Annotated in this window: 51 protein-coding genes and 1 riboswitch (1 of these 52 running past the window's edge); of the genes, 12 read left to right on the plus strand and 39 right to left on the minus strand. The window is 43.6% G+C overall.

Annotation, left to right across the window (positions count from 1 at the left end; all coding sequences use genetic code 11):
* Positions 1-40: 40 nt before the first annotated feature.
* From ACFI6G_RS14825 to yceD, 15 genes are all read right to left on the minus strand, one after another.
* Complete coding sequence (locus ACFI6G_RS14825; protein ID WP_010437311.1) at positions 41-445, minus strand: hypothetical protein; 405 nt, start codon at positions 443-445, stop codon at positions 41-43.
* Positions 446-622: 177 nt separating this feature from the next.
* Positions 623-2053 carry a PTS glucose transporter subunit IIBC gene (gene ptsG / locus ACFI6G_RS14830; protein WP_010437309.1) on the minus strand — a complete coding sequence of 477 codons (1431 nt, stop codon included), beginning with the start codon at positions 2051-2053 and terminating at the stop codon, positions 623-625.
* A 444-nt stretch (positions 2054-2497) separates the two neighbouring features.
* On the minus strand, positions 2498-3265 hold the full coding sequence (locus ACFI6G_RS14835) for a TatD family hydrolase (protein WP_010437305.1): 768 nt from the start codon (positions 3263-3265) through the stop codon (positions 2498-2500).
* Positions 3256-4221 (minus strand): DNA polymerase III subunit delta', encoded by a 966-nt coding sequence (locus tag ACFI6G_RS14840; RefSeq protein ID WP_010437302.1) that lies wholly within the window; start codon positions 4219-4221, stop codon positions 3256-3258. The genes ACFI6G_RS14835 and ACFI6G_RS14840 overlap by 10 nt, the downstream gene beginning before the upstream one ends.
* 6 nt (positions 4222-4227) lie before the next feature.
* A complete protein-coding gene (gene tmk, locus ACFI6G_RS14845) occupies positions 4228-4860 on the minus strand; it encodes a dTMP kinase (RefSeq protein WP_016767656.1) in 633 nt (210 codons plus the stop codon).
* Positions 4861-4870: 10 nt separating this feature from the next.
* A complete protein-coding gene (mltG, locus tag ACFI6G_RS14850) occupies positions 4871-5887 on the minus strand; it encodes an endolytic transglycosylase MltG (protein ID WP_010437296.1) in 1017 nt (338 codons plus the stop codon).
* The gene (gene pabC, locus ACFI6G_RS14855; protein WP_010437294.1) at positions 5884-6708 is read right to left on the minus strand and encodes an aminodeoxychorismate lyase; all 825 of its coding nucleotides are present in this window, start codon (positions 6706-6708) and stop codon (positions 5884-5886) included. The genes mltG and pabC overlap by 4 nt, the downstream gene beginning before the upstream one ends.
* 104 nt (positions 6709-6812) lie before the next feature.
* Entirely contained in the window at positions 6813-8057 is a 1245-nt protein-coding gene (gene fabF / locus ACFI6G_RS14860; RefSeq protein ID WP_010437291.1) for a beta-ketoacyl-ACP synthase II, read from the minus strand.
* A gap of 93 nt (positions 8058-8150) precedes the next feature.
* Complete coding sequence (gene acpP, locus ACFI6G_RS14865) at positions 8151-8384, minus strand: acyl carrier protein (protein WP_004737381.1); 234 nt, start codon at positions 8382-8384, stop codon at positions 8151-8153.
* Between the two features lie 166 nt (positions 8385-8550).
* Positions 8551-9285 carry a 3-oxoacyl-ACP reductase FabG gene (gene fabG, locus ACFI6G_RS14870; RefSeq protein WP_010437280.1) on the minus strand — a complete coding sequence of 245 codons (735 nt, stop codon included), beginning with the start codon at positions 9283-9285 and terminating at the stop codon, positions 8551-8553.
* Between the two features lie 25 nt (positions 9286-9310).
* On the minus strand, positions 9311-10234 hold the full coding sequence (fabD, locus tag ACFI6G_RS14875) for an ACP S-malonyltransferase (RefSeq protein WP_016787169.1): 924 nt from the start codon (positions 10232-10234) through the stop codon (positions 9311-9313).
* A 79-nt stretch (positions 10235-10313) separates the two neighbouring features.
* Positions 10314-11264: a beta-ketoacyl-ACP synthase III gene (locus ACFI6G_RS14880; protein ID WP_010437276.1), complete on the minus strand. Its 951-nt coding sequence runs from the start codon at positions 11262-11264 to the stop codon at positions 10314-10316.
* A gap of 5 nt (positions 11265-11269) precedes the next feature.
* Complete coding sequence (gene plsX / locus ACFI6G_RS14885; RefSeq protein WP_010437265.1) at positions 11270-12295, minus strand: phosphate acyltransferase PlsX; 1026 nt, start codon at positions 12293-12295, stop codon at positions 11270-11272.
* Positions 12296-12304: 9 nt separating this feature from the next.
* Positions 12305-12475 (minus strand): 50S ribosomal protein L32, encoded by a 171-nt coding sequence (gene rpmF, locus ACFI6G_RS14890; protein WP_004737376.1) that lies wholly within the window; start codon positions 12473-12475, stop codon positions 12305-12307.
* 48 nt (positions 12476-12523) lie between these two features.
* Entirely contained in the window at positions 12524-13051 is a 528-nt protein-coding gene (gene yceD, locus ACFI6G_RS14895) for a 23S rRNA accumulation protein YceD (protein ID WP_010437250.1), read from the minus strand.
* A gap of 149 nt (positions 13052-13200) precedes the next feature.
* Between yceD and ACFI6G_RS14900 the strand changes: the two genes are divergently transcribed.
* The gene (locus ACFI6G_RS14900) at positions 13201-13782 is read left to right on the plus strand and encodes a Maf family protein (protein ID WP_010437248.1); all 582 of its coding nucleotides are present in this window, start codon (positions 13201-13203) and stop codon (positions 13780-13782) included.
* A gap of 247 nt (positions 13783-14029) precedes the next feature.
* Here ACFI6G_RS14900 and rluC read toward each other — a convergent pair whose 3' ends face one another.
* Positions 14030-14974, minus strand: a complete 945-nt coding sequence (gene rluC, locus ACFI6G_RS14905; protein WP_016783818.1) for a 23S rRNA pseudouridine(955/2504/2580) synthase RluC — start codon at positions 14972-14974, stop codon at positions 14030-14032.
* Positions 14975-15592: 618 nt separating this feature from the next.
* Here rluC and rne point away from each other — a divergent pair.
* Together rne and ACFI6G_RS14915 are read left to right on the plus strand one after the other, a co-directional pair.
* The gene (gene rne, locus ACFI6G_RS14910) at positions 15593-18760 is read left to right on the plus strand and encodes a ribonuclease E (protein ID WP_171343588.1); all 3168 of its coding nucleotides are present in this window, start codon (positions 15593-15595) and stop codon (positions 18758-18760) included.
* Between the two features lie 259 nt (positions 18761-19019).
* The gene (locus tag ACFI6G_RS14915; protein ID WP_010437243.1) at positions 19020-20567 is read left to right on the plus strand and encodes a SulP family inorganic anion transporter; all 1548 of its coding nucleotides are present in this window, start codon (positions 19020-19022) and stop codon (positions 20565-20567) included.
* Between the two features lie 133 nt (positions 20568-20700).
* On the opposite strand, the gene ACFI6G_RS14920 is transcribed toward ACFI6G_RS14915, so the two are convergent.
* The gene (locus ACFI6G_RS14920) at positions 20701-21150 is read right to left on the minus strand and encodes a low molecular weight protein-tyrosine-phosphatase (RefSeq protein ID WP_016767663.1); all 450 of its coding nucleotides are present in this window, start codon (positions 21148-21150) and stop codon (positions 20701-20703) included.
* An 84-nt stretch (positions 21151-21234) separates the two neighbouring features.
* On the opposite strand from ACFI6G_RS14920, the gene cobO reads away from it, so the two are divergent.
* Positions 21235-21840, plus strand: coding sequence for a cob(I)yrinic acid a,c-diamide adenosyltransferase (gene cobO, locus ACFI6G_RS14925; protein WP_010437241.1), 606 nt, complete (start codon positions 21235-21237; stop codon positions 21838-21840).
* 227 nt (positions 21841-22067) lie between these two features.
* Here the strand turns inward: cobO and ACFI6G_RS14930 are convergent, their stop codons facing one another.
* The 3 genes from ACFI6G_RS14930 to apbC all read right to left on the minus strand — a co-directional run bounded on the left by ACFI6G_RS14930 (position 22068) and on the right by apbC (position 26276).
* A complete protein-coding gene (locus ACFI6G_RS14930) occupies positions 22068-24194 on the minus strand; it encodes an AsmA family protein (RefSeq protein ID WP_010437240.1) in 2127 nt (708 codons plus the stop codon).
* Positions 24195-24300: 106 nt separating this feature from the next.
* Complete coding sequence (gene udk / locus ACFI6G_RS14935) at positions 24301-24942, minus strand: uridine kinase (RefSeq protein WP_004734002.1); 642 nt, start codon at positions 24940-24942, stop codon at positions 24301-24303.
* 257 nt (positions 24943-25199) lie between these two features.
* Complete coding sequence (gene apbC / locus ACFI6G_RS14940) at positions 25200-26276, minus strand: iron-sulfur cluster carrier protein ApbC (protein WP_016787172.1); 1077 nt, start codon at positions 26274-26276, stop codon at positions 25200-25202.
* A 157-nt stretch (positions 26277-26433) separates the two neighbouring features.
* Between apbC and metG the strand changes: the two genes are divergently transcribed.
* Positions 26434-28494, plus strand: coding sequence for a methionine--tRNA ligase (metG, locus tag ACFI6G_RS14945; RefSeq protein WP_010437233.1), 2061 nt, complete (start codon positions 26434-26436; stop codon positions 28492-28494).
* A 209-nt stretch (positions 28495-28703) separates the two neighbouring features.
* The gene (locus ACFI6G_RS14950; RefSeq protein WP_102397757.1) at positions 28704-29183 is read left to right on the plus strand and encodes a YehS family protein; all 480 of its coding nucleotides are present in this window, start codon (positions 28704-28706) and stop codon (positions 29181-29183) included.
* A gap of 132 nt (positions 29184-29315) precedes the next feature.
* Here ACFI6G_RS14950 and fadR read toward each other — a convergent pair whose 3' ends face one another.
* Entirely contained in the window at positions 29316-30155 is an 840-nt protein-coding gene (gene fadR, locus ACFI6G_RS14955; RefSeq protein WP_010437230.1) for a fatty acid metabolism transcriptional regulator FadR, read from the minus strand.
* 637 nt (positions 30156-30792) lie between these two features.
* Here fadR and nhaB point away from each other — a divergent pair.
* Both nhaB and dsbB read left to right on the plus strand, forming a co-directional pair.
* A complete protein-coding gene (gene nhaB / locus ACFI6G_RS14960; RefSeq protein ID WP_462710342.1) occupies positions 30793-32385 on the plus strand; it encodes a Na(+)/H(+) antiporter NhaB in 1593 nt (530 codons plus the stop codon).
* Positions 32386-32532: 147 nt separating this feature from the next.
* Positions 32533-33042: a disulfide bond formation protein DsbB gene (gene dsbB / locus ACFI6G_RS14965; protein ID WP_016767669.1), complete on the plus strand. Its 510-nt coding sequence runs from the start codon at positions 32533-32535 to the stop codon at positions 33040-33042.
* Positions 33043-33164: 122 nt separating this feature from the next.
* On the opposite strand, the gene ACFI6G_RS14970 is transcribed toward dsbB, so the two are convergent.
* Complete coding sequence (locus tag ACFI6G_RS14970; RefSeq protein ID WP_010437227.1) at positions 33165-33785, minus strand: YecA/YgfB family protein; 621 nt, start codon at positions 33783-33785, stop codon at positions 33165-33167.
* 176 nt (positions 33786-33961) lie between these two features.
* On the opposite strand from ACFI6G_RS14970, the gene dusC reads away from it, so the two are divergent.
* Positions 33962-34918 (plus strand): tRNA dihydrouridine(16) synthase DusC, encoded by a 957-nt coding sequence (gene dusC, locus ACFI6G_RS14975; protein ID WP_080572729.1) that lies wholly within the window; start codon positions 33962-33964, stop codon positions 34916-34918.
* Between the two features lie 74 nt (positions 34919-34992).
* Here the strand turns inward: dusC and ACFI6G_RS14980 are convergent, their stop codons facing one another.
* The 3 genes from ACFI6G_RS14980 to yfbV all read right to left on the minus strand — a co-directional run bounded on the left by ACFI6G_RS14980 (position 34993) and on the right by yfbV (position 38417).
* Positions 34993-36459: a sensor domain-containing diguanylate cyclase gene (locus ACFI6G_RS14980; RefSeq protein ID WP_010437221.1), complete on the minus strand. Its 1467-nt coding sequence runs from the start codon at positions 36457-36459 to the stop codon at positions 34993-34995.
* Positions 36460-36710: 251 nt separating this feature from the next.
* Positions 36711-37676 carry an ABC transporter substrate binding protein gene (locus ACFI6G_RS14985; RefSeq protein ID WP_462710343.1) on the minus strand — a complete coding sequence of 322 codons (966 nt, stop codon included), beginning with the start codon at positions 37674-37676 and terminating at the stop codon, positions 36711-36713.
* 288 nt (positions 37677-37964) lie between these two features.
* On the minus strand, positions 37965-38417 hold the full coding sequence (gene yfbV / locus ACFI6G_RS14990; protein WP_010437216.1) for a terminus macrodomain insulation protein YfbV: 453 nt from the start codon (positions 38415-38417) through the stop codon (positions 37965-37967).
* A gap of 342 nt (positions 38418-38759) precedes the next feature.
* Between yfbV and ACFI6G_RS14995 the strand changes: the two genes are divergently transcribed.
* Together ACFI6G_RS14995 and pta are read left to right on the plus strand one after the other, a co-directional pair.
* Positions 38760-39956 carry an acetate kinase gene (locus tag ACFI6G_RS14995; RefSeq protein WP_010437209.1) on the plus strand — a complete coding sequence of 399 codons (1197 nt, stop codon included), beginning with the start codon at positions 38760-38762 and terminating at the stop codon, positions 39954-39956.
* 147 nt (positions 39957-40103) lie between these two features.
* Complete coding sequence (gene pta / locus ACFI6G_RS15000) at positions 40104-42269, plus strand: phosphate acetyltransferase (RefSeq protein WP_010437208.1); 2166 nt, start codon at positions 40104-40106, stop codon at positions 42267-42269.
* A gap of 67 nt (positions 42270-42336) precedes the next feature.
* On the opposite strand, the gene ACFI6G_RS15005 is transcribed toward pta, so the two are convergent.
* The 11 genes from ACFI6G_RS15005 to moaA all read right to left on the minus strand — a co-directional run bounded on the left by ACFI6G_RS15005 (position 42337) and on the right by moaA (position 52682).
* Positions 42337-43275, minus strand: a complete 939-nt coding sequence (locus ACFI6G_RS15005) for a glutathione S-transferase family protein (RefSeq protein WP_010437206.1) — start codon at positions 43273-43275, stop codon at positions 42337-42339.
* Positions 43276-43629: 354 nt separating this feature from the next.
* Positions 43630-44616, minus strand: coding sequence for a murein tripeptide/oligopeptide ABC transporter ATP binding protein OppF (oppF, locus tag ACFI6G_RS15010; protein ID WP_010437204.1), 987 nt, complete (start codon positions 44614-44616; stop codon positions 43630-43632).
* The gene (oppD, locus tag ACFI6G_RS15015; protein ID WP_010437202.1) at positions 44613-45584 is read right to left on the minus strand and encodes an ABC transporter ATP-binding protein; all 972 of its coding nucleotides are present in this window, start codon (positions 45582-45584) and stop codon (positions 44613-44615) included. Before oppD ends, oppF begins: the two co-directional genes overlap by 4 nt.
* 42 nt (positions 45585-45626) lie before the next feature.
* Positions 45627-46529, minus strand: a complete 903-nt coding sequence (oppC, locus tag ACFI6G_RS15020) for an oligopeptide ABC transporter permease OppC (protein ID WP_010437200.1) — start codon at positions 46527-46529, stop codon at positions 45627-45629.
* 14 nt (positions 46530-46543) lie between these two features.
* Positions 46544-47464, minus strand: coding sequence for an oligopeptide ABC transporter permease OppB (gene oppB, locus ACFI6G_RS15025; protein WP_010437199.1), 921 nt, complete (start codon positions 47462-47464; stop codon positions 46544-46546).
* A 103-nt stretch (positions 47465-47567) separates the two neighbouring features.
* Positions 47568-49199, minus strand: coding sequence for an ABC transporter substrate-binding protein (locus ACFI6G_RS15030; protein WP_016767672.1), 1632 nt, complete (start codon positions 49197-49199; stop codon positions 47568-47570).
* A gap of 681 nt (positions 49200-49880) precedes the next feature.
* Complete coding sequence (moaE, locus tag ACFI6G_RS15035; RefSeq protein WP_016793853.1) at positions 49881-50354, minus strand: molybdopterin synthase catalytic subunit MoaE; 474 nt, start codon at positions 50352-50354, stop codon at positions 49881-49883.
* 2 nt (positions 50355-50356) lie between these two features.
* Entirely contained in the window at positions 50357-50602 is a 246-nt protein-coding gene (gene moaD, locus ACFI6G_RS15040) for a molybdopterin synthase sulfur carrier subunit (RefSeq protein WP_462710344.1), read from the minus strand.
* Positions 50599-51078, minus strand: coding sequence for a cyclic pyranopterin monophosphate synthase MoaC (moaC, locus tag ACFI6G_RS15045; RefSeq protein WP_004734026.1), 480 nt, complete (start codon positions 51076-51078; stop codon positions 50599-50601). The genes moaD and moaC overlap by 4 nt, the downstream gene beginning before the upstream one ends.
* A 12-nt stretch (positions 51079-51090) precedes the next feature.
* Positions 51091-51603 carry a molybdenum cofactor biosynthesis protein B gene (gene moaB, locus ACFI6G_RS15050; RefSeq protein WP_010437177.1) on the minus strand — a complete coding sequence of 171 codons (513 nt, stop codon included), beginning with the start codon at positions 51601-51603 and terminating at the stop codon, positions 51091-51093.
* 89 nt (positions 51604-51692) lie between these two features.
* The gene (moaA, locus tag ACFI6G_RS15055) at positions 51693-52682 is read right to left on the minus strand and encodes a GTP 3',8-cyclase MoaA (protein WP_010437176.1); all 990 of its coding nucleotides are present in this window, start codon (positions 52680-52682) and stop codon (positions 51693-51695) included.
* Positions 52671-52823: riboswitch (molybdenum cofactor riboswitch) on the minus strand. It overlaps the preceding gene by 12 nt.
* Positions 52824-53017: 194 nt before the next feature.
* Between moaA and ACFI6G_RS15060 the strand changes: the two genes are divergently transcribed.
* The gene (locus ACFI6G_RS15060; RefSeq protein ID WP_016793852.1) at positions 53018-53905 is read left to right on the plus strand and encodes a YvcK family protein; all 888 of its coding nucleotides are present in this window, start codon (positions 53018-53020) and stop codon (positions 53903-53905) included.
* An 80-nt stretch (positions 53906-53985) separates the two neighbouring features.
* On the opposite strand, the gene luxU is transcribed toward ACFI6G_RS15060, so the two are convergent.
* The 3 genes from luxU to uvrB form a co-directional block, all read right to left on the minus strand.
* Complete coding sequence (luxU, locus tag ACFI6G_RS15065; protein ID WP_010437174.1) at positions 53986-54330, minus strand: quorum-sensing phosphorelay protein LuxU; 345 nt, start codon at positions 54328-54330, stop codon at positions 53986-53988.
* A 24-nt stretch (positions 54331-54354) separates the two neighbouring features.
* Positions 54355-55743, minus strand: coding sequence for a quorum-sensing sigma-54 dependent transcriptional regulator LuxO (gene luxO, locus ACFI6G_RS15070; protein WP_010437172.1), 1389 nt, complete (start codon positions 55741-55743; stop codon positions 54355-54357).
* A 302-nt stretch (positions 55744-56045) separates the two neighbouring features.
* Positions 56046-57671: the 3' portion of an excinuclease ABC subunit UvrB gene (gene uvrB / locus ACFI6G_RS15075; RefSeq protein WP_016767675.1), read on the minus strand. Its footprint extends 405 nt past the window's final position; 1626 of the gene's 2031 nt are visible here — the last part of the coding sequence; its start codon lies off the right edge, out of view; the stop codon is at positions 56046-56048.

Genomic DNA, 57671 nt, shown 5'->3' on the forward strand with positions numbered 1-57671 from the left:
GATGCTGGCCTTTTCATTCTAAAAACGGTGTAAGTTCATTTTAGAACTTATAAGTCACACCCAGTGCACCACCGACTTGTAACTCAACACCTTTATACATGTCGAGTTCAGGATGAACTTGTGCGTACGCATTCCAACCTTCGTAGAAATTCACTTTCACGCCTAAAGGTACTCGCAAACCAAAGTCATCATTCCATTCAGCCCACGCACCTGCACCGACATACCAGCTCAACGGAGCTTCCGTCTCAAACTGACCACGCTTCCAAATGTAGTCAAATGCAGCGCCGTCATTGCCAATAGTTGCGCGATACTTCTGATCAAACTCCACAACGACACTTAGGTCTTGGTCAATAGCGAGACCAACTTCTAAATCTGGAGCTTCAGAAGCATGGGCAAACGAGACCCCGCTGCAACACATAAGGCCGATCAAGTAACGATGTTTCATAATATTCTCAGACTGTTTTAAAAAACGATAGGTTACATGAATCACAAACAGTGGTGTCATCGTAAAGTTAAAGATAGCAGATTGAGCTCACAGAGATTAAACGTATCAAGATCTTTCATAGAGCAAAAAACCAAAAAGGAGGCCTAAAGGCCTCCTTTCAATTTATTGAATCAGTGATTAACCGTTGTTACGGATCCACTCATCCATGTCTGTCTTAAGGTTGTCAGACTTAGTACCGAAGATAGCTTGTACGCCACCAGCTACTACGACTACACCAGCAGCACCTAGTTTCTTCAGTTTGTCTTGGTCAACAATAGCTGTATCAGCAACTGCAACACGTAGACGAGTAATACAAGCGTCAAGACCAGTGATGTTAGCTTTACCGCCAAATGCAGCAACTAGCTCACCAGCAAGTTCAGAACCAGTAGCAACTGACTCTTCTTCAGTTTCGTCTTCACGGCCTGGAGTTTTAAGGTCAAGAGCTTTAATCACAGTGCGGAATACGATGTAGTAAATCGCAGCGTAACCAATACCACATACAACCATTAGACCCATCTTAGACGCATTGCCAGATAGAACTAGGAAGTCGATTAGACCGTGAGAGAAAGATGTACCGTGTACAAAACCTAGAGTGTTCGCAAGAACGTAAGCAGAACCAGCTAGTAGAGCGTGGATTGCGTACAGTACAGGAGCAACGAATAGGAATGAGAATTCGATTGGTTCAGTGATACCCGTTAGGAATGAAGTCAACGCAGCAGAAGCCATGATGCCCATTACTTTAGCGCGGTTTTCAGGTTTAGCCGAATGTGCAATTGCGATTGCAGCAGCAGGTAGACCGAACATCTTGAACATGTAACCACCAGCTAGCTGACCGAAGCCATTGCCCGCAGCACGAGATGCGTCATCAGCAACTAGGTAACAAGTAAGAACACCGTTTTGAGTTTCACCAGCTGCGTTTACACAAGTACCAGCTTCGAAGAAGAAAGGTACGTTCCAAACGTGGTGAAGACCAAATGGAATCAGAGAACGCTCAACGATACCATAAATACCAAACGCCACTTGTGGGTTTTGGTGAGCTGCCCAATCAGAGAACGCAGAGATAGCGCCGCCAACTGGTGGCCAAACTACAGAAAGTAGGATTGCTAGACCAATCGCAGAGAAACCTGTGATGATTGGCACAGCACGCTTACCAGCGAAGAAGCCCAGGTATTCTGGTAGTTGAATACGGAAGAAACGGTTGAATGCCCAAGCAGCAACACCACCGACTAGGATACCACCTAGTACACCAGTATCGATTTTATCAACGCCCATTACACCGGCCATTACGCCTAGTGTAGCAGTCATGATGCCGTAACCAACGATAGCAGCTAGACCCGCTACACCATCGTTGTTAGTAAAGCCAAGTGCCACACCTACTGCGAACAGTAGTGCCATTTGACCGAATACTGAACCACCAGCTTGTTCCATTAAGTTTGAAACAATTTCTGGAATGAAAGGAAGGTCTGCTGCACCGACACCTAGCAAAATACCCGCAACTGGTAAAACTGATACTGGTAGCATCAGAGACTTACCAACTTTCTGCAGGCTAGCAAAAAGGTTCTTAAACATGTTTATGCTCCTGATAAAGATAAAATAATTATATGGGTTCTAACGGCACACCCCCGTAGCCTTTATGTTAGCACCCTGCGAAAATGTAACCATGTATTGCATTATATTTTCTGCCGCTAAATATATATTGATGGGGAACTAACTTTCTAGTCACTTACGAAATTTAGTTTCAAAACACGTCTTGGATCACATGTCAAATCTAGAAATGCAATCCTTTACAAGAGCCTAATACATTGAAAAATAAATATATTTTTTGAAGGTCTTATTATTTTACTGAGTGAATAAAATAGGAGTGAATGTTATTTTTAGTAACAAAATTACAAATGTTATAAATGGCCCTCTCAAGTTCAACATAATTCGTAAACATTAAAAAAAAACGCACTTTTGGTGATCAAAAACACAAAAAGGGAGCTTTCGCTCCCTTTTATTTACTTACGTAGTTTTTTATCGCAAAAAAAGTTTTTGGTAATTTCTGGTCGTTTGTTCAGCAACCTCTTTCATCGATAAACCTTTCAATTGCGCGATATATGCGGCAACTTCTACTACATATGCAGGCTGATTCTGTTTGCCACGATATGGAATTGGTGCCAAGTATGGAGAATCAGTCTCAATCAATAGCCTATCGAGAGGCAGATTCTTGACAACCTCCTTCAGTTCTGTGGCCTGTTTAAAGGTAACAATTCCTGAAATTGATATATAAAAACCTAACTCCATCGCTGCTTCAGCGAACGATTGATCTTCAGTGAAGCAGTGAATAACACCGCCACACTTTTCAGCACCGCCATCACGTAAAATAGCCAACGTGTCTTCACGAGCGTTACGAGTGTGAATGATTAATGGCTTATTAAGCTCTACAGCGAGCTCTACATGTTGCTTAAATCGTAGTTGCTGTAGCTCTGCAGTCTCAGGCTGATAGTGATAATCAAGGCCAGTTTCACCAATCGCCACAACCTTTGGATTACTCGCATACTCGCGCATTCTTTCTAAACAGAAATCGCTTTCTACATCGAGAGGATGAACACCACAAGAGGCTTTCACGTTATCAAACGGTGCGATCATATCGAGCATATTTTCGAACGAATCTAGTGTCACACCAACAGAAAGCAGCTGCTCAACGTTTGCTGCTTTTGCCTTGTTAACGACATCTTCTACACTAGTGTGTAAATCTTGGTAATCTAGCTTGTCTAAATGACAATGGGAATCTACGAACATGTTTCCTCGCAAGTGGCAATTAGCCAATTCATTATGAGTAGCTCCGTATTGAGCCCAGGGTGTTGTTTTAACTGCTCAATCAATGTCAGCAGTTTATTCGAGGCGGCATAAGCACTTTGGTAAGACATCACCTCAAACAGTGCTTTCGCACCTGGTGTAATAGCTTTATTGGTCAAGCCGAAATGCAGCTTCTGTACATCGGAGAGTAAATGCCATAACCAACCAAGTTGAATCAAAGGGTCTTTACCAAGCTCTGTAGAGAATTTTAACATGTCAGGTTGAGTACCTTTGATAACATTCACAAAGCCATCTAGCGCTTTAGTTGAAGTATCAACACCACCTTGTTCAAACATCACCTTTGCTTTTAAAGGCGCGTTGTCATTCAGTGTTAGAACATACGGTGGAACGGCTTTACCCACTTCATTATCTAACCATGCAGAACCAACGTCTAATTGAGGACTCACCACATTAAATTGCTGGCAACGACTTAGGATAGTTGGCATCAAGCGATGGCTGTTACGCGTAGAAAGAATGAAAATACACTTGCTTGATGGCTCTTCCAGCGTTTTTAAAAGCGCATTCGATGCAGATTCGTTCATTGCTTCAGCAGGCTCAAGCAAGATGACACGTACACCCCCTAGCTGTGAAGACTGTTGGGCCCAGCGGTTACTCGCACGCACTTGGTCAACCGTGATCGACTTACCTTCCTTTTCAGGTGAGAGTACATGGAAGTCAGGATGGCTTCCCGACTTCATTAACTCACAGCTATGACAAAAGCCACAAGACTCACTTTCATAATTAGTACACATTAATGACGCAGTAAGTTGGCCAATCAGCGCATCAACGCCAAGCCCTTCCGGCGCATTAACAATAACAGAATTGGGAAAGCGCTCTGCATCGAGACTTTTTTTCCACTCACTCCATACGGGAGCAAGCCAAGAATACACTTCAGCCATGACTACCTACTGTTTATCTAGCCAAGTACTTAGCGCGACTTTAATATCAGCGGCTACTTGCTCAATTTCTTGCTGCGCATTAATCACAAGTACAGAATCATCTTGTTCTGCAATTTCTAGATAGCGCTCACGCGTGCGGTCGAAAAATGAGATGTCCATCTTTTCAATTCTATCAAGCTCACCACGACCTCGAGCACGCTCTAGCCCAACTCTAGGGTCTAGGTCCAAATATAGCGTTAGATCGGGCTTAAAGCCGCCTAGTGTAGTTGCTTTCAGTGATTCCATAGTCGTGCGTGCGATCTGACGACCACCACCTTGGTATGCCTGTGAAGACATATCATGACGGTCACCCAATACCCATTGACCACTGTCGAGTGCGGGCTTGATAACGTTCTCTACTAATTGAACACGTGCTGCGTACATCAGAAGCAATTCAGTCATGTCTTGAAGCTTCTCGCCTTCGTGCTCTTCTTTAACCAATGAGCGCATCTTTTCAGCTAAGACAGTACCACCCGGCTCGCGAGTATTAACAATATTCTCGACACCCGACGCTTTTAATGTCTCAACGATGGCATTGATTGCTGTGCTTTTGCCAGCGCCTTCAAGGCCTTCGACCACGATAAATTTCGACTGATTCATAATTTGTTCTTTATTTGTTTTTTCTTAATTGTTTTAAGTAAGCTCGTACTGCACGGTTATGCTCAGTCAAACTCTTTGAAAATACGTGACCGCCAGTACCACTCGCAACGAAATACAAGTAGTTGCTCTTCTCTGGATTCAACGCCGCGTTGATAGACGCTTTACCTGCCATGGCGATAGGTGTCGGTGGCAAACCACTCATTGTATAGGTGTTGTATGCCGTTGGCGTGCGTAAGTCTTTCTTACGGATATTGCCATCGTAGCTGTCACCCATACCATAGATAACCGTTGGGTCAGTTTGCAAACGCATACGCTTGTTCAGACGGTTAACGAACACAGAAGAAACACGCTCACGTTCTGACGCAACGGCGGTCTCTTTCTCAATGATAGATGCAAGAATTAGCGCTTCGTATGGCGATTTAAGAGGCAGTTTATCCGCTCGATTTACCCACTCTTCATTCACCACGCTCATTAGGTCTCGATGCGCGCGCTTCAACAAATCTAAATCCGTTGTACCGTAGGTGTAGTGGTACGTTTCTGCTAAAAAAAGTCCTTCTAGCTTTTCGTTTTCAATACCGAGCTTTTGAGCGATCTCTTTTTCAGAGGCACCATCCAACGTCTGTTGAATGAATTCGTTATCTTTCAGCTGAACAAGCCACTCATCAAAGCGACTGCCTTCTACGAAAGTAATCGTGAATTGATGCTCTTTCCCTTCGACCAGCACTTGTAGCGCTTGCTCGAGGGTTAAACCAGGCTCAAGCAGGAATGTACCCGCTTTTACGTCTACAAGCTCAGGGTGCAACTTACGGATTAATTTCTCGTAAGGAGAAGCCTCAAAAAGCCCCTCATTAATCAACTGTGCTAAAACACGATTAAAGCTGCTTCCTGAAGCAACTGTCACAACCTGCGGTTTTTCTAATTGAATAACTTGTTTCAGGTTATCTTGTGCTTGATTGTATACATAGAACCCAGCAGCAGCGACTGCGATTAGGCACAAGATAATAAAAATAAATAACTTTTTGATCACGAGTTTAGTTGTCCTTGAAGGCTACGAGTAACGGTTCCAATGTTAAATTGGGTATCACTAATACGGATAACGGGAGCAACCCCTAAAATGGAGTTGGTCATGAAAACTTCGTCAGCTTGCATGAGTTGAGATAAGCAATAATCACTAATTGTAACGGAAAGTTCAGCTTGATTCAGCGCGGTTAACACTTGCTTACGCATAACCCCCTCTACACCACTTTGCGTGAGTTGAGGTGTGTATATCGACTGACCTTTGAGCCAAAATAGATTTGCCATGGTGGTTTCAATCACATTGCCTGAAATATCAAGCACCACACCATCCACTTCATTCGCCTGATCCATTTCATCTTTCATCAAAATCTGTTCAAGACGGTTATTGTGCTTATGGCCAGCAAGCAGCGGACTCAAACCTAGCGCTTGATCACAGATACCGAGTTCAACACCGGAGTCTTGCCACGCTGAATAATGACAGGGGTAATCAAAGATAGTGATGGTTATTGTCGGTTTGACGATATTCTTAGTACTGTAGCCTCGCCCACCGGCTCCACGGCTAACATGCAGCTTAATCCCTGCTTTTTCATTATGAAGAGCGTTATCTTGGATATGTCGAAGCGCATTATCGAGCCAAAGGTTAACCACATCCCAATCAAGTGCGGAAATGCGTAACGCTTTAAGGCAATCATCGACACGACGCTGATGATCGTGAAAATGTTGTATCTCACCATCACTCACGAGCATTGTCGTAAAACAGCCGTCTCCGTACTGAAACGAGCGATCCAAAATATCGATAGTTTGCTGGCTTTCCCCATCAACCCAAAACATGTTTTTCCCCATAAAAAGAAACGGCTCAATGCTAAAGCATCAAGCCGTTTAAAAACAAGTCTAATTGTGACTATCTACGAGTGTTTACGTCTTTAATAAGATGATTAAATCTTTTTGAAGATCAAACAGCCGTTTGTACCACCGAAACCGAATGAGTTACATGCAGCATATTCCATGTTGCTAACTTCACGCGCAGTGTGAGGTACTAAGTCAATATCTAAACCTTCTTCAGGATCATCTAGGTTGATTGTTGGTGGAACAATTTGATCAACCAGAGACATCGCTGTGATGATAGCCTCAGCAGAACCAGCAGCACCTAAAAGGTGACCAGTCATCGATTTCGTAGAAGATACCAATACTTGCTTGCTGCCTGCTTCGCCAAGAGCACGCTTGATGCCCTTAACTTCCGCTACGTCACCTGCTGGAGTCGAAGTACCGTGTGCGTTAACATAACCGATTTGTTCACCAGTAATGCCTGCATCACGCATAGCCGCCTCCATTGCTAATGCACCACCAGAGCCATCTTCACTTGGAGATGTCATATGGTAAGCGTCACCCGACATACCGAAGCCAACTAGCTCACAGTAAATCTTAGCACCACGAGCTTTCGCATGTTCGTACTCTTCAAGAACCATCATGCCAGCACCGTCACCAAGAACGAAACCATCACGGCCTTTGTCCCATGGACGAGAAGCTTTTTGAGGCTCATCGTTACGAGTAGATAATGCTTTAGCCGCACCAAAACCGCCCATACCTAGTGGAGTTGATGCTTTTTCAGCACCACCCGCTAGCATTGCGTCAGCATCGCCGTATGCAATCATACGAGCTGCATGGCCAATGTTATGTAGGCCAGTCGTACATGCAGTAGAAATCGCGATGTTTGGACCGCGTAGGCCACGCATGATAGACATGTGACCAGCAATCATATTCACGATCGTCGACGGTACGAAGAACGGGCTAATCTTACGAGGGCCTTTTTCAGTTAGAGCCTGGTGACCGGCTTCGATCAAACCAAGACCACCAATACCAGAACCAATAGCAACACCCACACGTGGAGCGTTTTCTTCAGTAATAGTTAGGGCTGAATCATCTAAAGCTTGAATACCTGCTGCGACGCCGTACTGGATGAACAAGTCCATCTTACGAGCATCTTTTTTAGTCATATACTCTTCGCAGTTAAAGTCTTTTACTAGACCTGCAAAACGAGTTGAGAAATTGGTTGCATCAAAATGATCGATATTAACGATACCACTTTGACCAGCTAGCAGGGCTTTCCAAGAAGATTCTACAGTGTTGCCTACCGGTGACAACATACCCATGCCAGTGACAACTACACGACGCTTGGACACGATTTTACACTCCGGAGATTGAGGTGATTTAAGATGAGGATAGATGAGTTAGATAAAACACAGGCGGTCGAGGTGACCGCCTGGGAGAGATTATTACTGAGCGCTAGTTACGTAATCGATAGCTGCTTGAACAGTAGTAATTTTCTCAGCTTCTTCATCTGGGATTTCAGTGTCGAATTCTTCTTCTAGAGCCATTACTAGCTCAACTGTGTCTAGAGAATCTGCACCTAGGTCATCAACGAAAGAAGCTTCGTTTTTAACTTCAGCTTCGTCTACACCTAGCTGTTCAACAATGATTTTCTTTACGCGTTCTTCGAGGTTGCTCATTTTTTCTTTTCCTTTACAGAGTTCGCTTTATGCGATGTTTTCCGTAGTTTATTCAATCTATTGAAAGTTGCAAGGTCAACTTTTCTGGTCAAACCACAATTTTCACGATTTTAACCGAAATTACGTATGATCTTGACTTAAATCATGCACAAATGTTGCACATAATTTACACCATGTACATACCGCCATTGACGTGAAGTGTTTCACCTGTGATATAAGCTGCCGCAGGTGACGCCAAAAATACCACAGCTTCAGCGATTTCGCGAGGGTCACCTAGTCGACCTGCTGGTACATTCGCCAAAGTTGCTGCACGTTGGTCATCATTTAGCGCTTTAGTCATGTCTGTTTCGATAAAACCAGGCGCTACAGTGTTTACTGTAATGCCACGAGACGCAACTTCACGAGCCATTGATTTAGTAAAGCCAATTACACCAGCTTTTGCAGCTGCGTAGTTAGCTTGACCAGCGTTACCCATAGTACCAACTACAGAACCAACGTTAACAATACGGCCTTGACGCTTCTTCATCATGCCACGCAATACAGCTTTAGACATGCGGAAAATAGGCGTTAGGTTAGTATCAATGATGTCGTTCCACTCATCGTCTTTCATACGCATAAGTAGGTTATCACGAGTGATACCAGCGTTGTTAACTAGAATGTCAATCGCACCAAATTCATCGTTGATGGTTTTCAGTGTAGCAGCAATTGAGTCAACATCAGTGACATTAAGAGCAAGACCTTTACCGTTCTCACCCAGATACTCACTGATTGCAGCTGCGCCGCCTTCAGAAGTAGCTGTACCGATAACTTTAGCACCACGCTCAACTAAAAGTTCAGCGATTGCACGACCGATACCACGGCTTGCGCCTGTAACTAGTGCAACTTTGCCTTCTAAATTCATCATAACTTCTCTATTAAGTGGTTATTTACTTAGCAGCTTCTAGTGATGCAGTGTCGTTAACTGCAGCAGCTGTCATAGTTTTTACGATTCGTTTTGTTAGGCCAGTAAGAACTTTACCTGGACCTAATTCTAGTAGTTTCTCTACGCCTTGTTCGTTCATTGCCTGTACACCTTCAGTCCAACGAACTGGGCTGTATAGCTGACGAACAAGTGCATTTTTGATTTTCGCAGGGTCTGTCTCAGCAATAACATCAACGTTATTGATAACAGGCAGTACTGGCGTATTGAACTCTAGCGCTTCTAGAGCAACCGCTAGTTTGTCTGCTGCCGGCTTCATCAGTGCACAGTGAGATGGCACAGAAACAGGCAAAGGAAGCGCACGCTTTGCGCCGGCTTCTTTACATAGTGCACCAGCACGCTCTACCGCCGCTTTGTTACCTGCGATAACAACTTGGCCAGGAGAGTTAAAGTTAACTGGAGACACAACTTCGTCTTGCGCAGCTTCTTCACACGCTTTAGCAATCGCTTCATCGTCAAGACCGATGATTGCGTACATTGCTCCAACGCCTGCAGGAACGGCTTCTTGCATCAGCTGACCACGTAACTCAACCAATTTGATCGCTTCTTTAAAGTCGATGACACCAGCACAAACCAGTGCAGAGTACTCACCTAAGCTGTGACCTGCTAAGTTTGCAGGTTGCTCTAGGCCAAGCTCTTGCCATACACGCCAAATTGCAACAGACGCTGTTAATAGAGCCGGTTGAGTGCGGAAAGTTTCATTTAGATTTTCTACTGGACCATCTTGAACCAATGCCCATAGATCGTAACCAAGTGCTTCTGAAGCTTCAGCAAATGTCTGTTTTACAACATCATACTGTTCGCCTAGGTCAGCAAGCATACCGATAGCTTGAGAGCCTTGGCCTGGGAATACGATAGCAAACTTGCTCATTGTAATTTTCCTTTAAGCAAAGCAAAAATTGAATAAGGCACATAAGTTATGTGCCTTGTTTGTTGATTTTCGCTTGAGGTTAGAATTTAACTAACGCAGAACCCCAAGTGAAGCCGCCGCCAAATGCTTCAAGTAGAAGCGTTTGACCACGTTTAATTCGCCCGTCACGCACAGCTTCATCAAGTGCTGTAGGTACGGTAGCTGCCGACGTATTGCCGTGCTTATCAAGGGTGATCACCACTTGATCAAGTGACATCGTCAGCTTTTTAGCAGTTGCCGAGATAATACGGTAGTTCGCTTGGTGTGGAACTAGCCAATCAAGCTCTGACTTATCCATATTGTTCGCAGCCAATGTGTCTTTTACCAGCTTAGAAAGCTGAGTTACAGCTACTTTAAATACTTCGTTGCCCGCCATGTGCAGCCATTTGTCTGCATCACCGCCACGCTCTGGTACTTCTAGGCTTAGAAGCTCACCGTATTTACCATCAGAGTATATGTGAGTAGACAAAATACCTGGCTCTTCGCTTGCGCCTACAACCACCGCACCTGCTGCATCACCAAATAAGATGATAGTAGAGCGGTCAGTCGGATCACAGGTTTTTGACAGTGCATCAGCACCAATCACCAAAACATTTTTACACATGCCAGTCTTGATGTGTTGATCAGCAACAGACAATGCATAGACGAAGCCAGAGCATGCCGCAGCCAAATCAAACGCAGGGCAACCTTTGATACCAAGTTTGCCTTGTACCTGACATGCCGAAGACGGAAATGTATGGCTACTGCTGGTTGTCGCAACGATGATTAAATCAATATCTTCTTTGTCGATACCTGCCATTTCAATGGCATTTTCAGCAGCGTAAAACGCCATATCAGCAACGGTTTCGTTTTCCGCTGAAATACGACGCTCTTTAATACCTGTTCTAGCAACGATCCACTCATCGCTAGTCTCTACCATTTTCTCTAAGTCTGCGTTAGTACGCACCTGAGATGGCAAGTAGCTGCCAGTACCTAAAATTTTGCTATACATGAAGACTAATAATGCCTCTCGAGTAAAACCGCTTCCAAACGATCGCTAATGCGGCTGGGGACTTGTCGTTTGACCTCGTGTACTGCTTCACCAATCGCGTTGACGACTGCAGACACATCAGCACTTCCATGACTTTTAATGACAATGCCGCGCAATCCTAACAAACTTGCGCCGTTATACTGGTCGGGGTTCAAGGTTTTTAATTCAGTAAATAGCTCAGAAAACAGCTTTCTGGCAATCCAACCCTTTATTGTTGAAGCCATCATGCGCGTTTTTAGCTTATCAATAAAGAGCTGAGCTGTACCTTCGCACGTTTTTAAGCAGACATTGCCCACAAAACCATCACATACGACGACATCAGCTGCATCTTGAAGTAGTTGATTACCTTCAATATAGCCTATGAAGTTAACGGATTGAGTATTAGCCAACATTTCGGCGCATCGTTTTACAAGGTCGTTGCCTTTAATTTCTTCTGCACCAATATTCAAAATAGCGACGCGTGGAGCTCGCCCTAAATGTTGTTCTGCTAATGCGCTGCCCATCACGGCAAACTGAAAGAGTGAATCCGCATCACTAGATACGTTTGCTCCTAAATCAAGCATCCACGTCCGGTTACCAGAGGCAGTAGGCAAAGCGGAAACCAATGCAGGCCTATCAATACCAGGGAGGAGTTTGAGTCGGAAACGAGACAAAGCCATCAATGCACCAGTGTTACCACCACTCACACAAGCATCAGCCTGTGATTCGGCAACCAGATCGATAGCGACACGCATAGAGCTACCCTGACTATTACGTAAGGCTAGTGACGGTTTTTCAGAATTGGAGATAACTCGGTCACAGTGCTGGATACTCAAACGAGAATCAGGCATTTGACCTAATGAAGATAATTGAGATGTGATCGCGTTTCGATCACCTATGAGAATGACTTTTAGCTCTGGGAAATACGACAGTGCCTGCACGGCGGCAGGCACTGTTACACGGGGACCGAAGTCTCCGCCCATTGCATCAAGCGCAACGGTTAGATTTTGCAAAGGTCAACCTTACTTGTTGATAACCTTTTTGCCGCGGTAGAAACCTTCGGCAGTCACGTTGTGACGTAGGTGAGTTTCACCTGAAGTTGCGTCTACAGAAAGTGCAGCTGTAGTTAGCGCATCGTGTGAACGACGCATGCCACGCATTGAACGTGATTTCTTGCTCTTTTGTACGGCCATTGACCCTACTCCTATGTAAATTCTTAAAGATACTTATTTGTTAATAAGTTACTTCTTCAAGTTTTTTAAAACATCAAATGGATTCGGCTTTTTGTCTTCCTCAATTTCTTCAGGAAGTTCACCAAACACCAAGTTATTTGAGTTAACGCTACATTTCGCATCGTCGTGCATTGCTATTTGTGGCAATCCAAGGATGAACTCGTCTTCAACTAATTGAATCAGGTCTAACTCACCGTACTCGTTCAGATCTACCAAATCGTACTCTTCCGGTGCTTCCTCTTCACTTTTCTCGCTGTAAACAGGAGTATAAGTAAATTGGACATCGCACTCATGCGCGAAAACCTCATTACAACGTTGACACTCTAAATCGACTTCGACGTTAGCTTTACCAGAGATAACGACTAATCGTTGTTCATCAAGCCCAAATGACATTGAGACTTGCGCGTCACGTTTTACGCCTTCAGTTGCTTCGGTTAGACGCTTTAAAAGACTGACTTGGATGATACCATCCATATCGAGTCGTTTTTGAGCCGTTCTTGCCGGATCAACTGTACGCGGTATTTTTTCCTTTTGCATAGGGCGCGAATCTTATCTTCCAAATCATGTTTAGTCAAAGGAAATGGCAAAAAAAATGTACTTTCCTGCCTTTCCTATTCAGAGCATTATGAATAGCAGGACAAGTTACGTTATCCTGAGATAAATGCTTCCGTGAATTGTAAATTAAAATGAGAAATTACCAACTAGTTTTAGCCTCTACCTCACCATTTAGGCAAGAGATCCTCAAAAAACTACACTTAGACTTCATAACAGCCAAGCCTGACTGCGATGAAACACCGTTTCCAGAAGAGACACCTCAGCAGTTAGTGATGCGTTTAGCTGAGACGAAAGCCAAGTCTTGTACAATTGAACAACCAGGATTAGTGATTGGTTCTGATCAGGTTTGTGTGATTGACGATGAGATCATTGGTAAGCCACACACTCGTGAAAAAGCAATTCAGCAACTATCTCGCCAAAGTGGTAAAAGCATCACTTTCTATACTGGACTTTCCGTTTGGAACAGCGAAACCAATAAAGCTGACACGCGTCTCGACACCTTCGTGGTGCATTTCCGCGATCTAACAGAGCAACAAATCATTTCGTATGTTGAGAAAGAGCAGCCTTATTTCTGCGCAGGCAGTTTTATGTGTGAAGGATTAGGCATTGCTTTGTTCAAACAAATGGAAGGCAAAGATCCAAATACCTTGATCGGGTTACCTCTGATCGATTTAGTCGATATGTTAGAAGCGCAAGGAATGAGAGTGCTGTAACAAATACTCTCTCTTTGTTAAGGGTTCCCTACTCCTTCCTTCGTCCGTTTAAGAAACGACGAGAAAGAAAAGTGAAATAAGTAGCGAAACGGTCTTTCAGTAAATTTCGTCATCCTCAAGAGAAGGGATGAGCGAGTTAAGGATCTTCGACAACATATGAAAACAAAAAGGTTGACGATATTCGTCAACCTTTTCTAATTAAAGCTCAGATACTCAATTCACGAAAAATTTGTGAACTCGTATATTTCTAAAGCTTACGTAAACCAGTCAGGGCCTTCTCTAGCCTTTTTTCCATTGGCGCTGAGATATCCATCTTCTCTTCGCTACCTGGGTGAGTAAACTTGATGTTTGCTGCGTGAAGAAACAAACGATTCAATCCAACTTTACCCGTATAAGCATCGAATCGACGATCGCCATAACGGTCATCCCAAGCAATCGGATGACCAGTATACTGAGCATGCACACGAATTTGGTGGGTGCGGCCGGTAATAGGGCTCGCTTGAACCAAAGTCGCGTCTTGGAATTTTTCTAAAACCTTAAAACGAGTTTCAGACGCCTTACCATTTGGGTTAACACGAACAATGCTGTTTACTTCATTTTTCAACAAAGGTGCATTGACCACTTTACAACTGTTCTTCCATTCACCCATCACCAAAGCGAAATAGTATTTCTGAACCGTTTTTTCACGGAACTGCGCTTGAAGATGTCTTAGTGCAGAGCGCTTCTTAGCAACAAGTAGAATGCCAGACGTATCTCTATCAATCCGATGCACTAACTCAAGAAAGCGAGCATCAGGACGAAGTGCACGCAATGCTTCAATCGCGCCAAACTTTAGCCCACTACCACCATGAACAGCAGTACCCGACGGTTTATTAAGAATCAACAGATGATCATCTTCATAAATGATGCACTGTTCTAGTTCAGAAACCTTGTTGAGTTTTGTGCTCGGTATGTTCTCTTCTGTTTTCTCTTCAATCGTTACTGGTGGGATACGAACTAAGTCACCAGCTTTTAGTTTGTACTCAGCTTTAATGCGTTTTTTGTTTACGCGGACTTCGCCTTTACGCACGATTCGATAAATCATGCTTTTCGGGATGTTTTTTAATTGGTTGCGTAAGAAGTTATCAATACGCTGACCAGCCATATCTTCGTCGATGTCGACAAACTGGACTTGGGTTCTAATTTCGCTCATGCGGTTATTGTATCACTGTCACTTTTGATAATTGAGATTTTCTTAGCACTATTCCGCACTAATTTACGCTTAATAGTCTCGAATCAATCACTAAATTGCACTCGAAGTTCTATATTTCTTTGATTCTTCGAACAAAAAAGCATCAAGATTCCTGCAAATTAAAATATCAAATGATAAATTATTTATAGACAGTGAGTTAGAGCTATCAAAACCCAAACAAAAACTGTTTTTTTTACAGCATTCCGACAAAGCAGATTGCTGTGTTTACCGACCGCTGCTATAGTTCACAGCTGCTATCAGTGGTTTGACTATTATTTAAACAGCTAACCATTCATAAGCAAGTAAATGAGTAGATAACTCAGATTAGACAGTGCTGCAATCGGCGTAAGACACGGTCAACTGAGCTCCTTATCGCTCTACTCACGTACACTCATGTTGAGTATTCACCGCCACATCGCGGATCATAGGCTAACTCCCTATGATGACTGACGTGCCCCAGAGCATCCCTCTCCAGCCGGGAGGCTGCACCGATAAAGCCATGGGATCTGGCACCATGAGAAACGAAATAAAGCGATAAGAACAATGATGAAAATAAGAAAAGACAATGAGAATTTCTAAATGAAAAGAATGTTAATTAACGCAACTCAAAAAGAAGAGTTGCGTGTCGCTTTGGTTGATGGCCAGCGACTGTTCGATCTAGATATCGAAAGTCCAGGTCACGAGTCAAAGAAAGCGAATATCTACAAAGGACGTATTACCCGTATTGAACCAAGCCTAGAAGCGGCATTTGTTGATTACGGCGCAGAACGTCATGGTTTCCTCCCTCTTAAAGAAATTGCCCGCGAATACTTCCCTGAAGGTTATACATACCAAGGCCGCCCTAGCATTAAAGAAGTGCTAAGAGAAGGCCAGGAAGTGATCGTACAAGTAGAGAAAGAAGAACGTGGTAGCAAAGGTGCTGCACTGACGACTTTCATCTCTTTGGCAGGTAGTTACTTAGTTCTTATGCCTAATAACCCTCGCGCTGGCGGTATTTCTCGTCGTATCGAAGGTGATGAACGCACTCAACTGAAAGCAGCATTAAGCACTCTTGAACTTCCTCAAGGTATGGGCTTAATCGTGCGTACAGCGGGTGTTGGCAAAAGTGCAGAAGAGCTAGAGTGGGACTTGAATGTTCTATTGAATCACTGGGGCGCTATCAAGCAAGCTTCTGATTCAAACGCAGCCCCTTTCCTTATTCACCAAGAAAGTAACGTAATCGTTCGTGCGATTCGTGACTATCTACGTCGTGATATTGGCGAGATTCTAATCGACAGCAACACTATTTTTGAACGTGCACAAGCGCACATTCAATTAATACGCCCAGATTTCATGAATCGCGTTAAGAAATACGATGGTGAAGTGCCTCTATTCAGCCATTACCAGATTGAAAGCCAGATCGAGTCTGCTTTCCAACGTGAAGTTCGTCTTCCTTCTGGTGGTTCTATCGTAATCGATCCAACAGAAGCTCTGACTTCTATCGATATCAACTCTGCTCGTGCAACAAAGGGCGGCGATATTGAAGAAACAGCGCTAAATACTAACTTAGAAGCGGCCGATGAAATTGCACGTCAATTACGTCTACGCGACCTAGGCGGTCTTGTTGTTATCGACTTCATCGATATGACTCCGGTTCGCCACCAACGCGAAGTAGAAAGCCGTCTACGTGATGCCGTTCGTTTAGATCGCGCACGTGTTCAGATTGGCCGTATTTCTCGCTTTGGTCTTCTAGAGATGTCTCGTCAACGTTTGAGCCCATCACTAGCAGAAGCAAGCCACCACATTTGTCCTCGTTGTACAGGTACTGGTGTTGTTCGTGATAACGAATCTCTAGCACTGTCTGTTCTACGTTTGATTGAAGAAGAAGCCCTGAAAGACAATACAGCGCAAGTACTTGCTGTTGTACCTGTTCCAATCGCTTCTTACCTTCTGAATGAAAAACGTCGCTCAGTAAACCACATTGAGAAGAACCAAGAAGTTAAGATCACTGTTGTTCCTAACTCAGACATGGAAACGCCACACTTTGAGGTTATCCGTGTTCGTGAAGGTGAAGAGTTTGATCTACTGTCTTACCTACTTCCTCAAAAGCTAGATGCGCTTAAAGAAGCGGAAAGCAAAGAACCTGCAGAACAGACTATTCGCCCTAAGAAGCTCGAAGAGCCGGCTCTAAAAGGCTTTGCAGCTCCAGCTCAATCAGCACCGACTCCAGCTCCAAAAGCTGTAGAAGAGAAGAAAGCTGAGCCAGTAACAACTCAAGAACCAGGTCTAATCGGTCGTTTCTTCAAGGCTATCGGTAGCTTCCTATTTGGCTCTTCGACTCAAGAAGAGAAAAAAGAAGAGAAGCAAGAAGAAGAGAAACCTAAAAGCAATCGTAACAACGGTAACCGTCAACGCCGTGATCGTAACGACAACCGCCGTCGTAACCAACGTGGTGACCGTGGCGAACAACGTAACGAGCGTGGTGAACAACGCGGCGAACGTGGTGACAACCGTAACGAAAACCGTGACAACAAACGTCGTCGCAAACCTGCACGTGATGAGAAACCTGAAGAGCAAAAAGAAGCAGCTCCACAGCAAACTCGTCAACCTCGTAAGCCAAAGCAAGATCGTCGCAACAAGCCACGTGATGAGCAGAAGCAACGCGAAGAGCAAGTACCATCTAAATTAGCAGAAGAAGGTCTACAGCTGGCGGCAGAAGCTCAAGCTGACAAGCCTGAAGCGCCTAAGGCAAAACCTGAAGCTAAAGCTGTTAAGATTAAAGAGCGTCGTCAGCGTCGTAAACTGAACAAACAAGTTCGAGTTAAAGACCAACAAGCTCAAGCTGAAGCAGACAACTCATCTAAAGAGCAAGTTGTCGCAAAAGAACAGTCAGTAGCAAAAGAGCAAAAAGTTGCGGAACAAGTAGAAGCAACTCAAGCAAACTCTGAGCAAACTGAACAGGAAGAGCCAAAACAACGTCGTAACCGTCGTTCTCCACGTCATCTACGTGCAAGTGGTCAACGTCGTCGTCGTGGTCGTGATCGTCGCCCTAACCCATTCCGCCTACGTAAAGGTGGCGTAGCTTCTCCTGAGATGGCTATGGGTAAAGTAATGCCTCGCTTCGTACCAAAGCCTCATCACAAACAGGCAAAACCTGAAGTGACTGAAGTTCAAGTGAGTACAGAGACTAAAGTTGCTGTTCAAGAGCAAAATGTTGCTCAAGATACAGCACCACAAAGCAACGTAGTTATGGCAGGTGGCTTTGCGTGTCCTGAACTGGCTATGGGTAAAGTAATCATTCGTCGTGACGATGCTGCTATTATTGAGCAAACTGCAACTCAACAAGTTAACGTTGAAGCTCAGGTAACTGAAGCTCCAGCCGTTATTAAAGAAGCTCCTATCGCTGTTGAAACGACGAAAGTTGAAACTCCAGTAGCAGAAGCTCCTGTTGTAGCTAAACCTGTACAATCAGAAGAAGCAACACCCGTTGTTGAACCTGAAGTCGCTGTTGAAACTCCTAACGCTGAAAGTGTAAAAGTTGAAGAAGTTCCTGTTGTAAAAGCAGAAGCTCCTAAAGCGGCACCAAAGGCTGTGGTTGCTAAAAAGCAAGCAGGTTCACCAATGACTAAAGCGCCGGGTCCTCAAGAGATCAAAGAGATTCAAGTTGTTGCAGCTCCCTTCCGTACTGAGCGTTTTGTACCGAAAGGTGCGGGTAGCCAAGCAGCGTCAAACAAAGCTGGCGCAGGCATGACTAAGCCTCAATACTAATAAGTTTCACGGATTAATCCGTAGATAACACCAAAGGGCTGCTTATTAATAAGCAGCCCTTTTTTATATCTATTCTTCCGATAACTTATAATAGATATATTACTCAAAGTGGGGTTCAACCTTGAACTTAATCACATTTTTGGGTAGCATTCGCGCACTTATCTTTTCGACACTTCGCTATTGCCGCTCTTTTCCATCACTGTTTGGCTACGCAATACACTCGTGTCGGTAAATCCATTTTTAGCATAGCTGAGCAAACATGTTCGAATTCCCACAATTTTCAAAGCACTCTGTAAAGAATGACGTGCTTTCAGGTCTTACAGTAGCCCTAGCTCTGGTACCTGAAGCCGTAGCATTCGCTTTTGTTGCTGGCGTTGACCCAATGGTTGGTCTTTACGCAGCATTCATCGTAGGTTTAATCACTTCTGTCTTTGGCGGTCGTCCAGGTATGATATCTGGTGCAACTGGCGCAATGGCTGTAGTAATGGTAAGCCTAGTGGCAACCCATGGTGTTCAATACCTATTTGCAGCCGTAATGTTAGCCGGTCTTCTGCAAATTGCAGCTGGTGTATTTAAGCTAGGTAAATTTATCCGTATCGTTCCGCACCCAGTAATGATTGGTTTCGTGAACGGTTTAGCGATCGTTATCTTCTTGGCACAGCTTGGCCAATTTAAAGCGCCTGATGTAACGGGAGCATTAACTTGGTTACCAAGCGGTCAAATGACTCTGATGTTAGGCCTAGTAGCACTGACTATGGGTATCATCCACTTCCTACCTAAACTCACAACAGCAGTGCCTTCTTCATTGGTTGCTATTGTTACGGTAACAGCTTTGGTTGTTGGTCTTGATCTTGAAACTCGTACTGTTGTCGACTTCCTACGTACTATGTCTGGTGATGAAGCAGCGACACTAGCAGGTTCTCTACCAACGTTCTCGATTCCTGCGGTTCCATTTTCATTTGAAACACTGCAAATCATTCTGCCATACGCCATTATCCTTGCGGCTATCGGCTTGATTGAGTCTCTACTAACACTAACGGTACTAGACGAAATGACAAACACTCGTGGTCAATCTAACCGTGAATGTGTAGGTCAAGGTATGGCTAACGTAACGTGTTCAGTATTTGGCGCGATGGGTGGTTGTGCGATGATCGGCCAATCGATGATCAACGTAAACTCAGGTGGTCGTGGTCGTCTTTCAGGTATCGTAGCTGCAGTTGCACTTCTGATGTTCATCCTGTTTGGCTCCGCGCTTATCGAGATGATTCCTCTAGCGGCACTAGTGGGTGTAATGTTCATGGTTGTTATCGGCACGTTTGAATGGGCTACCTTCAAGCTGGCGCGTCGTGTACCTAAGCAAGACTTCTTCGTTATCATTCTTGTAACAGTAGTAACGGTGTTAACTGACCTTGCGGTAGCCGTTGGTGTTGGTGTTGTAGCTTCAGCGTTAATGTTCGCTTGGCAACATGCTAAACACATCTACGCAGACACCTCAGTAAACGCAGAAGGCTCAAAAGAGTACAAAGTTAACGGCCCAATCTTCTTTGGTTCAACGGCTAACTTCCTAGAGTTGTTTGACGCATACAACGATCCACAAGATGTCATCGTTGATTTTGCAAACTCACGCGTTACTGACCACTCAGCGATTGAAGCAATCGACACGATTGCTGACCGTTACGCAGCATTAGGCAAAACTCTTCACCTTCGCCACTTAAGCAAAGACTGTGTCGCTATGCTGCACAAAGCCGGGAGCTTAGTTGAAGCGAACGTTGCAGAAGACCCTATCTACAAAGTAATGTCTAAGTAATCTTAGCTATCGCTTAAATTAGATTTAGAAAGGCCGACATTCGATGTCGGCCTTTTTATATCTATAATTCTTGATATTCTTGATCGTGTTGATCTTGTTCTTTTTTGCTCAAAGACCGAACATCACTTCGACGTTAAATCGAATTTAATATTGCATCACTCGACTCTTCGATTAAATCCAACACTAATTCAAAGCCATTCCCCTCACCATAATAAGGATCGGGAATTTCTTGATACTGTGACTCTCCAAAACTCAAAAACAGCGCGAGCTTGTATTGGAGGTGAACTGGACACTGGCTCATTAAGTCTTCCAAATTAGCTCTATCTGCTGCAAGTATCAGGTCAAACTCTTCAAAGTCATTCATAACTACTTTGCGGGAGGTTATTCCCTTAAAACTGTACCCTCTCTTCTCTCCTGCCGACTTTGAGCGTGAATCCGGTGGATTGCCTTGGTGGAATCCAATTGTACCCGCAGAGTCGACCACAACATCAATCCCTATCTGCTGAGCTTTCTTTCGAAGCACCGCTTCACCTGTTGGCGAACGACAAATATTCCCCATGCAAACAACGAGTATCTTTTTCATCCGTAATCACCTGTTCTTCCGATGGTTTTTGCTATCGTTAAGTTAGGCTATGATAGACGCAATCACAACTTAAAAGGATTTGTTATGTCGACCGAAGACAACAAAGAACAACGCCATAAGGCAAGACAACAGAAAGTAAAAGAACAAGTCGATGCACGAGTGGCTGCAGCACAAGAAGTGAAAGGCTTATTGTTGGTTATTACTGGTAACGGTAAAGGTAAATCAACATCAGGTTTCGGTACCATCACTCGAGCTGTAGGCCATGGTAAGAAATGTGCCGTTGCTCAATTTGTTAAAGGCACTTGGGATAATGGCGAAAAAAACGTTCTTCAAAAGCTGGATGTAGAGTTCCAAGTGATGGGAACCGGCTTTACTTGGGAAACCCAAAACAAGGCTCAAGATATCGAAGCTGCGCAGCGCGTATGGAAAGAGTGTCAACGTATGCTAACCGACGAGTCGATTGATGTAGTTTTATTTGATGAGCTGACGTACATGGTGAGTTATGGCTACATCGAATTGGACGAAGTAGTAGAAGCTCTAAATAATCGCCCGAAAATGCAATCAGTAATTATTACTGGACGTGGTGCGCATCGAACGTTGACTGACATGGCTGATACGGTATCTGAAGTTCGTAACGTGAAGCACGCTTTCGAATCTGGCGTTAAAGCTCTGCAAGGTGTGGATTGGTAATCCCGTTCAATTAGAGATCCCCGACTCGGTCATTCTTCCCTCTCGAGGATGACGACTCTTCAGTGTTACTCCCCTAAATAAAGGATGAGCACCGATCGTCATTCCCTAGAACGAGGGACGAGTGTCATAGAGAATCTCTCGAAAGTATCATAAGCACCCAAACAAAAGCGCCATTCCCTGCAATAAGGAATGGCGCTTTTTTCTATGCTAGTTCAAGCGAGCAGAGATTAGTTAAAGAAGCCTTTCAATAAACCATCAACCGCTTCTTTCGTTTTTTCGTCTTTGATCTTATCCGTTAGCTTATTCACACCACGGTCAATCTCTTTCTGCGCTTTTTGCTTCAACACATCATCAAAAACAAGCGCAAATTTCGGTTCTGCCCACTGGCCAGTGACCTTGATTGGGATAGTGACATCTTTCAGGTCATCGATACTCTTACCACCCTGACCTTCTAAAGACCCAACTATCGATGTTCTCACAAGGAAATCGACTGTCTCATTGATGAAGTTTGCCTTACCTTGGCCCGTCACTCTTAAAAGCGGTGATTGAGCTGACAAGTCATTCGTTGAAACCCAGCCTTTATCCACTTTGAGTGTCGCTTTCATTGCACTGAAATCAGTCTTCTGTGCGCCATCAACTTTTTCGACCTTCTCACCCTTGATCTTGGCGTAGTTTTCTCGAATCAGCTGAGCGACATTAATACCGTTAACCGCACCATCTTCGAAATTAATCGCAATCGTACCGACTAAGTTCTGTTTAATCCCTGTTGGTGTCAAGCTTTTACCTTTGACGTCAACATCGATATTACCAGTACCTTCTAGCATATCGTTTTCAGCGACATCAACCAGTAACGGCTGAACTTTCACACCTTTGATTTTCTTCTTAGCGGTGTAAGTCGCCGGTGTATTACGTGCATCTAATCTAGCTGTTGCAGAGATAGACCCATCGTAGAGATTCGATGTAAATGAGGTTAGCTCCGCGATACCACGATTAACAGAAAATGCTGTTTTAACATTCTGCATCTTCGCGTTGTTCGCTTTGAACTTATCAATCGTGATGTCACCTTTCACGTCTAACGTTTTCAGAGCCGAAAGATCAGGTTCTACTTCTTTAGTAGGAGCTGAACTATCAGAATTTGACGTTGAGCCACCAGCAGAATCAGAAGGCGCTGTGCTCGCTGTTTCTGTTGTCTTACCCAAACCTAAGAACTCATCTAAATCGATATTTGGACTATGGAGAGAGAAACGAACCTTTGGTATTTCAGATAAGGTGACGTCTGCTTTACCGTCTAGCTCGATAGCATTTGCTTGCAACTTCTCTAGCACAAAGCTCAAGTGGCTCTTATTAAGATCAAAGCTTAGGTCAGACAACATATCCACTTTCATTGGTGATTGTGGAAGCGCATCGCCTTTGAGTGTTGAATCTAACGTCAGCTTATTCAATGTGACTTTTGAAATCGCACTATCTACCGTTAGTTCACCACCACCTTTAAGATCAAGGTCAAGGCCTGCGGCGTTACCAACTACAGCATAAGTAAGTTGGTTTACCTTATCGAACTCAAACGTGTTCAAACCAATTTTTGCAGATTCAATCGACGTCGCAGGATCATTGAACTTAGCGTTTAGGTCAATATTGCGAAGTGCGTAACTTGCAAAACCTTCCGCTAATTTAAACTCAGCACTACCTTCTGCAGAGAACTTCTGCTGATTGTTTTCACCAGAGGCAGCAAAGGTCGCAGTGGTCCACGTATCAACCGCAAATTCAGACAAGTTTAAAGACACATCGTATAACTTAGTGAATGAGCCGGCTTGCTTGTCGTCCATTTCAAACAATGCGTTTGAGACAGTAACGCCCGCAAGGTTTATCGTCCAACCTGATACTTCTGTCGTACCTTGTTCTTCGGTCGCTGGCGCGGATTCAGAACGGGTATCTGCAACAGACTCAGGCTCTTGAGACGCTGATGCCTGCGTTAACGCATCGATGTTCTTACGACCATCTTTAAGGGTTTCTAAATAGAATTCTGCACCATCCAGAGTCACGTTGCCGATTTCTAGTTGGTTGCTAAATAGCGGAGTAACCGACACATCAACACCAACGTTATCAACCTTAAATAGGTTAGGTTGGGTAAATCCTTCAGGGTTACGTAATTCAGTTTGACCAAGAGCAAAGCCAATAGATGGGAAGAATTGCCAGCTGATATCACCCTCGATCACGAGCTCTAGGCCGGTGTGTTTTTGGGCTTGTTCGACAATTAATGGCTTAAATTGGTTGGGATTCACTAACAGCACTAGTGCCAGAATTGCTGCAATAACAACAAACACTGGTACAGCTATGAAAATGAGTAGTTTCTTCATCCGCATATTCCTTGCTTAGATTCCAAAAGAAAGTGGCACTATAAAAGTGCCACTGATTCGGTAAAAAATAAAGCTAAGTGAGTCACTTAGGCAAAATTTTATTCGATTAAGACTTCAACAACTTCGCAATGTGCGCTTTTAACACATCAATCGCAATACGGTTTTTACCACCACGAGGAACGATGATGTCTGCGTGTTGTTTTGAAGGCTCGATAAACTGCATAAACATTGGGCGCACTGTTTCTTGATATTGCTTAAGTACCGTGTCCATTGTACGACCACGCTCTTCTACATCACGTTTAACACGACGTAGTAGACAGATGTCTAATGGCGTATCCATAAACACGCTTGCGTGCATTAGTTTACGGAGACGCGGGTCAGTTAGAAGCAGAATACCTTCTAAAATGATCACTTTCTTAGGGGTAAGTGTAGTCGTTTCAGAAGTGCGTGTATGCTCTGTGTAACTGTATTCCGGAACTTCTACTGCATTACCACTCATTAGCTGCTGTAGATGTTCACATAAAAGATCATGATCTAGTGCATTTGGGTGATCGTAGTTAGTTTTAACACGCTCTTCCATACTCAAGTGGCTTTGGTCGCTGTAATAGCAATCTTCCGTGATAACACCAATTTGATGGTCGCCTACTTTTTCGCGCAATTCATTATAAATTGTACTAGCAATCAGACTTTTTCCTGAAGCTGAAGCGCCAGCGATACCTACGATGACACATTGATTATTATCAGACATTAATTTTGCACCCGATATGGTTTGGTGGTGGGAAGAGATAAACCGCCTGATTATAGGGGCTAAACAACATAGATTCTAGTCGCCATTTTAGCTAATTGCAGTCAAATTGATGATATCAATGCATTTAATGAATACAATCGTTTGCTTTCAAATAACTTACCTACAACTATTTGCACAACCCCAATGGCTATTTCCTAAACCCAAAAAGCCATTTATCTTACCAACCATTATTTACAAGACATTGAGAGTGGCCAACTTTATTCAACCATAGAGAAGTTAATTGCTTCCGGTCTCGCTTTTCCCGTCCAAAACATCTTCGCAGCAACATTTTCAGCAAGCTCTAGATAATGACGAGTATGTTCGCTGTCAGGGCGACGTATTACCGTTGGGCAGCCAGCATCAATGTCTTCTCGTACATCAATATGCAGTGGAATTTGCGCCAAGATATCGAGGAAAAATTCTTCAGACATAGCCTCTGCGCCACCAGCGCCAAAGATATGCTCTTTCTCACCACAATGACTACAAATATGGTAGCTCATGTTTTCGACGAGACCCGCCACAGGTACGTTCACTTTATCGAACATCGCTACACCTTTACGTGCATCGGCTAAAGCCAAATCTTGAGGAGTCGTCACGACTACCGCGCCCGTTACTGGGATCTGCTGCGACAACGTTAGCTGAATATCACCCGTGCCCGGTGGCATATCGATAACAAGGTAATCCAACTCTGGCCATACGGTTTCGTTAACAAGTTGGCCTAAAGCTTTAGCTGCCATAGGGCCACGCCAGATTGCCGCATCGTCTTTCGACACAAGATACCCAATAGAATGTGTAAAAATGCCATGCGCCTCAATTGGCATCATCCATTTATTATTCTGTACTTGTGGTCTTGCGTCTAATTGGCCAAGCATCATAGGCACTGACGGGCCATAGATATCTGCATCCAGCAAACCGACTTTTGAACCTGACTTAGATAACGCGAGCGCAAGGTTTACCGAAGTTGTTGATTTACCCACTCCCCCCTTGGCAGACGTTACCGCGATAATGTTCTTAACGCCTTTCAATGGTGTAGCAACGGTAGTTTCAAGCGCTGATGGCTTCACATTCACTTCGAATTGAAAAGCGCTGACAAGTTGCTGTTCGATCTGAGCGTTAATCCAGTATTTAAGATCAGCAGCCAGTTGATTCGCAGCAAAAGGTAAAGTAATAACAAATGATCCACGCGGATCAACCGATACAATATTTTGGTGTTGCGCCCACTCAGGAATGAGGATTGGTGATTCGAACTCATTCAACCATGAACAGAAATCTTGCTTAGAAGTAAAGTTACGCATTGAGGCTCCTTTTTTATTTATGCTATCACCCACGAGATAAAGACTGAACCCCTAAAAAACTAGGGGAATCCTTTGTCTGATACCTTGGCGTATCACACGTTATAAAGTAGTATTACCTCTCAAAATTTATACCTATCAAAAAAGCGAATTATTAAGTATGGCAACTGATCCAAGACAACTTTTGGTAACTTGTGCGCTTCCGTACGCTAACGGCTCTATTCACCTTGGTCATATGCTTGAGCATATCCAAGCTGATATCTGGGTTCGATACCAGCGTCTACGTGGCAACACTGTAAACTTCATCTGTGCTGACGATGCTCACGGCACGCCAATTATGCTTAAAGCTCAACAGATGGGTATCACACCAGAAGAGATGATCGCTGCTGTTAGTGAAGAGCACCAAAAAGACTTCGCTGGCTTTGATATCAGCTTTGATAACTACCACAGCACACACAGCGAAGAGAACCGTGAACTGGCTTCTCACATCTACCTAGAACTTAAAAAGAACGGCTTCATTTCTAGCCGTACTATTTCTCAGCTTTTCGACCCTGAGAAAGAGATGTTTCTACCAGACCGCTTCGTAAAAGGTACTTGCCCTAAGTGTAAATCAGAAGACCAGTATGGTGATAACTGTGATAACTGTGGTGAGACATATAGCCCAACTGAACTGATTAACCCTAAATCAGCGGTTTCTGGCGCAACTCCAGTAATGAAAGACTCTGAGCACTTCTTCTTCGACCTACCTCAGTTCGAAAGTATGCTTAAAGAATGGACTCGTTCTGGCTCTCTACAGAATGAAACTGCAAACAAAATGCAGGAATGGTTTGAGTCTGGTCTGCAACAGTGGGATATCTCACGTGATGCACCTTACTTTGGCTTTGAAATCCCAGGTGAAAAAGACAAGTTCTTCTACGTATGGCTAGACGCACCTGTTGGCTACATGGCTTCTTTCAAGAACCTATGTGACAAGCGTGACGATCTAAACTTCGATGAATACTGGAAGAAAGACAGCACAACTGAGCTTTACCACTTCATCGGTAAAGACATCGTTTACTTCCACAGCCTATTCTGGCCAGCAATGTTAGACGGCGCAGGCTTCCGTAAGCCAAACAACGTATTCGTGCACGGCTACGTAACAGTGAACGGTGCAAAGATGTCTAAGTCGAAAGGCACATTCATCAAAGCAAGCACGTACCTAAACCACCTAGACCCTGAGTGTCTGCGTTACTACTACGCAGCTAAGCTAAACAGCCGTATCGATGATTTAGACCTTAACCTTGAAGACTTCACTCAACGTGTAAACGCTGATGTAGTAAACAAGATTGTTAACCTAGCTTCTCGTAACGCTGGCTTCATCACTAAACGTTTTGAAGGCAAGCTAGCTGCTGAATTTTCAGAACCTGAGCTATACAACGAATTCGTTGCTGCTGCTGAGCGTATCGGCGAGCTATACGAAACTCGTGAGTTCAGCCGTGCTATCCGTGAAATCACTGCACTAGCGGATAAAGCTAACCAGTACATCGATGAGAAAGCACCTTGGGTTCTTGCAAAAGAAGAAGGTAAAGAGAAAGAGCTTCAAGAAGTTTCTTCTGTTGGTATTAACCTATTCCGCGTACTAATGGCTTACCTGAAACCAGTAATGCCAGAGCTTGCAGCTCGCACTGAGGCTTTCCTAAACGAAGAGCTAACGTGGGAAGCGATTGCGACTCCGCTAACTGATCACGAGATCACTAAGTTCAAAGCGCTATTCAACCGCATTGATCCTAAGAAAGTGGAAGCAATGGTTGAGTCTTCTAAAGAAGATGCAGCCACAGAGGCAGCAGCGAAAGAAAAAGCAGAAGCTGAAAAAGAACAAGCAAGCCAAACTGAGCTAGACAAAGAGCCAATCGCAGACGAGATTGAGTTCGATGCCTTTGCTGCAGTAGACATGCGTATTGCTCGTATCATCTCTTGTGAAGAAGTACCAAAAGCGAACAAACTACTAAAGTTCCAACTGGACATCGGTGGTGAGACTCGCCAAGTATTCTCTGGCATCAAATCAGCATACAAACCTGAAGAGCTAGAAGGCAAGCTAACCGTAATGGTAGCTAACCTAAAACCTCGTAAGATGAAGTTTGGTATGTCTGAAGGCATGATCCTGGCAGCTGGCCCTGGCGGCAGCGACCTGTGGATCCTTGAACCACACGAAGGTGCTCAACCTGGTATGCGTGTAATGTAATTCTGGCTTCAGTCAGATAACAAGCACTCATCACTAAATCCCTAATGCATTTTTAACTTGAAAGAGTTAATCAGCATTGGGGATTTTTTATATCTACCGAAAATAAGCGTTCTCTGTTAGAGTCGCCGTCAACTATGCTATGTAGAGTAGAAATTAGTTTGTCGACGATAAACACCTCTTTACTCTAAAACCATTTTTAGGAATCCCCAGTGACTAACAACGAAATCTTGCGTCGTATTCAACACGCACTAAACCTTAAAAATGCACAAATCATCAAAGCTATCGAACAAGCTGATGTGACCGTTGCTCATGACCAAGTGATTAACTGGCTAAAAGACGACAACGACAAGTCATGCTCTAAGATGAAAGATAAAGAGTTAGCGGTACTCCTAAATGGTTTCATCAACCTTAAGCGTGGCAAGAAAGAAGGCGAGCAACCTAAACCTGAAGTTGCACTGACGAACAACATGATCTTCATGAAGCTTCGTATCGCATTAAACATGAAAGCAGAAGATGTTTTGGACGTACTAGAAGTAGTTGGCATTAGCTTAAGCAAATACGAAATCGGCGCTTACTTCCGCAAGCCAGAGAACAAGAACTACAAAGTATGTGAAGACCAACTACTTTGCGATTTTCTAAATGGCGTGCAATTTACTAACCGTCCAGACTCAGAAGAGTTTTCAGGGTAAGTTACTGCCTATTGATAAGTTTTCACCAACTATCGATGAATAAAAAGCGGCGAGATAATTTGATTATCTCGCCGCTTTTTCGTTTTCTTTACGTCACCGACTAAACAGGAACAACAATAGTAAACCTATGGCTTAGCTGTCGTCTTCAGTGAAGTTCGTTGGTAATGTCGTTTTCATTTCATTCCAAACTTGTGCACTTGCGATGCCGTAGTTACGAATCACTAATGGCAAGTTTTCACGTTGGCCGCTCTCGCAGATAATGAACAACTCTTTATAGAAGTCCATCGCCAAGCGTCGAGCTTCTGGGTTAGAGAAGTAGTAACTGCCAATTCGGTCATACAATTTACGCACACCATTAAAAATCAGGCCATAGATTTGGTTGCCTGAATGGAATGCCAGGCGTTGGAAAAGCATGTAGTCATAAAAGTTAAAAGTCTTCGCGATTAGTATCGTCTGACGTTTCGCTTCATCTTTTTCTACATCTTCTTTCACTGATTGTTTGATCTTATCAGCATAAGGTGAAGACTCTAAAAACTCGTCCCACGTTGGTGCCGCAAGTAGCGCTTCGCAAGATTCAATCACATTACTGATCGTACGCTCTGAAGCTTCTTTATTTGATTTGAATGCGTAACGCATAAAGATAGGGCTGATATTCGTTCGAGCAGCAAGCAAGTCTTCTACCATCTTACTTGCATTATCCACGTCCAACGTCATCAATGTATCGAGAATATGAAGACCTGAGGTTTCCATAAACTGATTAACTTTCGTTGGCTTGCCATGTTGGATTGTCAACCAACCATCACGTGCAAGACGCTGAAGTACTTCACGAAGCGTAGTCCGTGTAACGCCAATCAGCTCGGAAAGCTCACGCTCTGCTGGCAAGATAGAACCTGGAGGGAAACGGCCATTCCAAATACTTTCAATAATATACTTCTCTGCAAATCCTGCCGGGCTCTTCGCCTTAATGACCATCTACACTTCAATCCAATTTAATTATTCTGTTTTAATTTACTCATCATACCACTAGTCACACCTAGCGGAAACACCCTCAAAAGTTTTACTCCCCCAAAACACGAGTAGAGTTAAAACTCTAAAGTTCAGCACACGTTTGCAACTTAGCTTTAGAAAGCAAGCAACTACAAACCACCATTTCAACAAATTATTAACACAACAAATTTCCTTTTAAATCAATGATGTTGGTCATATTTTTAAAACCACTAAATTGCAATGTTAAGTTGTAATAATCATATATAAACCGCTTCTATCATGTAAATTTCAATCATTTCGCTCAAATATTGATTCTAGTCGGTTTTTATCACATTTTAAGTGGTATGCTTGCGCTACTTTGATCGCGTTTCTCGATAAAAAAGGGGTATTTTTAGTGCAGCAGGGCTTTTCCTGTTGACTAAATGTTATCTAAGAGTAGAGTTGCGCTCAAAAATTAGCAGTGCTTGAGTTTCTAAGGGAGTGACTTGGCAAGACCACAGAACATTACATGGAATGTAGTTTTTCTAAGTCACTGTTAGTTATGTGTTTTAACAAATACATAACTCGATTCTCAAATGTTGTATTGCTTGTCTATTCATAATCAACATAAAAGAGTATTAACATGCCGATGTCTCTCGGAAACGCTTTTATCAAGAACTTCCTTGGTAAGGCTCCTGATTGGTATAAACTTGCCATCATTTCCTTTTTAATCATCAACCCGTTTGTTTTCTTCCTAGTTGACCCATTTGTTGCGGGCTGGCTATTGGTGGTTGAGTTTATTTTCACGCTAGCTATGGCGCTAAAATGCTACCCTCTTCAACCTGGTGGTTTATTAGCAATTCAAGCCATCGCCATTGGTATGACCAAGCCTGAAATGGTTTATCACGAGCTACAAGCAAACCTTCCTGTATTACTCTTATTGGTGTTCATGGTTGCTGGTATCTACTTCATGAAAGAACTGCTTCTGTTCATTTTCACGAAGATACTGCTCGGCATCCAGTCCAAAGTTTTACTCTCTATTGCGTTTTGTGTTGCCGCTGCTTTCTTGTCTGCCTTCCTAGATGCACTGACAGTAATCGCGGTCGTTATTAGCGTTGCAGTTGGCTTCTACTCTATCTACCACAAAGTAGCATCAGGTAAAGGCACAACGTCTGCGCACGATCATACTCATGATGAAGAGATCTCCGAACTAACACGTGATGATTTAGAAAACTACCGCGCTTTCTTACGTTCACTGCTTATGCACGCTGGTGTTGGTACCGCGTTAGGTGGTGTAATGACTATGGTAGGCGAACCGCAAAACCTAGTAATTGCTAAACAAGCAGGTTGGGAATTCGGTGAGTTTATTATCCGTATGCTACCAGTAACACTGCCTGTATTCGTCTGCGGTATTCTAACTTGTGCGCTTGTAGAGAAATTCAAAGTGTTCGGCTACGGTGCAAAATTGCCAAATAACGTTCGCCAAATCTTAGTTGAGTTCGACAACAAAGAACGAGCAAATCGTACCAAGCAAGACGTTGCAAAACTATGGGTTCAAGGTGCAATCGCAGTTTGGCTTATTGTAGGCTTGGCGCTTCACGTCGCTGAAGTGGGTTTGATCGGCCTTTCAGTTATTATTTTAGCAACGGCATTTACTGGCGTTATCGAAGAGCATTCAATGGGTAAAGCCTTTGAAGAAGCGCTACCATTTACAGCACTTCTGGCTGTCTTCTTCGCTGTAGTTGCGGTAATCATCGACCAATCACTATTTAAGCCAGTGATCGATGCAGTACTTCACGTTGAAGATAAAGGCGCACAGTTAGCCCTCTTCTATGTAGCCAACGGTATCTTATCGATGGTTTCGGATAACGTGTTCGTAGGTACGGTTTACATCAACGAAGTGAAAACAGCGCTCGTTGAAGGCATCATAACTCGTGACCAATTTGACTTACTTGCTGTTGCTATCAACACAGGTACTAACTTACCTTCGGTTGCTACACCAAACGGCCAAGCTGCATTCCTATTCCTATTAACATCAGCACTTGCTCCGTTAATTCGACTGTCTTATGGCCGCATGGTCATCATGGCTCTGCCATATACTATCGTGTTGGCACTGGTTGGCCTTGCCGGTATTGTGTTCTTCGTTGAACCAATGACAACATGGTTTTATGATGCAGGTTGGATTATTCACCGAACTGGTGAAGTCATTGCTCCAGTTATCTCTGGCGGTCACTAAGCTAAACACTGTGTCACAAACCACAACAAGTATAACTAACTAATCAAAAATATTAGTTGATTAGGAAACTTATCCAAGATAAAAAGCTCTGAGTATTCAGGGCTTTTTTATTTTATAGACAGGATTAAATTCGTGAATTTTTTTGTAATGCTCAAAGACTTCTCTAAGGGACGTTTATCTTGGCTTTTATTGCTGGCTTTTATTGTATTTTTTGAAGCATGCGCTCTCTTCTTTCAGCATGTGATGATGCTTGGCCCTTGTGTAATGTGTATCTATGAGCGCGTTGCTATGCTTGCTATCGGCGTCGCGGCAATCATTGGCGCTGTTGCTCCTAATAATCCAGTATCACGCTGGCTAGGCCTTGCTGGTTGGGGATTTGGTGCTTATAAAGGTTTAATGCTTGCGTTAGAGCACGTTGACTACCAGTTTAATCCGTCTCCTTTCGCTACCTGTGATTTATTCGTAACCTTCCCTAGTTGGGCACCATTAAACCAATGGGCCCCGTGGATGTTCGAAGCTTACGGCGACTGCAGTAAAGTCGTTTGGCAACTCTTAGACCTGTCGATGCCTCAATGGCTAGTGATTATCTTTGCCGGTAACTTAATTGCTTGTGGTTTTGTTATCATTTCTCAATTTTTCAAATCGAAAAACGACTAATACAGACCTTTAAAATAGAACAAAAAAGTCGACTACAAGGTCGACTTTTTTATCGCTTAAGCTTTTCATCACTTAAAGGAAGTTAACTACTCACTCAAGCTGAGTTACTCAACAAGCCGTGATTAGCTGTTTTTGCCACAGCACTGCTTAAACTTTTTGCCACTTTCACATGGGCAAGGGTCGTTGCGACCAATACCTTTGAATGGGTTCACGCTCTGCGATTTATTGCCTAACATAGCTTCATCAGCCGCCAATGCCACCTCTGAAATCATTAGATCAACCTGCCCCACTAAATCTTGAAGTGATGGTGGGTTTTCAAGCCCAGCCGCAATCATTTGCTGCTGAGTTTGTTCTTCATCAATCGCTAACATGAGAGTTGTTAGGAGCGCTTGTAACATACGCAGAGTGCCATCAGCCATCGTCACTGTTTGCCATTGCTCTTCCACAGTAGGCCAAACCATCATAAAACCTTCAGCGAAATCGGCGAACTGCTCATTAAAATCGCCATCAGCCAACACATCAGTCAGTAAATATTCATTACGCTGAATTAGATTATGTTGACGGTTAATTTGCTCAGTCACCATTGAAACCAATTCTTTGCCAGCTTCAGGAGCAATGACAGCCAGCCACGCTTCTGGATCTAATGGCTTAGTCGCAAGGTTAGAAGCAAGAATTGCCCCTTCGATAAATTGAGGAGTAATGTCAGTCGTAGATTCAGGTAAGTTTAATAATTGATATGTCATGAAAGCTCTATTTATTAGATCATTTATCCCATTATAACGTTATCAGGCTTAACCTGTCGCTATTAACCGCTGAAGCCGTTATGCCGACACCTACTACACGCATAGTGACATCTCTATGATCAAACCGTACAATCACGCCTCTTAATTTTCGATACACTCAGTTTCGGTAGAGCAATATGCGAGTAATACTTGGCCCTATGGAGGGCGTTCTAGATCACCTAATGCGTGAAATTCTTACAGAGATCAATGATTACGATCTCTGTGTCACAGAATTTGTGCGTATCGTTGATCAACTTCTTCCCCCGCATGTTTTCCACCGTATTTGTCCAGAATTACTTCAGGGCTCTCAAACCATGTCTGGTGTGCCTGTCCATGTTCAGCTACTGGGTCAACATCCTAAATGGATGGCAGAGAATGCTATTCAAGCAGCAAATCTTGGCGCGAAAGGGATCGATCTAAACTTCGGTTGTCCAGCCAAAGCGGTAAACAAAAGTAATGGTGGGGCTTCATTGCTCAAAGAGCCAGAACTTATTTACCAAGTAGTAAAAGCATGCAGAGAAGCAGTGCCTGAGCATATCCCCGTTTCAGCTAAAATTCGCTTGGGTTGGGAGCACCCGGATGAGTGCTTTGAGATTGTCGACGCTATCGAACAAGCGAAAGCGGATGAACTGACTGTACATGCTCGTACCAAAGTTGGCGGCTACAAAGCCAGCGAAATCAAATGGGATTACATCAATCAAATAAGAGAGCGGACCTCTTTACCGTTGATTGCGAATGGAGAAATTTGGAACTATCAAGATGGTCAAGATTGCATTGAAACAACAGGAATCGATTCATTGATGGTTTGCCGTGGTGCTTTCAACATTCCGAACCTTGGTAATGTCGTTAAACACAACCACCCTAAAATGCCGTGGAATAAAGTGATTGAACTTTTACTGCGCTACTCAGAGTTTCAAATTAAAGGGGATAAAGGCATGTACTACCCCAATAGAGTGAAGCAGTGGTTTGTTTATTTAAGTAAAGGCTACCCTGAAGCAAACGAACTATTTAAAGAAATTCGTACCTTTAAGAAGGCGCCACCGATAGTAGAACGCCTGCAGCTTTACCAAGAGCAACACTGCCAATTCCATTAATTCTTTAGGCACGTTTTATTCAAAAAACGCATCACTGCTTACTTACTCCTCAAAACACTTGTCCAATCGCGTGGCTAAAATTCGAGACGGTTTTTACCTGTCGTCTTAGCCACGTACAGCTTTTCATCTGCGTATTTAAATATCTCTTCGAAGTTAAGTTTGTTTTGCTCTGTTTCAACGAGACAGACACCACCTGATACTGTAAATCCATTGGGAATAACATCGGCTGATGTCGCGCAAATCGCATTTTTCACACGCTCTAACGTTCTCATCAGTGTCTCACGATCCTCGCCTTTCATGTAAACAACAAACTCTTCTCCACCAAACCTAGCTGCCACGTCACTGCTTCGAATGCTGTTATTTATCTGACGAGACATAAAGCGAATCACATCGTCGCCTTTATCATGCCCATAGGTGTCATTGATTGACTTAAAATCATCAATATCAAGCACCGTTAGAGCAAATAGTTGGTCATGCTCTACGCTTTGCCAAAACACTTCTAAACCACGTCGATTCAATAACCCTGTCATCGGATCTTTGGCAGCAAGCTCTTTAAAGTAACCGCGTTCAATATTGGAATTAACGTAAAAGAAAATGGTCACGGAGAACAGATAAACGATAATCGCAACAATTAAGCTATCTTTTTCATAAATAAAGAAATGCTCGATTTCCTTAGCTAGATTTAACTCGTAATACATCGCATGATGTGACGCGACGCCTTCTAAGGAAATCTCACGATAAAAGATTGCAGAATCGCTTGGATCCACCAGAGTCGTATCAATAATGTTCACTCTTCCCGCTAAATGCTGATTAGAAGCCTCTAACAGTTTGTCCGCATCAATATCGACAGATAGCATCCCTTGATGGACGCCTTTGTGAAATACAGGAATAGTCATACTGATAATTCGGTCCAGTGAATCGAATCGGTACACAGGCCCAGTTAACGTAAGTTGTTCTGGATTATTAGCAGTTTTTTGCCAATAAGGTCGACTTTTGATGGTGGAAAGAAGCGCCTTACTTAATCCTTTGGCAAAATTTTCAGGTGATGAAATGACATAACCACTCGCATCAATGAAGTGCACACCGTCATGATATTCATCAAGTTGAGATAGAAATGAAAGGATAGGAGCTAAAGCGATCTTCTCTGATGCACCTTTATAGCTATCGCTGCTTTCAGAGCACAACGACTCTTCACCAACCAGCATATAGTCGATGTCAACTGAAGGGATATCGCCGGTTTTACCATCTGCGAGAAGCAGGACGTCGATAGGCCAAATGCGACATAGGCCATTAACTACCTGCTTATTATGGTCGAGAAAAAGTGGATTTCCGGATTTGTAGTAGTTTGAGAAGCTGTAATCTAAAGCAGTAACCACCTTCGTCGTTCGTGTGAACACCTCTTCAATGCGATGAAACTCAACGTTGATATCTTTTTTTACCGCATCAAAATGATTCTTACCAATTAGACCTAGCAACATTATGGCGATCACGGCAGGGAATCCAAAGACAAAGCGAAGGCTAAAGTGCCTGTTTACTTTCATATAATGTGCTCTTAGTGCTCAGCTATTTTCATTTATACCATTAATATTATGGCATTAATTGTCATTTCCCTCGATGTAAAATGATGTAAATTGATATTAACGATATGACTAATGGTAAGATAACTGCTTAAAAATGAATAAAGTAGAACGCAAGCCAGATATAGAATCGATGAGTTTTGTTCATCTAAGCAAATTCAATACTGTTAACAACAATCACTTAAATACCGTCAAACAATTGATAATTAACCTTATCAACGACTGATTATCGCACGATCAATGACGGACTTCGGCAGTGTCACACCAAGTTCGCGAGCCGCGTCTAAGTTAATGACCAGTTTCGAACTCTTTGCTGTTTTAACACTTAACTTTCCAGGTTTTTGTCCGTTCAGAATCGCCGCTACATAGTCTGCAGTTTGGACACCTACGTCATAATAATCTAACCCTAAGCCCGCAATAGCTCCCTTACCAACGTAAGAAGTAGCCCCTGCGACGACGGGAGTATTCGCTTGATTCGCTGCTTCAATAAGACCTTCTATACCACTTGCAACCGTGTTATCGGTCAACGCATAGATAACATCAGACTTCTTGGCAACAAACCCTGCTTTTGATTCAACATCATCAATGGTCAACGCTTTTTCAGTATAAAGAGTAATACCAAAATCTCTCGCAGCCTCTTTCAACAAACCAACTAACGCAACGGCATTTGCTTCTGCAGGATTATAAACAACCCCAATAGAGCTTGCCTGAGGAAGAAGCTCTCTAATCAGTGAGACATGTTGAGAAACCGGAGATAAATCAGAAAGACCGGTGACATTTCGCCCCGGCATTTCCAATTGTTTAACTAGCCTTGCACCGATTGGATCGGTAACTGCCGTAAATACAATAGGAATTGAACGAGTAGCTGAGACTAACGCTTGTGAGGTCGGGGTAGCAATGCCCACTAACACATGGGGATTTTCGCTCACTAACTCTCTAGCGATCTTGGCCGCTTGGACAGGACTGCCATTGGCCATTTCGTAGGAAAACTCTAAATTTTCACCTGCTTCATAGCCTTTCGCTCTCAATCCTTCGATAAGCCCTAGACGTGTCGCATTCAGATCTGGGTGGTCAACAACTTGTGAAACCGATACTTTGGCGACGTTCGCCATTACGTTGCCAGTCCACAGCAACAACAGACAGCCTAAAACCGCTGCCAATACCTTTCTTACAGAACCCATTATCGCTCCCTACATCAAGCTCTACTCGTTATTAATCGCTCGAAGAGAACAACATCAAAATAATCACTATTGACATTATTACCAGTAACTATTGATAAGTTGAAGTGATATTTAACAAAAATACAACAAAGTTCGAGTTATGCGAGAAAAGGCCAGATTAGGTTAACTGAAAGGTAAGAAACAAAATGAATAAGGGAGTAACTAAACAACTAAAGTAGAGAACGAATCTGAGAACGAGCTACTGATACAAAGTCGTTCTCAGACAAACGGAGGAAACAAACTGCTCTTTTAGAACCAACGCTCCATAGAGGACTTATCTAGCTGACGAAATGCGCGATTTAAAATGATCGCCAATTCTTTATAACGAGGACGTGGCTTTATTGGTTCTAAAGCAAAACCTGTCTCAGTAATTTTCTCGTGTAATTCGCGATACCACGATACTAATGCTGGTGGAAGTTGCGTGTTTGAGCGGTTGCCTAACCACCACATACCCTGAAGCGGTAAACTAATAGCGAACAAAGCCATAACCACAGCTTGCGGCATCGCTTGATAATTATTAAAGACCATTTGCGTAAGAACGCTAATAGCGGCTATTGCTGGCATCACCTTTACGCCAAAGCGCGTCGCCTTGATAATGCGTTGCTCAGGGAAAATAGCGTTTAACTCTTTTCGAACAGGCCAGAGATCCATGTACTTTTGGCCATCTTTTAAACTGCTCGCTAAACCAACTCTATTGCTCATATGAGTCTCCCGTTAAAAAAAAGTTGAAATCATCAACTAAAAACACAAAAATTTGACGAAAAATAATATTCTTTCAAATTTTTTTGTTATATTTGCACAATATCGCTATTATTTGCAGACCTCAATCTCATTGTTGCCCTTATTTACAATTTAAGCAACTTTGGGACGACTTCTGCAAGGAATGCAAGAGCCTCTTTTCTTAAAAAGTGGCTTTCACTTTAATACGGAAATTAACGTTTTTTTGACCAAGGTTAGTACGCAAGCAACAGTGCTTCGTCTATTCTTGAGATTAATTTTCATCCTTAACTGATTTCGATCAGAAAAATAAACAGGTAGTCATTAATGTCTAAGCTAGTTTTAGTTTTAAACTGTGGTAGTTCTTCTCTTAAATTTGCTGTTGTTGATGCAGAAACAGGTGCTGAGCACCTAACTGGTCTTGCTGAATGTCTTGGTCTTCCAGAAGCTCGTATGAAATGGAAACTTGACGGCAAGCACGAAGCACAACTAGGTGCGGGCGCAGCTCACGTAGAAGCACTATCTTTCATGGTAGAAACTATTCTTGCTTCTAAGCCTGAGCTTAAAGCTAACCTTGGCGCTATCGGTCACCGTATCGTTCACGGTGGCGAGCAGTTCACTTCTTCTGCACTTATCACTGATGAAGTGCTTAAGGGTATTCAAGACGCTGCGACTTTCGCACCTCTTCACAACCCAGCTCATCTTATCGGTATTGAAGCGGCTCAACAAAACTTCCCAGGCCTTAAAAACGTTGCTGTTTTTGACACTGCATTCCACCAAACAATGCCTTCTGAGTCTTACCTATACGCTCTGCCGTACAACCTGTACAAAGAGCACGGCATCCGTCGTTACGGCATGCACGGTACTTCTCACCTATTCATCACTCGTGAAGTTGCAGGCCTACTAAACAAGCCAGTTGAAGAAGTTAACATCATCAACTGTCACCTAGGTAACGGCGCTTCTGTATGTGCAATCAAGAACGGTCAATCTGTAGATACTTCTATGGGTCTTACTCCTCTTGAAGGTCTTGTAATGGGTACTCGTTGTGGTGACCTAGATCCTGCGATTATCTTCCACCTACACGATGCTCTTGGTTACTCTGTTGAAGAAATCAACAACATGCTGACTAAAGAGTCTGGTCTTGCTGGTCTAACTGAAGTGACTTCTGACTGTCGTTTCGTTGAAGACAACTACGGTGAGAAAGAAGAAGCAACTCGTGCAATGGACGTGTTCTGTCACCGTCTAGCTAAGTACGTTGCTGGTTACACTGCAACTCTAGAAGGTCGTCTAGACGCAATCACTTTCACTGGCGGTATCGGCGAGAACTCTGGCCCAATCCGTGAAATGGTTCTTAACCGCCTAGGCATCTTCGGCATCGAAGTTGACGGTGAAGCTAACCTTAAAGCTCGTTTCGGCGGCGAAGGTACTATCACTACAGCTAACAGCCGTATCCCTGCAATGGTTATCTCTACTAACGAAGAGCTAGTAATTGCTGAAGACACTGCGAAACTAGCAGGTCTTTAATTGATTTTCCTGACTAGCTTCACTCGAAGCTAGTCAGTTTTTCATATCAAGAAAATGGGGCTCAACTTCTATTCCTACCCCAATTTTAATATCGGTGGGAATAGCAGTTGAGCTTTTTTTATTTCCAATAGTTAAAGGTGTTCGTCAATGTCCCGTACTATTATGCTTATCCCTACAAGCGCTGGTGTTGGTCTTACTAGTGTTAGCATGGGTGTTCTTCGCGCTATGGAGCGTAAAGGCGTAAGTGTTTCTTTCTACAAGCCAATCGCTCAGCCTCGTAGCGGTGGTAACCAACCAGATCTAACGTCTACTATCATCAGCGCAAACAGCGACATTAAGATTGGTGAGCCAATCGCAATGACTAAAGCTGAAGCTTTGATCGGTAGTGAAAAAATGGACGAGCTTCTTGAGTCAGTTGTTGAGCAATACAACAAGATCAACAAAGACGCAGAAGTAACGCTAATCGAAGGCCTAGTTCCTACTCGTAAGCACCCATTTGCTAACCAAGTGAACGCGGAAATCGCGAAAACACTTGGTGCGGAGATCGTATTCGTTGCGACTCCTGGTACTGATAACCCTACTCAGCTTAAAGAGCGTATCGAAGTAGCATGTTCTAACTTCGGCGGTACTAAGAACAAGAACATCAAAGGCGTGATTATCAACAAGCTTAACGCTCCTGTTGATGAAGCTGGCCGTACTCGCCCTGACCTATCTGAAATCTTTGACGATGCAGATAGCGCTCAACAAGCGAACCTTGAAGTAATGCAAATCTTCAACTCTAGTCCTATCCGTGTTCTTGGCTGTGTGCCATGGAGCATCGATCTAATAGCAACTCGTGCGGTTGATATGGCTAAACACCTTAACGCTGAAATCGTTAACGAAGGTGAAATCTCTACTCGTCGTATTAAGAGCATCACTTTCTGTGCACGTTCTTTACCGCACATGATTGAGCACTTCAAGCCAGGTTCACTGCTAGTAACTTCTGCAGACCGCCCTGACGTTATCGTTGCTGCGGCTCTTGCTGCGAAAAACGGTGTTGAAATTGGCGCAATCCTACTGACTGGCGGTTACGACATTCCAGAAAGTATTGCTAACCTTTGTGCACCTGCATTCGCTTCAGGTCTACCGATCTTTAAGGCGCAAGGTAACACTTGGCAGACGTCTCTTAACCTACAGAGCTTCAACCTAGAAGTACCTGCAGACGATAAAGAGCGTATCGAGTTCGTTAACGATCACGTTGCAAGCCACATTGATGGCCCTTGGATTGATTCTCTATCTGAAGGCACTCAAGGTATTCGCCGTCTAAGCCCACCAGCATTCCGTTACCAGTTAACAGAATTCGCTCGTAAAGCGGCTAAGCGCATCGTTCTTCCTGAAGGTGATGAGCCACGTACTGTTAAAGCTGCATCTATCTGTGCTGAACGCGGTATCGCAACATGTGTACTTCTTGGTAACCCTGAAGAAATCCGTCGCGTTGCTGCACAGCAAGGTGTTGAGCTAGGCGCTGGCGTTGAGATCATCGATTCTGCTTCAGTTCGCGAAAACTACGTAGCTCGTCTAGTAGAACTTCGTGGCGCTAAGGGTATGACTGAAGTTGTTGCTCGTGAGAAGCTAGAAGATTCAGTATTCCTAGGCACTATGATGCTTGAAGCTGGTGAAGTTGACGGCCTAGTTTCTGGTGCTGTTCACACAACGGCGAACACAATCGTTCCTCCGTTCCAGATCATCAAGACTGCTCCTGATGCTTCTATCGTATCTTCAATCTTCTTCATGCTTCTGCCTGATCAAGTGCTTGTATACGGTGACTGTGCGATCAACCCAGATCCAACAGCTGAACAGCTTGCTGAAATCGCTATCCAATCTGCAGATTCTGCTGCGGCATTCGGTATCGACCCACGTGTTGCTATGATCTCTTACTCTACTGGTGAATCTGGTAAAGGTGCAGACGTAGATAAAGTACGTGAAGCAACCAAACTTGCTCAAGAGAAACGTCCTGATCTAGTGATCGACGGCCCTCTTCAGTACGACGCAGCAATCATGGAAAACGTAGCCGCTTCTAAAGCGCCTAACTCTCCAGTTGCAGGTAAAGCGACAGTATTCGTATTCCCAGACCTAAACACGGGTAACACGACTTACAAAGCGGTACAGCGTTCAGCAGACCTAGTGTCTATCGGTCCAATGCTTCAAGGTATGCGCAAGCCAGTAAATGACTTGTCTCGTGGTGCTCTAGTAGACGATATCGTTTACACAGTAGCTCTAACAGCTATCCAAGCAGACCAAGCCGCTCAAGCTGAAGAAAAAGTAATTAACTAATTTTTCTTTTGTAGAAAGCAAAAAACCCTAGATTCTTATCTAGGGTTTTTTTATGTCGAGGATTAATCTAACCTCGCCCGTGGGCTGATTCTAAATCTAGCGTTGGTCCTTTTGGTACAACTTGAGTTGGGTTGATACCTGTGTGACTGTAGTAATAGTGACGCTTTATATGGTAAAAGTCGGTCGTCTCTTTGATTCCCTTCACTTGATACAACTCTTTTAGATAACCTTGAATATGGACGTAATCAGCAATGCGCTGTTTATTGCACTTGAAATGCCCGACATAGACCGCATCAAATCGAACCAGAGTGGTAAATAATCTCCAATCTGCTTCTGTAATCTCGTTACCCGCTAGATAACGGTGCTCACTAAGGTGGGCGTCAACTTTATCTAAAGCTTCAAACAACGAGTCATACGCTTCTTCGTAGGCTTCTTGTGTTGTCGCAAAGCCCGTTCGGTATACACCATTATTGATATTCGGATAAATATAATCGTTCCACTGATCAATCTTGCTCGCTAATTCCCACGGGTAGTAATCGTCTGTGTTGCCCGTTAACTCATTAAATTCTGAGTTGAACATGCGGATAATCTCAGAGGACTCGTTACTTACAATGGTGTTTGTTTTCTTATCCCATAACACAGGTACCGTTACCCGGCCAGAGTAATCAGGCTTAGCTTGAGTGTAGATTTGGTGCATACGAGTATGACCGAACAGAGGTTCAGGTAACCCCATTTGCCAACCTTCACTCATCATGTCTGGACAGACTACCGTCACATCAATATGATCGGTTAGGTCTTTCAGCTCACGAAAGATCAGAGTTCGGTGCGCCCAAGGGCAAGCTAATGATACATATAAATGATAACGGCCGCTTTCTGGCTGAAATTGTGCGCCCGACTTGTTCTCTACCCAGCTTCGAAAGCCAGCATCTTCACGAACAAATTTGCCGCCACTTTCCTTAGTGTCGTACCAAACATCATGCCACACACCTTCAACTAACTTACCCATATCCAAACCTCTGTCATCCAAAATTTTATATACCAATCACAGTAAGTAAATGTTCAGAAATAGCGCAGAAAAAGGCTTGAGAACAAGGCAGAATTTTTCTGTTAGTAGTTATTCTACAATCAAAAATTCTAACGCCGTTATCAAGCGTTTTAACAAGCTAGGATGAGCAGTTATTTACTACGATTAGTATTAGTATAAAAAAAGCCCACGGTTTCAAAACCAGAAGAAGTTGGCTTAGTTGTTCGAATTATTTGATGAAGCTTGTTCAGCGTGAAAGTCTAGACACAAAAAAAGCGCAACTCATAAAAAAGTTGCGCTTAAGCCTGTCACAGGCTGAACCGTTTTAAATGGGTTCTAGACTTGTACGTGCAAGCAAGATACTGCGTGTACGTCATCGCCTTGAATTGTTGGCTTAGTTTGAGCACAAGCCTCAGTTGCTTGTGGGCAACGAGTACGGAACACACAACCTGACGGTGGATTGATTGGTGAAGGTAAATCACCTTCCAACATCTGAATCGTTTTGCTGCGCTCTAAGCGAGGATCTGGAATAGGAACAGCAGACATCAACGCTTTGGTGTATGGGTGCTTAGGATCGGAGAACAAAGCATCTGATTCACCAAGTTCTACCGCATTACCCAAATACATCACCAATACACGGTCAGAGATGTGTTTCACAACCGACAAATCGTGCGCGATGAATACCAAAGACAAACCTAGCTCTTTCTGTAGTTCCATTAGAAGGTTTACTACTTGAGCTTGGATAGATACATCCAGAGCAGAAACCGGCTCATCACAGATGATCATCTTAGGCTTCAAGATAAGTGCACGCGCGATACCGATACGTTGACACTGACCACCAGAGAATTCATGTGGGTAACGGTTGATTACGTTGGGCAGTAGACCAACCTTTGCCATCATCTCTTTAACTCGATCTTTCACTTCCTGTTTAGAAAGCTCAGGATAGAAAGTTTGTAGAGGCTCAGCAATGATGTCTCCAACTGACATGCGCGGGTTAAGCGATGCTAGCGGGTCTTGGAAGATCATCTGAATCTCTTTACGAGTCTCACGACGCTTCACTTCCTGCATCTTAGTCAGGTCTTGACCTAACCACATAACTTCGCCTTCAGTTGCCTCAACTAAACCAATAATTGCGCGGGCAAATGTTGATTTACCACAGCCAGACTCACCTACTACACCCAGAGTCTCACCTTCGTAAAGGTGAACATCCACACCATCAACCGCTTTAAGGTTTGATGGTTTCGCCCAAGGCCAAGCAGACTTAGCCGCAATGCTAAAGTGAACCTTAAGGTTTTTAATATCTAATAGTAATTCTTTACTCATTTTGTCCAAGTCTCCCAATCAGAAAAACAAGCACGCTGACGGTCTTTAGCAAATGGCTGCAAAATCGGTGCTTCTTGCTTACAACGGTCCATTACGCGGTGACAGCGGTCTTGGTAAGGACAACCTGTCGGTAGGCGAAGTAAGTTGGGTGGGTTTCCTGGAATCGTCGGTAAAATTTCACCTTCGGTATCCAAACGAGGAATTGCTTTAAGCAGGCCTTCCGCATAGGGATGGCTTGGCTCATAGAAGATTTCATCAACCGTGCCGTATTCCATAGTACGACCTGCGTACATCACCAATACTTTGTCACAAGAACCAGCAACCACACCCAAGTCATGGGTGATCATGATAATCGCAGTATTAAACTCATCTTTAAGCTCGTTCAGCAATTCCATGATTTGCGCTTGAATAGTTACATCCAACGCCGTTGTTGGTTCATCCGCGATAAGCAGTTTCGGACGACACAGCAGGGCCATTGCAATCATCACACGTTGACGCATACCGCCAGAAAATTCGTGTGGATACATGGTAATACGTTTACGTGCTTCAGGGATTTTCACCGCTTCAAGCATGCGTACTGATTCTTCGAACGCTTCCGCTTTACCCATACCTTTATGCAGCATGAGAACTTCCATCAACTGATCACATACTTTCATGTAAGGGTTCAGTGAGGTCATTGGATCTTGGAAGATCATCGCGATCTGTTCAGCGCGAACTTTGTTCAATTCTTTCTCAGGTAGGTTGAGAATTTCGTTGCCTTCAAACTTTGCACTGCCTGAGATGATGCCGTTCTTAGCCAGCAACCCCATCAGTGCAAATACCGTTTGAGACTTTCCCGAACCTGACTCACCAACGATACCTAGCGTTTCGCCTTGGTTGAGTGAGAAATTCAGGTCGTTTACTGCGGTTACGGTACCATCTTGCGTGGTAAATTCGACGCGCAGATCTTTGACATCTAATAAGCTCATTATTGCTTCCTTAATCTTTTATAGCTTTTAATTGCTATTTCGTTATCTGTCTTTTGGATCAAGCGCGTCGCGCAGACCATCACCTACGTAGTTAAAGCAGAACAGGGTAACTACCATGAATGCTGCTGGAAATGCCAGTTGCCAGATAGCAACTTCCATTGTTTGCGAGCCTTCTTGTAACAGCGCGCCCCAACTTGTCATAGGCTCTTGAACACCAAGACCAAGGAAAGATAAGAATGATTCTGTAAGGATCATGCTTGGAATAAGAAGCGTTGAGTAAACCGCAACAATACCCAATACGTTCGGTACGATATGACGTGTAATGATTTTCCATTTGCTGACACCACATACGTGAGCAGCTTCAATGAACTCTTTACTACGTAAACTCAATGTTTGGCCACGTACAATACGCGCCATATCGAGCCAAGCAATAGCACCGATAGCAACAAAGATCAGTACGATGTTACGACCAAAGAACGTTACCAGTACGATTACTAGGAACATGAATGGCACCGCGTATAGGATCTCCAGGATTCGCATCATTACTCGGTCAGTGCGACCGCCAATGAAGCCTGAAGCTGCACCGTAAAGCGTACCAATCAGTACCGCTACGAATGCACCCATCACACCTACCATAAGAGATATACGGCCGCCAATCATCGTACGAACATATAGGTCACGACCTAAACTGTCGGTACCAAACCAATGATCCACGCTTGGTGCTGCATGCATTGCGTACCAGTCAGTATCATCATAAGCATGCTGTGCTAGCATCGGTAAGAAAATGACCGATAGCACCATGAGCGTAAGGATAAATAGACTGACCATTGCCGCTTTGTTACGCATAAAACGAATACGCGCATCTTGCCACAAACTGCGACCTTCAATTTCCAAACTCTCAGAGAATTTTTCGATCGCTTCTAAGTTTTCTTTTTTCTTCAACATAACCATGCGTCCTGCTAGTAGCGAATTTTCGGGTCTATAAGCGCTAGTAAAATATCAACGATCGCGTTGAATAAGATAAATAGGAAACCAATCAAAATGGTTACACCCATTACTAGCGAATAGTCACGGTTAAACGCGGCGTTAACAAACAGTTTGCCGATACCCGGTAGGCCGAAGATGGTTTCAACGACAACTGAACCTGTAATGATACCTACGAACGCAGGTCCCATATAAGAAACAACAGGAAGCAGGGCTGGTTTAAGTGCATGTTTAAGAACAATGTAACGGTAACTTAGACCTTTTGCGCGAGCCGTTCGAATAAAGTTACTGTTTAGAGTTTCAATCATGCTACCACGAGTGATACGAGCAAAAGTGGCTACGTACAGAAGAGACATCGCAATAACTGGCAGGACGATGTACATATAAGTACCCCCGTGCCAACCACCTGCTGGAAATATATGCCAGTGTAGAGAGAATAGGTAAATAAGCGCTGGTGCCAACACGAAGGACGGCATGACCACCCCGAGCATGGCAGTCGACATTATGGTGTAGTCGACCCAGGTGTTGTGTTTCAATGCGGCAATGGTTCCGACCGATACCCCCATAATCAGGGTAAAGATAAAGGCAACAAAACCGACCTTCGCAGATACAGGAAGCGCAACTGCGATCAGCTCATTTACGGTGTAATCTTGATATTTGAATGATGGACCAAAGTCACCTTGAACGATGTTAGTCAAGTACGTTGTGTACTGTTCAAATACAGGTTTATCTAAGCCGTATTTAGCTTCGATGTTAGCCATAACTTCTGGCGGTAATGGGCGTTCGCTCGAAAACGGGTTACCCGGTGCGAAACGCATGAGAAAGAAAGATATAGTGATCAACACCAACATGGTTGGAATCGCTTCGAATATCCTTTTCATAATGAATTTAAGCATAAACTCACTCTTTTCAGTCTGTGACAATTAAAAATTAAATAGACACTGCGTGCGATTTCTCGCACACAGGTCTAAGTTAGTTATATTTTATTTTTATAGGAGGTTATTTTGCTTTGATATAAAGATCTTTTGAATAGATCTTATCTTCGGCGTTACCTTCTGGGTAACCACCTAGCTGAGGTGATACAAGACGTGTTGTAACGTACTGGTAGACTGGAGCAATTGGCATGTCTTTAGCTAGCAATTTTTCTGCTTCGATATATAGCTTAGTACGCTCTTCTTCTGAAGTAGAGCTTAGTGCTTTATCGATAATCTTGTCATAGTCTGCGCTCTTATAGTGCTGACCAGCAGTTGTATTTTGGCTAACCATCAATGTTAGGAATGAAGATGCTTCATTGTAGTCACCACACCAACCTGCACGAGCAACGTCAAAGTTACCAGTATCTTTACTGTCTAGGTATGATTTCCACTCTTGGTTTTCGAGTTTCGCGTTAATACCAAGCTCTTTCTTCCACATTGATGCGATTGCTACAGCAAGCTTCTTGTGATTTTCAGACGTGTTGTAAAGCAGGTTGAATTCAAGTGGGTTGCTCTTCGTGTAGCCAGCTTCTTCAAGAAGACGCTTCGCTTCAGCAATACGCTCTTTTTGAGAAAGTTGACCATACTCTGGAGTTACCGGGTCAAAACCAGCAGTAATTTCAGGAGTCAAGAAGTAAGCTGGTTTTTGGCCTTGACCAAGAATCGCTTTCGTCACGATGTCACGGTCCATCGCATAAGACATTGCTTTACGAACACGTACATCGTCGAAAGGTGCTTTCTGTGCATTAAATTGGTAGTAATAAGTACACAGGTTACCCTTAATGTTTACATCTTCTGGATACTCTTTCTGTAAGCGACGGAAGTGCTCGTTAGGCACTTCGTATGTGAAATCTAGTTCGCCAGAAAGGAAGCGGTTCATTTCCGCAACTTGGTTCTCAATTGGTAGGAATGTTACTTTGTTAAGAACTGTATGTTCGTTATCCCAGTAATTTTCGTTGCGTACTAGTTCAAGACGCTCGTTAACTACCCATTGATTTGGAACAAATGCACCATTACCAACAAAGTTTTCAGGCTTAGTCCACTGGTCACCGAATTTTTCAACAGTTGCTTTATGTACTGGCTTCACTGTTGTGTGACCCATCATCATTACGAAATATGGGACAGCTGTATCTAATGTCACTTCTAACGTGTAGTCATCTAAAGCTTTTACGCCTAGTTCACTCTTGTCTTTCTTACCCGCGACGATATCTTTCGCATTCGCCATCTTGGTATATTCCATATACCAAGCGTATGGAGAAGCAGTTAAAGGATCAACGGCACGTTGGAAGCTGTAAACGAAGTCATTCGCCGTTACAGGATCGCCATTAGACCATTTAGCGTCTTTACGCAGGTGGAAAGTAAATGTTTTGTTGTCTGTCGTTTCCCAGCTTTCAGCTACTCCTGGGATAGTATTGCCGTCGCCATCTTGGTTCACTAAACCTTCTAGAAGGTCACGAATTACGTGAGATTCTGGTACACCTTGAGATTTGTGAGGGTCGAGTGTTGCTACTTCAGTACCGTTACCACGAACCAGTTCCTGAACTTTTGCTAGTTCAGTGCCTGCTGGAACTTCAGCAGCGATAGAAAGAGTAGAAGTGGCAGCCACTGCCAAACCAGCACCTAGAAGAAGGGCTTGAGTGATTTTATTCTTGTACATTTAATAAACTCCAAGTTTTTCGTATTGCATCCATGACTTCTTTGCTAGGTTCACTGAACGGCAGTGATTTAGATTTATTTAGCTCAAAATATAAGCATAAAAACCTAAAACCTTACAAAGATTGAGGCACACACTATCAACCATTGAAGTAATTTGCCATAAACAAGCCGCAAAAAATCGGATAATTCTCCGAAATATTCAAGGTGTCAGTGTATTAATCTAATAAAACTCCAATACATAGTGAGTTACGCATAGGGATTTATTAAAAAACAGCCTTTAGTGTTGATGTATCTGTACTGATACTTTTTTTTAGCATCTTATGCTAGAACACGGCCAACAAATTAACATTAATGCCACATCAAATCTAATTGCACATCACATATCCCCTAAACAGACTGCACTATTTGTGAGGGTTATCACTTTATACAAAACAGCATAATACACTGCACCAAAACAGAAGAAATACTGCACCAATAAGGGCTAGTTTGTCATTAGAATTTATATTCACAGGAAGTGCTTAATCATTTATTAAAATACAATTTATTTATATATAACGCTATAACAAATACAAAAAAGCCGACTTAGGGAGTCGGCTTCGTTTATTTAAATAAGGACTACTAATTTCGTCAGGACTGTATATATCAGTTCCACTATTTAAAGACGTGACGAAATATTAACGGGCTATTTTTCCCAACGTTCTGCAGCCTTAGCATCGGAATCTCGCGAATCTACCCAACGAGTGGTTTCAGTAGTACGTTCTTTTTTCCAAAACGGCGCTTTGGTTTTCAGAAAGTCCATAACAAACTCACACGCTTCGAAGGCAGCGCCACGATGCGCACTGGATACACCAACGTAAACAATCTGGTCACCGATATCTAGGTCACCCACGCGGTGAATCACTCGCATCTTCTCAATCGGCCAGCGAGCTTCAGCTTGGTCGCAAATCTCGCTCAGCGACTTCTCTGTCATACCCGGATAATGCTCTAGAGACAAACCAATTACGTTGTCGCCAAGATTCATGTCGCGAACTTTACCAACAAACGTCACTACCGCTCCTGCAGCTGTACCTTGAGCTAGATAATCGTATTCGTCACCCACAGAAAAGTCTTCAGCAGTAACTACTACTCTTAGATCTATAACTCGAGAATCATTCATGACTAGCCTCCAGTAACTGGTGGGAAGAAAGCCACTTCGTCGCCTTCTTTCACTTCAGTTGTCAAAGGTACGATTGATTGGTTAAGTGCAGCCAGAAGCTTGCCCTCTTCCAATGCGATATCCCACTTGCCTTCTTGTGCTACAAGGTGGCTGCGAATCGCTTCAATGGTATTAAATTGTGCATCGACTTCTAGGCTATCGACACCGACAAGCTCACGAGTTTGAGCAAAGAACAGTACAGTAATCATGATTCCACCTTGAAGTGACCTGATTTACCACCCGTCTTCTCTAACAGGCGTACATTCTCGATAACAATGTCTTTCTGAACAGCTTTACACATATCGTAAATCGTTAGCGCAGCAACAGAAGCAGCCGTTAGCGCTTCCATCTCAACGCCTGTCTTACCTGCAAGCTTACAAACAGATTCAATGCGAACCTTGTTTTCAGATTCGATAGCTTCTAGCTGCACTTCTACTTTAGTTAGTAGTAGAGGGTGGCACAGTGGAATCAAGTCCCAGGTCTTCTTCGCCGCTTGGATGCCAGCAATACGTGCCGTCGCAAAAACATCACCTTTATGGTGGCTACCAGAAACAATCAGCTCTAGCGTTTCTGCTGACATTTGAACGAAAGCTTCCGCTCTCGCTTCGCGTACAGTTTCCGCTTTAGCCGATACATCGACCATGTTCGCTTCGCCAGACGCATTAATGTGTGTAAATTGGCTCATACTCAAACCACCTTATACAGAAAGATGTGGCATAAAGTTACAAGGGCGGTGGCTAGCATCCATTTGTTGCTTGATGATCTTCGTCCAACCGGTGCGACAAGCACCTGTAGAACCTGGCATCGCAAAGATTACTGTGTGGTTAGCAAAGCCCGCAATCGCACGCGACTGAATTGTCGAAGTACCAATCTCTTCGTAAGACACTTGACGGAAAAGCTCACCAAAGCCTTCTACTTCTTTGTCGAATAGTGGCTTAAGTGCTTCAGGTGTACTGTCACGAGAAGTGAAACCCGTACCGCCAGTGATCATGATCGCTTGCACGCTGTCATCAGCGATCCACTGAGATACGATCGCGCGGATCTTGTACATATCGTCAATAACGATTTGCTTATCAACCACGTTGTGACCCGCTTCTTTAGCATGCTCAGCTAGGTAACCACCTGACGTGTCATTTTCTTCTGTACGTGTATCTGAAACCGTTAGTACTGCAATGTTTGCTGCTTGGAATTTGCTTTCTGCGTGACCCATTTGTTCACCTATATAAATTTTCAATGATTAGACTGATTCGCCCAGCCTAAGGAAGCTGAGCGATAAAATGCTTTAGAGTGTGTAGCGGGTTAACCGCCGATTGACGCCAAGTTTGGAGTCATGCCGCTGTTGCCATCGTGTAAGAAGTGGCTAACGGACTTAGTTTGAAGCTGAGCCTGAATTCGATCAATGAGCTCTTGCTCTTGTTGATCTTCTTGAATCAGATCTCGCAGTTCAACACCGTGGTCGCCAAACAGACATAGGTGAAGTTTACCGGTCGCTGAAACGCGCAGTCGGTTACAACTCTCACAAAAGTCTTTCTCATAAGGCATGATTAAACCGATTTCACCCTTGTAGTCTGGGTGGACAAACACTTGTGCCGGACCATCATTAACGGCTTTGACTTTTAATAGCCAACCATTAGCAATAAGCTGATTGCGAATCGCAACGCCAGAAACATGGTGTTTATCGAACAACTCGTCCATCTCGCCGGTTTTCATAAGCTCGATAAAACGTAATTGAATAGGTTTGTCTTTGATCCAATTAAGGAAGGCTGGTAACTCCTGACTATTGAGGTCTTTCATTAATACGACGTTTACTTTGACTTGTTCAAAGCCAACCTCAAACGCTTTATCAATACCTCGCATAACCTCTGTAAACTTATTCTCACCAGTGATCTGATGGAACATACGCGAATCTAAACTATCCACGCTAACGTTTATGTGGGTTAAACCAGCATCACGCCATTGCTCTACTTGTTTCTCCATGCGGTAGCCATTAGTTGTGGTGGCTACTTTTTCGATGCCAGGAGTAGAAGCGACGGTATGTATGATTTCAGGAAAGTCTTTACGCAGGCTCGGCTCTCCGCCTGTAATGCGGATCTTTGAGGTACCACAATCTGCAAACGCTTTAACAACGCGTTTGATCTCGGGAACACTTAAAAAAGACGAATTTTTTTGCCCTGACGGTTTATAACCATCTGGCAAGCAGTAAGTACATTTAAAGTTACAGACGTCTGTAACCGACAAGCGCAAGTAATAAAACTTACGATGGAATCTATCTTCGAATTGTTGCGCCACGGAACACCTTTCCAAACACGGGAGGCATAATCATTTCCAATTAAGCCCTTGTGACAACATGTCACTGGCTCTTGATGCGTATCGGTACAGCAAATACCACTGTGCGACTTAGCATGCGAGAGCTCGGAGTTATGGCAACTGCACGTTATATTCACACACGCAGTAGCTGAGTAATAAAATACTTAATATTTGTACGTGAATCTAGCTCTGATGGTAAAAAACGGGCCACATCGGCAAAAAAAACGTATCAAACGCTCAAAATAACTCTTGTTGAGTATATAGCGAGAAGTATTTAACCTAAATTATAGTTGGTAATAATCTAACAAGAATAAAAAATGAATATTTACGCTTCAAAGAAAGTCGTAGCAATCGGTGGAGGCCATGGCTTAGGTCGTATGCTTGCTGCACTAAAAGACTTTGGTAACAACGCAACTGGCATTGTTGCAACAACGGATAATGGCGGCTCAACAGGACGAATTCGAGACTGCCAAGGTGGTATCGCTTGGGGAGATACACGCAACTGTATCAACCAATTAATAACAGAACCTTCAATTAGCTCGATGATGTTCGAATACCGCTTTCGCGGCCAAGGCGAACTCGACGGTCATAACTTAGGTAACCTAATGCTCACTGCATTAGACAACCTCTCGGTTCGCCCACTAGAAGCGATTAACCTAATTCGAAATATGCTCAAGGTCGATGTCAATATCGTCCCAATGACGGAGCACCCTTCTGACCTCACAGCCCTATCCATGGACGGTCGTTGGGTAACCGGCGAAACCAATGTTGATGACATGACCGAAAAGCTACGCATGATGGATTTGTCGCCAGAAGTCCCCGCAACCAAAGAAGCCGTTGCGGCCGTCGAACAAGCAGACTGTATCGTTCTTGGTCCTGGCAGCTTTCTGACCAGTGTGATGCCCCCGCTTCTTCTGCCTGAAATTGGTAAAGCAATCTCGGAGAACGCTAAGGCTAAAGTTATCTTCGTTGAAAACCTTTCGCCAGAGCACGGCCCTGCAGGGAAAATGACCCTTCAAGAACAATTAGAGTGGTGTGAGCGCACCTGTAAAGCGAGAAAAATCGATGTCGTGCTGGGCAATGCTCCACACCCTGAACTTGAAGGACTCTGGAACTGTATAACCACTGACCTTGCTTCTCCCAATCGAGATTGGCGACATGACCGTATAAAGCTTCAGCAGGCAATTAGATTCCAGCTAGCCTAGGTCCATATTGATGATGTAAAAAAGGAGCATAACGCTCCTTTTTTTGTGCCTGTATCTAGTATACGTCGCCATCAGCGGTTTTAGATGTCGGTCATCAACTGCTGATATTCCTGATAAGTTGTTAGCAACAGTTCTTGCATATTTTGAAAATCAACCTCTGTCACAGGCAAGGCTTGTTTTACTTTTGCATCCAAGCTGATCGCAAAACTGCACAATGAATCTGCGCCAAAACTCGCCGCACTGCTTTTAAGTGCATGGCTAATATCAGCCAAATATTTGGAAGTATCGTTATCTTTATTAAGCTCTAGATGCTCATAATAACCTTTCAATTCACCTAAAAAGATGTCCAATAAAACTGGCACATTCTCTGGCCCTATTTCACTGGCAAGCTCATCAACTTTTTGCTGATTTAATACTTTCGTCATTGTTCTTTTCTTATTGTTTAGTGACTACTGCTTCGCATTCCACGTTTGTAACTTACGATATATCGTCGATGGACTGACATCTAAGAAGCCTGCCGCACGAGGGATGTTGCCATCACATGCTTTTATGGCCTGTTCAATCGCTGTTTTTTCAGTGATCCACAATGGGAAAATGTCTTTTACAGTGATGTCTTCATTTTGCATCTCTTTCAACCGCAGACTGCTCTCAATCGGCTGGTTCAGTGGAGGTGGAAGCATGTTCAGGGTAATCTCTTTACCATTGTTCAGTACCACCACGTTTCGCAACACATTTTGTAGCTGACGAACGTTACCCGGCCACTCGTATTGGTTAAAGCGGTCCAGCACTTCCTGAGCAAAACGAACAAAGGCCTTACCTTCCTCAACAGACATGTAGCCCAGCAGTGAATATGCAATCTCGATAACATCCTCGCCACGCTCACGCAATGGCGGTAGGTGCAGTGGAATTACATATAAACGGTAGTACAAATCTTCTCTAAAGCGACCTTCTTGGACTTCTTTCCAAGGGTCTCGGTTGGTTGCACATACAAAACGAACATCCACACTCTTCATCTTCGAAGAGCCTACTTTTTGGAAAGTGCCCGTTTGAATAAAACGCAAAAGCTTGGTTTGTAGCTCAAGATCCATCTCACACAACTCATCGAGGAACAAGGTTCCACCATCGGCAAGTTCAGCCGCACCTTGACGATCGGTTGCAGCGCCAGTAAAGGCACCTTTTACGTGACCAAACAGCTCACTTTCGATTAAATCTTTAGGAATAGCCGCACAGTTAATCGCAATGAATGGCTTATCACCACGCTTACTCGCCGCGTGAATCGCTTCTGCACACACCTCTTTTCCGGTACCACTTTCACCGGTAATGAAAATACTCGCTTTACTCGATGCCGCGGAATCGATTGTTCGATAAACCTGCTGCATGGTTTGGCTACTACCGATGAATCCTTGATAGTTTTGATTACCCGGGTTTTCAGAACTGTTCTTCAGTTTAGTGGCTTTGCGTATCGCGTTATTCACCGTTATACGGAGTCGATCGGCTTCACAAGGTTTAATAAGGAAATCTTGAGAACCATGACGCATGGCTTCTACTGCGGTATCGATAGAGCCGTGAGCCGTCATGAAGATAACGGGGACTTCTGGGTATTTTTGTTTTACAGCAAATAGTACGTCCATACCCGTCATATCAGGAAGGCGCAGATCTAATAAGATGAGGTCAGGGATTCGATGATTCAAACTCTCAATTGCATCGCGACCTGTGCCGACAATGTTGATATCAATTTCGAGCGGTGTAAGATACGAGCGATATAAAGCGGCGACCGAAGCCGTATCCTCCACCATCAACAAATACTTTGATTTGTTATCTAGCGTTTTTGATTGCATATCCTAGCCATTTATAATTTGCATTTCTTATTATAGTCGCATTCCGCTTTGCATTATGCAAATCAACCACGGTATTTGTATTATATTTCTCTACCTGCTTCAAATAATCAATGTATTAGCTACATGGCACGAACGATGCAACGGCTAGATTGACCTTCGGGTCACCTAGCCAACTGACGTTGTTAGTGGACTCAGTGTTCACAAACGTAAGCCAGTAGAACATTTACTACTGGCTGTTTTTTGTCTGAAACACTCTCCACTTTAAATTTTTCCGATATAAACTTCTTGAATAAGAATTGAGATTAGCTGTTGGTAATGAACTGCTTTCTCAACTGCTCTATCTCATCACGCTTTTGCGCCGCTAATTCAAATTCCAAGTTCTGAGCATGTTGATACATCGTAGCTTCTAGCTTACTGATCTCTTTATCAAGCTGCTGCGGGGTAAGCACGGTGTAATTTTCAGAAGGCTCGGCGACTTTCGATAGTGGAACCTGCTTAGATTGTCGCTGCTGTTTCGACTTAGTGAGATCACCCAGCTCCATAATATCTTTGATATTACGTTTCAGTGCTTGCGGAGTGATGCCTTGCTCTTCATTGTAAGCCTGTTGTTTCTCCCTGCGACGGTCGGTTTCATCAATCGCTTTTCTCATCGACTTAGTAATTGAGTCTCCATACAAGATCGCTCGACCCTCCAAGTTACGTGCCGCACGACCAATCGTTTGAATAAGAGAACGTTCAGATCGCAAGAAGCCCTCTTTGTCAGCATCAAGAATCGCCACCAGCGATACTTCAGGCATATCCAAACCTTCACGAAGTAAGTTAATACCCACTAACACATCAAACTCGCCTAAACGTAGATCTCGAATGATCTCGACACGCTCAACGGTGTCGATGTCTGAGTGTAAGTAACGCACTTTAACCCCGTGTTCACTGAGATACTCTGTTAAATCTTCTGCCATTCGTTTCGTTAGCGTCGTGACCAACACTCGCTCTTCCTTAACAGAGCGTATTCTTATCTCAGATAACAAGTCATCAACCTGAGTAGCAACCGGACGAACTTCAATAATAGGGTCAAGCAAACCCGTCGGACGAACCACTTGATCGGCAATTTCGCCATCTGATTTTTCTATCTCATAGTTACCAGGCGTTGCTGAAACGAATATCGTCTGCGGAGCGATCGATTCAAACTCGTCAAACTTCATAGGACGGTTATCCAGCGCAGAAGGCAGCCTGAAACCAAACTCAACCAAGGTTTCTTTCCGAGATCGGTCACCTTTATACATGGCACCAATTTGCGGCACCGTTACGTGTGACTCATCGATGATCAGCAGGCCATCGTTAGGTAAATAATCGAACAGCGTAGGGGGCGCTTCCCCTTCCGCACGACCGCTTAAGTATCGTGAATAGTTTTCGATACCCGAACAAAAGCCAAGCTCAGTCATCATCTCGATATCAAACTGTGTTCTTTGAGAGATACGTTGTTCTTCTAACAGTTTGTTGTTGTCTTTTAGGTATTGAGCCCTATCGCGCAATTCATCTTTAATCTTCTCAATCGCTTCAAGGATTTTTTCTCTTGGGGTTACATAGTGAGTTTTTGGATAGACCGTAAAGCGTGGTAAGTCTCTTTGCTTAATCGCACCAGTCAGTGGATCAAAAATACTAATACAATCGACTTCGTCATCGAACATCTCAATTCGAACCGCATCTTGGTCAGATTCAGCCGGGAAGATATCGATCACTTCACCACGAACACGGAACTGACCACGTTCAAAGGCGACATCGTTTCTTGAATATTGCAGCTCAGCCAAGCGGCGTAAAATATCACGCTGATCCATCACCTCACCGCGACTCAAATGAAGCATCATCTTCAAGTAAGACTTAGGATCACCAAGACCGTAGATAGCCGACACAGAAGCCACAATGATGGC

It is taken from the genome of Vibrio sp. PSi01 (assembly GCF_054960695.1).

Bases quoted from the DNA above. Each gene is read 5' to 3' on its own strand.
- dusC (WP_080572729.1), top strand. From the start codon at position 33,962: ATGCGAGTAATACTTGGCCCTATGGAGGGCGTTCTAGATCACCTAATG.
- tmk (WP_016767656.1), bottom strand. From the start codon at position 4,860: ATGAATCAGTCGAAATTTATCGTGGTCGAAGGCCTTGAAGGCGCTGGC.
- ACFI6G_RS14995 (WP_010437209.1), top strand. From the start codon at position 38,760: ATGTCTAAGCTAGTTTTAGTTTTAAACTGTGGTAGTTCTTCTCTTAAA.
- ACFI6G_RS15060 (WP_016793852.1), top strand. From the start codon at position 53,018: ATGAATATTTACGCTTCAAAGAAAGTCGTAGCAATCGGTGGAGGCCAT.
- pabC (WP_010437294.1), bottom strand. From the start codon at position 6,708: ATGTTTTGGGTTGATGGGGAAAGCCAGCAAACTATCGATATTTTGGAT.
- fabD (WP_016787169.1), bottom strand. From the start codon at position 10,234: ATGAGCAAGTTTGCTATCGTATTCCCAGGCCAAGGCTCTCAAGCTATC.
- oppD (WP_010437202.1), bottom strand. From the start codon at position 45,584: ATGAGCTTATTAGATGTCAAAGATCTGCGCGTCGAATTTACCACGCAA.
- oppC (WP_010437200.1), bottom strand. From the start codon at position 46,529: ATGTTGAAGAAAAAAGAAAACTTAGAAGCGATCGAAAAATTCTCTGAG.
- ACFI6G_RS15030 (WP_016767672.1), bottom strand. From the start codon at position 49,199: ATGTACAAGAATAAAATCACTCAAGCCCTTCTTCTAGGTGCTGGTTTG.
- luxO (WP_010437172.1), bottom strand. From the start codon at position 55,743: ATGCAATCAAAAACGCTAGATAACAAATCAAAGTATTTGTTGATGGTG.
- fabG (WP_010437280.1), bottom strand. From the start codon at position 9,285: ATGAATTTAGAAGGCAAAGTTGCACTAGTTACAGGCGCAAGCCGTGGT.
- ACFI6G_RS14920 (WP_016767663.1), bottom strand. From the start codon at position 21,150: ATGAAAAAGATACTCGTTGTTTGCATGGGGAATATTTGTCGTTCGCCA.
- moaB (WP_010437177.1), bottom strand. From the start codon at position 51,603: ATGGGTCACGCAGAAAGCAAATTCCAAGCAGCAAACATTGCAGTACTA.
- ACFI6G_RS15005 (WP_010437206.1), bottom strand. From the start codon at position 43,275: ATGGGTAAGTTAGTTGAAGGTGTGTGGCATGATGTTTGGTACGACACT.
- ACFI6G_RS14880 (WP_010437276.1), bottom strand. From the start codon at position 11,264: ATGTATAGCAAAATTTTAGGTACTGGCAGCTACTTGCCATCTCAGGTG.
- ACFI6G_RS14930 (WP_010437240.1), bottom strand. From the start codon at position 24,194: ATGAAGAAACTACTCATTTTCATAGCTGTACCAGTGTTTGTTGTTATT.
- rluC (WP_016783818.1), bottom strand. From the start codon at position 14,974: ATGAGCGAAATTAGAACCCAAGTCCAGTTTGTCGACATCGACGAAGAT.
- rpmF (WP_004737376.1), bottom strand. From the start codon at position 12,475: ATGGCCGTACAAAAGAGCAAGAAATCACGTTCAATGCGTGGCATGCGT.
- pta (WP_010437208.1), top strand. From the start codon at position 40,104: ATGTCCCGTACTATTATGCTTATCCCTACAAGCGCTGGTGTTGGTCTT.
- yceD (WP_010437250.1), bottom strand. From the start codon at position 13,051: ATGCAAAAGGAAAAAATACCGCGTACAGTTGATCCGGCAAGAACGGCT.
- nhaB (WP_462710342.1), top strand. From the start codon at position 30,793: ATGCCGATGTCTCTCGGAAACGCTTTTATCAAGAACTTCCTTGGTAAG.
- cobO (WP_010437241.1), top strand. From the start codon at position 21,235: ATGTCGACCGAAGACAACAAAGAACAACGCCATAAGGCAAGACAACAG.
- metG (WP_010437233.1), top strand. From the start codon at position 26,434: ATGGCAACTGATCCAAGACAACTTTTGGTAACTTGTGCGCTTCCGTAC.
- ACFI6G_RS14970 (WP_010437227.1), bottom strand. From the start codon at position 33,785: ATGACATATCAATTATTAAACTTACCTGAATCTACGACTGACATTACT.
- oppB (WP_010437199.1), bottom strand. From the start codon at position 47,464: ATGCTTAAATTCATTATGAAAAGGATATTCGAAGCGATTCCAACCATG.
- rne (WP_171343588.1), top strand. From the start codon at position 15,593: ATGAAAAGAATGTTAATTAACGCAACTCAAAAAGAAGAGTTGCGTGTC.
- moaE (WP_016793853.1), bottom strand. From the start codon at position 50,354: ATGAATGATTCTCGAGTTATAGATCTAAGAGTAGTAGTTACTGCTGAA.
- oppF (WP_010437204.1), bottom strand. From the start codon at position 44,616: ATGAGTAAAGAATTACTATTAGATATTAAAAACCTTAAGGTTCACTTT.
- ACFI6G_RS14985 (WP_462710343.1), bottom strand. From the start codon at position 37,676: ATGGGTTCTGTAAGAAAGGTATTGGCAGCGGTTTTAGGCTGTCTGTTG.
- apbC (WP_016787172.1), bottom strand. From the start codon at position 26,276: ATGCGTAACTTTACTTCTAAGCAAGATTTCTGTTCATGGTTGAATGAG.
- yfbV (WP_010437216.1), bottom strand. From the start codon at position 38,417: ATGAGCAATAGAGTTGGTTTAGCGAGCAGTTTAAAAGATGGCCAAAAG.
- ptsG (WP_010437309.1), bottom strand. From the start codon at position 2,053: ATGTTTAAGAACCTTTTTGCTAGCCTGCAGAAAGTTGGTAAGTCTCTG.
- dsbB (WP_016767669.1), top strand. From the start codon at position 32,533: ATGCTCAAAGACTTCTCTAAGGGACGTTTATCTTGGCTTTTATTGCTG.
- udk (WP_004734002.1), bottom strand. From the start codon at position 24,942: ATGTCTGATAATAATCAATGTGTCATCGTAGGTATCGCTGGCGCTTCA.
- acpP (WP_004737381.1), bottom strand. From the start codon at position 8,384: ATGAGCAACCTCGAAGAACGCGTAAAGAAAATCATTGTTGAACAGCTA.
- luxU (WP_010437174.1), bottom strand. From the start codon at position 54,330: ATGACGAAAGTATTAAATCAGCAAAAAGTTGATGAGCTTGCCAGTGAA.
- ACFI6G_RS14900 (WP_010437248.1), top strand. From the start codon at position 13,201: ATGAGAAATTACCAACTAGTTTTAGCCTCTACCTCACCATTTAGGCAA.
- ACFI6G_RS14835 (WP_010437305.1), bottom strand. From the start codon at position 3,265: ATGTTCGTAGATTCCCATTGTCATTTAGACAAGCTAGATTACCAAGAT.
- moaC (WP_004734026.1), bottom strand. From the start codon at position 51,078: ATGAGCCAATTTACACACATTAATGCGTCTGGCGAAGCGAACATGGTC.
- ACFI6G_RS14915 (WP_010437243.1), top strand. From the start codon at position 19,020: ATGTTCGAATTCCCACAATTTTCAAAGCACTCTGTAAAGAATGACGTG.
- ACFI6G_RS14840 (WP_010437302.1), bottom strand. From the start codon at position 4,221: ATGGCTGAAGTGTATTCTTGGCTTGCTCCCGTATGGAGTGAGTGGAAA.
- fadR (WP_010437230.1), bottom strand. From the start codon at position 30,155: ATGGTCATTAAGGCGAAGAGCCCGGCAGGATTTGCAGAGAAGTATATT.
- ACFI6G_RS14825 (WP_010437311.1), bottom strand. From the start codon at position 445: ATGAAACATCGTTACTTGATCGGCCTTATGTGTTGCAGCGGGGTCTCG.
- moaD (WP_462710344.1), bottom strand. From the start codon at position 50,602: ATGATTACTGTACTGTTCTTTGCTCAAACTCGTGAGCTTGTCGGTGTC.
- ACFI6G_RS14980 (WP_010437221.1), bottom strand. From the start codon at position 36,459: ATGAAAGTAAACAGGCACTTTAGCCTTCGCTTTGTCTTTGGATTCCCT.